Here is a 55,690-nt window from a genome sequence, read left to right on the forward strand (position 1 = left end):
CCCGCGTAGGCGCTCTGGCGCAGCTTGATCTCGTCGCGCGTGGTGAGCAGCTGAGCAATGGCGCGCTCGGCATCGAGGATGCTCTTGCGCTGCACTTCGGTCGGGTGCGCGGTGAGCACCGGCGACACGTAGCTGCGTGCCAGCGAAGCCACCACCTCGTCGGGCTTGACGCCGGCCTTGCGGATGCGCGCAAGGGCGGTCTGCAGGTCGCCGTCGGCGCTTTCGCCCGCGCGCTCGGCCTCGGTGCGGCGGCGGATCAGGTGCCGGTCTTCGGCCAGGTTGGCCAGGTGGCTGAAATAGGTGAAGGCGCGGATCACGCGCACCGTCTCGGCCGCGCTCAGGCCCTTGAGCAGGTTCTTGAGCGCGCGGTCGGCCGCCTGGTCGGCATCGCGGCGGAAAGCCACCGACAGCGTGCGGATCTTCTCGACCAGCGCATAACTTTCCTCGCCCTCCTGTTCGCGGATCACGTCGCCGAGGATGCGGCCCAGGAGCCGGATGTCGTCGATCAGCGGCTGGTCTTCGGCTTGCCGGCGCTTGGGCGGCGCAGGAGTCTTGCTGGCTTTCATTTCGATGTTTTTCCTGGTCTAGAAAGAATGCGCCGCCTGCGTTGTTGCGGCGCAACATGCTAGCATTCCAGAGGTCTTCAACATGTACTTTTTGGGAGCGGCCTTGAGCAATATCGTGATCGCCACGCGCGAAAGCCGGCTCGCCCTGTGGCAGGCCGAGCACGTGCAGGCGCTGCTGCAGGAACGGGGCCACGCGGTCAGCCTGCTGGGCATGACCACGCGCGGCGACCAGATCCTGGACAAGTCGCTCAGCAAGGTGGGCGGCAAGGGCCTCTTCGTGAAGGAACTCGAACTCGCGCTCGAGGAAGGCCGCGCCGACATCGCGGTGCATTCGCTGAAAGACGTGCCGATGGACCTGCCCGAGGGCTTCGTGCTGGCCTGCGTGCTGGAGCGCGAAGACCCGCGCGATGCGCTGGTGTCGCCGCGCCATGCCTCGCTCGACGAACTGCCGCAGGGCGCCGTCGTCGGCACCTCCAGCCTGCGGCGCGTGGTGCTGCTGCGCGCCTTGCGGCCCGACCTGCGCATCGAGCCGCTGCGCGGCAACCTCGACACCCGCCTGCGCAAGCTCGACGAAGGCCACTACGACGCCATCGTGCTCGCGGCGGCCGGGCTCAAGCGGCTCGGGCTCGAGCATCGCATCCGGGTCGCCTTCGATCCCGACACCATGCTGCCGGCCGCGGGGCAGGGCGCACTCGGCATCGAGGTGCGGGCCGACCGCACGGACCTGATCGCGCTGCTGGCCGCCTTGTCGCATCCGCGCGATTGGCTGGCCACCGCCGCCGAGCGCGCGGTGAGCCGGTCGATGGGCGGCAGCTGTTCCATGCCGCTGGCGGCCCATGCGCGCTGGCAGGCCGACGGTGCGCTGCGCGTCGATGCGGCCTGGGGCGACCCCGAAGGCAACGCTGCGCTGGTGCGGGTCCATGCGCAAGCGCCGGCCGCCGACTTCGCGCAGGCCGGCGCCCTCGGCGAGCGTGCCGCCGCGCTGCTGCGCGACGCCGGCGCGCACTGAAGATTCTTCAAAGAGCGATGGCTGCCAAGCCCGTCATCGTCACGCGGCCGGCGCGCGAGGCCGCGCAGTGGGCGGACGAATTCCGGGCCGCCGGGCTGGACGCCGCGGTGCTGCCGCTGATCGCCATCGAGCCCGCCATCGAGGTGGAGCCGCTGCGCGCAGCGTGGAAGCATCTTCCCGACTACGCGGCGCTGATGTTCGTGAGCGCCACGGCGGTCGAGCATTTCTTCCTGCATGCGGAAGAAGGGCAACGCGCAACCGGCCCGCGCTTCTGGGCCACGGGACCGGGCACGGCGCGCGCGTTGTTGCGTGCCGGCGTGCCGCAAGACGCCATCGACGCACCGCCTCCCGACGCCGCCCGCTTCGACTCCGAGGCGCTGTGGGAGCGCGTGAAAGGGCAGGTCGGCCAGGGCGTGCGCGTGCTGATCGTGCGCGGCGGCGATGCGGCCGGCCAGCCGAGCGGACGCGACTGGCTCGCGCGCGAGATCGACGCCGCAAAGGGGTTGCGCGACACGGTGGTCGCCTACCGGCGCCTGCCGCCATCCTTCGACGACGCGGCGCGTGCGCTGGCACTCGACGGCGCCGCGGGGCGCGCGGTCTGGCTGTTCAGCAGCTCGGAGGCCATTGCCAACCTGTGCGATGCCATGCCGGGCACCGGCTGGCATGCGGCATGCGCGGTGGCGACCCATGCGCGCATCGGCGAAGCCGCGCGGGCCGCGGGATTCGGTGTGGTGCGCGTGTGCCCGCCGCTGCGGGAAGCCCTGGTCGCGTCGATAGAATCCTTCACATGAGTGCTGCGTCCCCGTCCGACGACTTCTCCCCCCCATCTGCCGCCGCGCCGGTGCCCGCCACGCTGGCGATGGCGCAGTCGCCCGAGTCGCAGGCGGCCGCCGCAACAATGCTCTCGCGCGTCGGCTTCGGACTGCTGGCCATCGTGGCATTGGCGGCCCTGGTGATGGCCATCTCGCTGTGGCAGAAGGTCGGCGGCATGCAGGAGCAGCTGGCGCGCCAGAGCGCCGATGCGCTGGCCCAATCGCTCGAGGCGCGCACCCTGGCCCGCCAAGCCATCGACACGGTGCGCGAGACCGCGGCGCGCGCCGCGCTCACCGAAACCCGCGTTGCCGAGGTCGCGCTGCAGCGCTCGCAGCTCGAAGAACTGATGCAGAGCCTCTCGCGCTCGCGCGACGAGAACCTGGTGGTCGACATCGAATCGGCCGTGCGCCTCGCCCTTCAGCAGGCGCAGGTCACGGGCAGCGTCGAGCCCCTGCTCGCGGCCCTCAAGTCCGGCGACCTGCGCATTGCGCGCGCCGCGCAGCCCCGGCTGGCGCCGCTGCAGCGCGCCATGCAGCGCGACGCCGACCGCCTGCGCAGCAGCGCGAGCGCCGACAGCGGCGAGGCGCTGCAAAAACTCGACGAGCTGATGCGCAGCGTGGACGACCTGCCGCCGCTCAACGCCGTGGCCATGCGCGGCTCGGGGCTCAATGCCTGGCAGCCGGAACCCATTCCCGCCGATGCCGCCTGGTGGGAGAGGGTGCTGCTGACGATACGCGCCGAAGCGCGGTCGCTGGTGCGGGTCGGGCGCATCGAGCGGCCCGAGGCGGTGCTGCTGGCACCCGACCAGACTTATTTCCTGCGCGAGAACCTCAAGCTCAAGCTGCTCAATGCGCGGCTTTCGCTGCTGTCGCGGCAGGTCGATGCCGCGCGCAGCGAACTCGCCACGGTGGCCGCATCGCTGAACCGCTATTTCGATCCCGCATCGCGGCGCACGCAGGCCGCCGCCACGCAGCTGCAGCAACTGCAGGCGCTGATGAAAACCGCCGAACCCCCGCGCATCGACGACACGCTGTCGGCGCTGGCCACGGCCGCGGCGGGGCGCTGAGGTGAGAGCCGCCCTCTGGCTCCTCGCGCTGTTCGCCGTCGCGGCGGCGGTGGCGCTGTTCGCGGGCAACAACCAGGGCACGATCACCGTGTTCTGGCCGCCGTGGCGGGTCGACCTGTCGCTGAACCTGGTGCTGGTCATCCTGCTGGCCGCGTTCGTGCTGCTCCATCTTGCATTGCGCGGCCTGGCGGCCTTGTTCTCGCTGCCGACCCAGGCGCGCCAATGGCGGCTGCAGCAAAAGGAACGCATGCTGCACTCGGCCCTGCTGGACGCCATGGTGCAGCTGCTGTCGGGCCGCTTCTCGCGCGCGCGCAAGGCCGCACAAGCCGCGCTGGTGCAGGAGAAAACGCTGGCTGCGCTCGGCGCGAGCCTGCCGCAGTCCCAGCAGGTGCGCGTGCTGTCCCACCTGCTGGCTGCCGAGAGCGCGCAGGCCCTGCAGGACCGGCCCGCGCGCGACGCCCACCTGCAGCAGGCGCTCAACGAAAGCGTCGAGCGCAACGTGCTCGCCAGTCCCGAAACGCGCGAGGGCGTGCAGCTGCGCGCTGCGCGCTGGGCACTCGAAGACCACGATCCCGCGGGAGCCCTCACCCGGCTCGAGGAGCTTCCCCAAGGCGTGCAGCGGCGCACGCTCGCGCTGCGCATCCGGCTGAAGGCGGCGCGCCAGGACGGGCGCACGCTCGAAGCGCTGGAAACGGCGCGCCTGCTCGCCAAGCACCGGGCCTTTTCCGATGGCGCGGCGCAGAGCATCGTGCGCGGCCTCGCGACCGAGCTGCTGTCGGGCGCGCATGACCCGGCACAGCTGCTTCGCGCCTGGGCCGAGCTCGACGCGGCCGAGCGCGAAATGCCCGAGGTCGCGATTCACGCCGCCCAGCGCATGGTGGCGCTGCGCGGCGACCTGTCGCTGGCGCGCGGCTGGCTGCTGCCGGCCTGGGAGCGCATGGTGTCGCAGCCCCGGGGCCTGGGCGACACGCTGCGCGTCAAGATGGCGCGCGCCCTCGAGGCGGGGCTCGACTCGGTGGATGCCGATTGGCTGGCCCGCATCGAAACCGCGCAGCGCAACAACCCGCGCGACCCCAACCTGCAGTACCTCGCGGGCATGGCCTGCATGAAGCGCCAGCTCTGGGGCAAGGCCCAGCAGCTGCTGATGCAGGCCGGCCTGGGCCTGCAGGACACGGAGCTGTACCGGCGTGCCTGGCTGGCACTGGCCGAACTGGCCGAAACGCGCGGCGACGAAGAGCAGGCCGCAGCGGCCTGGAAGCGCGCAGCGCAGACCGAGAAGGCCTGACCGGCATCGGCACCGCGCTGCGGCGCTTGCCGCTCTTGCGTTCCCCATAAAAAAACGGCGCCGATGTGGCGCCGTTCTTCCTTGCCGCCGGGCCCTCGGGCCCGGGCTTCTTCTTCAGTTCACGCCTTGCGCATCGGAAGGTGCCTTTTCGAACGGCAGCGTCATCGCGCCGAGTTCGCGGCGGGTTTCAACCAGCACCAGCGGACCGTCGTCGAGCACGATCGCAGGCGGGCGCTCGCGCGGCACGTGCACCGGCTTCGGCTCGGCCGCGATCGCTGCGCGGGCCTGTGCAATGCGCTCGGCATCCGAGTTCACCCACTGCAGGCCCGAGCTCTCGGCGATCTGCGCGAGTTCGCTCAGCGGCAGCTCGAAGGGTTGCACCTTCGGAAGTGCACGGCCGTTGGCTGCAGCCGCGGGCTTGCTGCTGCTGCTCTCGACGGCGACAGGCGCCGCCGCGACTGCAGCGACCGTGGCTGCGGGAGCTGCGGGAGCGGCTGCGGCCGGGCGATCGAAGTAGCTCCGTGGTGCCGGTTCGCGTGCTTCTTCTTCGCGCACTGCGGCGCGTTCGGCCGTTGCCGGCGGCTGGGGCTGCTGGCGTGCCGGTGCTTCGCCCGCCTCGGCGTTGTCGGCCGATGCGCCGGCCACGCTGGCTTCGCTGTCGTCGCGCGGACCGCGCTCGCGGCGGTCGCGGCCGTAGCGGTCGCGCGAACGGCCGCGGCGCTCTTCGCCTTCGCGGCGCGGTGCCTGCTGCTCGCCGCTGCTGGCTTCGCCTTCATTGGCGGGTGCCATTTCGGCGGCCTCGGCGATGCGGATGTCGGCTTCGTCGAGATTGGCCGGTGCCGCTTCGCCGTTGGCGAAACGCGGCTGGCCTTCGCTGCGGCGCTCGCGGCGGCCATCGCTGCGCTCGCCTCGCGGCGCGCGCTCTTCGCGGCCACCGCGCGGGGTGCGTTCGGCCTGCGTGCCGTCCTGCGCGGCCACGTTGTCGCCGCCGGAGGCATCGCGCGGTGCATCGGTGCCATTGCGCTCGCCGCGTTCGGTCCGTTCACCGCGTTCGCCACGGTCCCGGCGTTCGCCGCGGCCGCGGGGCGCGCGTTCTGCCGGCGCATTGCCTTCATCGCCGGCGGGTGCGCCCGATGCCAGCTGCTGGGCTTCGAGGCTGCCGTCGATCGGCTCGGCCGATGCCGGCCGTGCCTCGCGGCCTTCGCCTTCGCGGCGCTCGCCGCGGCCACCGCGGCGCTGTTCGCCGTCGCGCGGGCCGCGTGCTTCACGGGGCTCGCGAGGTTCGCGGAGCTCGCGCGGTTCGCGCTGTTCACGGGGCTCGCGTTGTTCGCGCGGCTGGGCGGCTGCTTCGCTGCGGATCTCGCTGCCGCGTCCTTCGCGGCGCTCGCCACCGCGGCCGCCGCGGCGTTCGCCGTCGCGGCCACCGGAGCGGCTGCCGTTTTCACCGCGGCCTTCGCCGCCGCGGCCACCGCGGCGCTGTTCGCCATCGCGGGCGCCGCGCGCTTCGCCGTCGCGGCCCGGGCGGCCGCCGTCACGTCGCGTGGGCTTCGGAGGCTCGACCGGGATCACGGCCGGTGCGGGTGCCGGTGCCGGCGTGCCGCCGAACCAGCTCTTGATGCGGGCGAAGAAGCCGGTCTCGGCCGGTGCCGGTGCGCTCGCGACGGGCGGCGCGACCGGTGCCGGGGCCACGGCGGCCGGCGCGCGCACCGGTTCGGGCCGGGGCGGCACCACGGGCGCGGGCGCATCGGGCAGCACGCCCTTGATGACCGGCGTCTGCTTGTTGGTGGGCTCCTGCGAGCGGCGCGTGACCGAGGTCGGGTCCTCGATCTCGTCGGCCATCTTGTAGCTGGCTTCGATGTGGTCCAGACGCGGGTCGTCGTGCTTCAGGCGCTCGAGCTTGTAGTTCGGCGTTTCGAGCGTCTTGTTGGGCACCATCAGCACGGTGACGCGCTGCTTGAGCTCGATCTTGGCGATCTCGGGGCGCTTTTCGTTCAGCAGGAACGAGGCCACCTCGACCGGCACCTGCACGTGCACGGCGGCCGTGTTGTCCTTCAGGCACTCCTCCTGGATGATGCGCAGGATCTGCAGCGCGCTCGATTCGGTGTCGCGGATGTGGCCCGAGCCGCCGCAGCGCGGGCAGGGGATCGACGAGCCTTCGCTGAGCGCCGGCTTCAGGCGCTGGCGGCTCATTTCCATCAGGCCGAACTTGCTGATCGAGCCGAACTGCACGCGGGCGCGGTCTTGGCGCAGCGCGTCGCGCAGGCGGCTTTCGACTTCGCGGCGGTTCTTCGACTCGTCCATGTCGATGAAGTCGATGACGATCAGGCCGCCCAGGTCGCGCAGGCGCATCTGGCGGGCCACTTCGTCGGCGGCTTCGAGGTTGGTGCGGGTGGCCGTTTCCTCGATGTCGCCGCCCTTGATGGCGCGGGCCGAGTTCACGTCGACCGAGACCAGCGCCTCGGTGTGGTCGATCACGATGGCGCCGCCCGAGGGCAGCTGCACGGTGCGCGCATAGGCCGATTCGATCTGGTGCTCGATCTGGAAGCGGCTGAACAGCGCGGCGTCGTCGCGGTAGCGCTTCACGCGGGCGGCATGCTCGGGCATGACGTGCGCCATGAACTGCTGCGCCTGCTCGTAGATGTCGTCGGTGTCGATCAGGATGTCGCCGATGTCGTGATTGAAGTAGTCACGGATCGCGCGGATGACGAGCGAGGATTCCTGGTAGATCAGGAAGGCGCCCTTGCCGCCCTTGGCCGCGCCGTCGATGGCGCTCCACAGCTTGAGCAGGTAGTTCAGGTCCCACTGGAGTTCGGGCGCCGAGCGGCCGATGCCGGCGGTGCGCGCGATGATGCTCATGCCCTTGGGGTACTCGAGCTGGTCCATCGCCTCCTTGAGTTCGGCACGGTCGTCGCCCTCGATGCGCCGGCTCACGCCGCCGCCGCGCGGGTTGTTGGGCATCAGCACCACATAGCGCCCGGCCAGCGAAATGAAGGTGGTGAGGGCCGCGCCCTTGTTGCCGCGTTCTTCCTTCTCGACCTGGACGACCAGTTCCTGGCCTTCCTTGATGACGTCCTGGATGCGCGCCTGGTTGGCGGAAACGCCTTCGGCGAAGTATTGCTTGGAGATTTCCTTGAACGGCAGGAAGCCGTGGCGGTCTTCGCCGTAGTCGACGAAACAGGCTTCGAGCGAAGGCTCGACGCGCGTGACGACGGCCTTGTAGATGTTGCCCTTGCGCTGTTCGCGCCCTTCGATCTCGATTTCGTAGTCGAGGAGCTTTTGCCCGTCGACGATGGCCAGGCGGCGTTCTTCGGCCTGCGTGGCATTGATCAGCATCCGCTTCATGATGCGTTGTCCTTATATGTATCGTTCTACAGGCCCATGACGGGCCAACGATGCACGGACGACGCCCGCGAAACGAGGGGAATTGCCGCTTGGCCCCGGATGTTGTCGCTGCCGCGCCGAGCGCGGACAGGCCTCTTGAGCGTCAGCTCAGGAAGACAGCCGGGGTGGGGGCGCGTGGATGGGCGCGAGCCAGGTTCGGTGTTGAGCAGCTATCTTATTGATAGCTGGTTGCGCAATGGTGGCGCGCGGTGCGGATGACTCAATGCCTGAGGCCGCTGGCAGAAGCCAGGTGGGCCAGCGCAGGCACATTTGAATCAGCAGCATCAACACAAGGGACTCGCTTCGATCCGCCGGCAGCTTGGAAGCTGCAGGCTGGGTATTCCGTATCGGTGTTTCGTGGGTGTCGGCTTGACTTGGGCGCCACGCCTGCCACTTTGCGCAATTGCGCGGGGTTTGCAGGTTCGGCGCCAAAGCGGCATCGACCTCGCAGCATGGTCCTGGGCGTTTGACTGCAGTGATCTAAACTTCTGTCTAATCAAGCACTTACACGACCGCGCTGGTGAAAAACATTATAGGTGCGAAGCAAGGCCCCGCGGCCGCTCCAAATCCCGCAGTTCCAGGCCCCGCAGTCCAAAAGGCTGCGGCGGAGGCCGGCGCGCCGCATGCGGCCATCAAGTTCATCACCGTCGATGCGGAATCCGCGGGCCAGCGGCTCGACAACTTCCTGTTTCGCCATCTGAAGGGCGTGCCCAAGACGCATGTCTACCGGATCATCCGCTCGGGCGAGGTGCGCATCAACAAGGGGCGGGCGCAGGCCGAGACCCGCATCGAGGCCGGCGACGTGCTGCGGCTGCCTCCCATCCGGATATCGCCGCGCGCCGAAGAGGGCGCCACGCCGCCCGCGCCGGCGCGCGAATTCCCGGTGCTGCTGGAGGACGACGCGGTGCTGGCCATCGACAAGCCCGCCGGCGTGGCCGTGCATGGCGGCAGCGGCGTGAGCTTTGGCGTGATCGAGCAATTGCGCACGGCGCGCCCGGGCGCCAAGTTCCTGGAGCTGGTGCACCGGCTCGACCGCGAGACCTCGGGCATCCTGCTGGTGGCCAAGAAGCGCAGCGCGCTGGTGGCGCTGCAGGACCAGTTCCGCGAACGCGAGACCGGCAAGACCTACCTTGCGCTGGTCGAGGGCGCCTGGCCCGCCAACAAGAAGGTGCTCGATGCGCCGCTCGCCAAGTACCTGCTGCCGGGTGACGGCGCGAGCGCCGGCGAGCGCCGCGTGCGGGTGGTCGCCAAGGACCATCCCGATGCCATGCGGGCCGTGACGCTGGTGCGCGTGCTGGCGCGGCTCACGCTGCCGGGTGACGCCGCGCCGCTGTCGCTGCTGGCGGTCACCATCAAGACCGGCCGCACCCACCAGATCCGCGTGCACCTTGCATCGGCCGGCCATGCGATTGCGGGCGACGACAAGTACGGCGACTTCGAGCGCCAGCGCGTGTTGCAAAAGCTCGGCCTCAAGCGCATGTTCCTGCATGCCTGGCGGCTGCAGTTCAACCACCCCGCCACCGGCGAGCGCGTGGCGCTGCAGGCCGGCCTGCCCCCTGAACTGCATGCGTTGATGCCGCCCCAGGCGATCGAAGCGCTCGCCCAACATCCCACTCCCACGGCCAATGACTGATTCCTCCAGACCCCTGCGCTTCGACCTGATCGCCTTCGATTGGGACGGCACGCTCTACGACTCCACACGGCTCATCGTGCGCTGCATCCAGGCGGCGGTGATCGACGTCGGCGGCGCCAAGCCGAGCGAGAACGATGCCGCATGGGTGATCGGCCTGGGCCTGGCCGAGGCTCTTGCGCGCGCCGCGCCCGACGTGCCGAAGGAAAAATACGCCGAGCTCGGCGCCCGTTACCGCTACCACTATCTGCAGCACCAGGACGACCTCGTGCTGTTCGACGGCGTGCTGCAGATGATCGATGCGCTGCGCGCGCGCGGCCACAAGCTTGCGGTGGCCACGGGCAAGTCGCGCCGCGGCCTGAACGAGGCGCTGAAGTCGGTCGCGCTGCGCGACCGCTTCGACGCCTCGCGCACCGCCGACGAGACCTTCGGCAAGCCGCATCCGCGCATGCTGCTGGAACTCATGGAAGAACTCGAGGTGCTGCCCGAACGCACCCTGATGATCGGCGACACCACGCACGACCTGCAGCTGGCGCTCAATGCCGGCTGCCCGAGCGTGGGCGTGAGCTACGGCGCGCACGAGCCCGAGAGCTTCGATGAACTGAAGCCGCTGTTCGTCGCCCACTCGGTGGCCAGCCTGGAGGCATGGCTTCTGGAGAACGCCTGAAAATCGCGGCATGAGCGAAGAACAGCGCATTCCCCTGTGCAATGCCTCGGACCTGGTCGAAGGCAGCCGGGCCGTTCCCTTCGACGTGGTCTACGGCGGCGAAACCTGCCGGGCCTTCGCGGTGCGCTTCGAGGGGCAGCCGCATGCCTATCTCAACCGGTGCAGCCACGTGGCGATGGAACTGGATTTCCAGCCCGACCGCTTCTTCGACGACAGCGGCCAGTGGCTGCTGTGCGCCACCCATGGTGCGGTCTACCGGCCGGACACCGGCGAATGCGCCGGCGGCCCGTGCCGCGGCGGGCTCGTGAAGATCGCCCTCAGCGAACGTGACGGCGTGGTGCACTGGCATACTGCCTGGAACCTCCATCCCCTGAGCTTTTGACAATGACCGACCCGAACCGCACGGAACCCGAAGGTTTTGATCCTTTTGAGCCGGCCACCCCCATTGCGTCCTCGCAGGGCGCGCCGAGAAACATGGCCAAAGACCCCACGCAGCGTCCCGGATGGGAGCGCGCAACGCTCGAGAAACTCGCCTTCGCCTCGCTCAACGAACAAAAGGCGGCGCGCCGCTGGAAGACCTTCACGCGCCTGTCGTGGCTCGCCTTCTTCATCTTCCTGGTCTGGCTCGCGATGTCGCGCAGCACGCCGAGCACCGCCAAGACCACGGCCCACACGGCAGTGGTCGAGATCAAGGGCGAGATCGCCAACGGCGGCGACGCCAGCGCGGAATTCGTGGTCGCGGCCATGAAGACCGCGTTCGAGGACGAGGGCGCCAAGGGCATCGTGCTGCTGATCAATTCGCCGGGCGGAAGCCCCGTGCAGGCGGGCATCATCAGCGACGAGATCAAGCGCCTGAAGGCCAAGCACAAGAAGCCGATCTACGCGGTGGTCGAGGAAACCTGCGCCTCGGCCGCCTACTACATTGCCGCTGCCACCGACAAGATCTTCGTCGACAAGGCCAGCATCGTCGGCAGCATCGGCGTGCTGATGGACGGCTTCGGCTTCACCGGCGTGATGGAAAAGGTCGGCGTCGAGCGCCGGCTGCTGACGGCCGGCGAGAACAAGGGCTTCCTCGACCCGTTCAGCCCCATGAGCGATGCGCAGCGCGCCCATGCGCAGGCCATGCTGAACCAGATCCACACGCAGTTCATCAACGTGGTGAAGAACGGTCGCGGCGACCGGCTCAAGCTCGACACCCCGGGCCTTTTCAGCGGCCTCTTCTGGAGCGGCGAACAGGCCGTCGAGTTCGGCCTGGCCGACCAGCTGGGCAATGTCGACTTCGTGGCGCGTGAAGTCATCAAGGCCGAAGAGGTCACCGACTACACCCGGCGCGACAACGTGGCCGAGAAGCTCGCGAAGAAATTCGGCGCGGCCATGGGCGCGGCCACCGTGCGCTCGCTGCAGTCCGCCACGCCGGCGCTGCGCTGAGGCCGGCGGCGGCGAGGCGTCTCAGGCGCGGCGGCTCTCGTCGCCCGTGAAGCGGGCCGACGCCGCCAGCGCCGCGGCAAACACCACGACCACATAGAGCGCGGCCGTCAGCGAACTGGCCCGCGCGAGCAGCCCGATCACCGCCGGGCCGGCCATGAAACCCAGGTAGGCCACGGCCGAGACGGCGGCAATGCCGATGGCGGGCTCGACGCCGGGCACGCGCGCCGAGGCGCCGAACAGGATCGGCACCACGTTCGCAAAACCGATGCCGACGCCCGCGAAGCCGACCAGCGCGAGCCAGGGCAGGTCGGTCAGCAGCACCAGCGCCATGGCCGCCGCCGCAAGAATGCCGCTGCCGCGCAGCAGCGCCGTCGGCGAGAAGCGCGCGCGCAGGGCGTCGCCGCCGAAGCGCGCGGCCGCCATGGCGGCGGAGAAGCTCGCGTAGGCCAGCGCGGCCTGCTTTTGCGGACTGCCGAGTTCCTGCTGCATGTAGAGCACGCTCCAGTCGTAGATGGCGCCCTCGGCAATCAGGCCCAGCGCGGCGAGCACGCCAAGCACCGCCAGCGTGCCGCGGGGCAGCCGGAAGCGATGGTCTGCCGGGGCCGCATCGCTCGCAACGGGCGGCTTGGGCAGCATGTGCATCGAGGAGCAGGCAACCACCAGCACCATCGCCGCCGCCACCCAGAGCAGATGCGCCTGTGCGCCGAGCCCGGCTGCCAGCGCTGCGCTGCCGCTCGCGGCGCCGGCCATGCCGCCCAGGCTGAACATGCCGTGCATGCCGCTCATCAGGGGCTTGCCGCCGCGCAGCTCGAGCTGCGCCGCCTCGGTGTTGATGGCCACGTCGAACACGCTGGTCACAAGGCCGAAGGCCGCCAGCAACGCCAAAAGAAAAGGATAGCCCGGCATCGCGATCAGGCCGGCGAGCAGCAGGGCGTAGATAGAGCCGCAGAGCGCAGCCATGCGCCGCGGGCCGTGGCGGCCGATCCAGCGGCCGGCGCTGGTCAGCCCGAACATCGCGCCGGCGCCGGCCGCGAGCAGCGCCAGCCCGAGCTCGGCCTCGTCGATGCCGTAGTGCGCCTTGACCGTCGGAACGTGGACGCCCCAGGTCGCAAAGATGAATCCGGACGAAAAGAATTGCGCACGCGAGGCCCAGCGCGTGCCGGCGGTCACTCCCATCGTCAACGCCCGATCGCGAACACGGCAGGCAGGCGTTCGTCCAATGTGCCCGGCTGCGCCTTGGCGCGCCAGGATTTCACGGTTTCGCTGCGCACGTGGGCGCTGGCGAGCGTGAGGCCGCGCGCCACCGCGAGCCGGGTGTTGTGCTGCAGCGTCTGCACCAGCGCCTGCAGCAGCGCCGCGTTGCGATAGGGCGTCTCGATGAACAGCTGCGTCTGGCCTGTCTTGAGCGCCAGCGCCTCGAGCTCGCGGATGCGCACCTGGCGCTCGCCGGCGTCCTGCGGCAGGTAGCCGACGAAGGCGAAGTTCTGCCCGTTGAGGCCGCTTGCGGCCAGTGCCAGCAGCAGCGAGACGGGGCCGGTGAGCGGCACCACGGCAATGCCCAGGTCGTGCGCGGCGCGCGCCACCGAGGAGCCGGGATCGGCCACCGCCGGCATGCCGGCCTCGCTCAGCAGGCCGATGTCGTGGCCTTCGAGCGCGGCGGCCAGCAGCGGCCGGGCGTCGAACTGGCCGGCGTGGTCGCCCTTCTTGTGCACCTCGCGCGGCAGTTCGCGGATGTCCTGCGCCTGCAGCGGCGCCGCCAGCGGCGCGACGGCATCGATCCGCTTCAGGTAGGCGCGGGCCGACTTGGCGTTCTCGCAGATCCAGTGGGTGATCCCGGCAGCGGCCTGGATCGTGCCCAGGGGCAGGGCGTCCTGCAGCGGCGCCTGGGTGTCGCAGCCGAAGTCGAGCGGCGCGGGAACGAGGTAGAGCTTGCCGTGCGTCACAGGAGTTCGACCCCCGCGGCGCGCAGCATCCGGCAGGTGCGGATCAAGGGCAGGCCGACCAGGGCCGTCGGGTCGTCGCTGTCGATCGCGCTCAGCAGGGCGATGCCGAGGCCCTCGCTCTTCGCGCTGCCTGCGCAATCGTAGGGCTGCTCGGCCTGCAGGTACTGCTCGATGGCCGCGTCGCTGAGTTCGCGGAACACCACCCGCACCGGCGCCAGGTCGCGCTGGACGAAACCGGTGGCCTCGCAGACGACGGCCACCGCGGTCTGGAACACCAGCGTCTGGCCGCGCATCCGGCGCAGCTGGGCCGTGGCGCGCGCGTGGTCGCCGGGCTTGCCGAGCGCCTCGCCCGCCAGCTCGGCCACCTGGTCCGAGCCGATGACCACGGCTTCGGGAAAGCGGGCGGCCACGGCGCGGGCCTTTTCGAGCGCCAGCCGCTCGGCCAGCTCGCGCGGCGTTTCACCGTCCAGCGCCGTTTCGTCGACTTCAGGCGGTTGTACATCGAAGGGCAGGTGCAGGCGGTTCAGCAGTTCGCGCCGGTAGCGCGAGGTCGAGGCGAGGATCAAGGGGCGTTGCATGGGCCAGATTGTGCGGGAGCCGCGCAAAACCCTCAGGCATGCCTTTGGGGCGGTGAAGCGGCCGGCGCGCTAGACTGGCGTGGATGAAGAGAGAATTTGCCCCCCAACGGCTCGACGTGGCCGGCTTTGCCGCCGCTGCCGCCACCCTTGGCGCCACCGACCCGGTGCCCAACTGTGTGCGCCTTGCCGCCGAACTGGCGGCCCCGGCGCCCGATGCCGTGGTCCGCTGGACGGCGACCGGCGAAGAGCGCCCGGGCGCCGATGGCAAAGCCGTGCCCTGGCTCCATCTGGAAGCCGACGCGACCGTGCCGCTGACCTGCCAGCGCTGCCTGACGCCTGTGGAGACGCCATTGGTGGTGGACCGCTGGTTCCGTTTCGTCGCCGACGAGGCGACGGCGGAAGCCGAAGACGAGGAATCCGAGGAAGACCTGCTCGTCGTGAGCCGGGACTTCGACCTGCCCACCCTGATCGAAGACGAACTCCTGATGGAGATTCCCGTCATGCCCGTGCACGAGGTCTGCCCGGTCCCGGTGCGGCTCTCGTCCAGCGACGACGACTTCCAGGCGGCCGAAGAGGCCAAGCCGAACCCTTTCGCGGTGCTCGGGGCGTTGCGTTCGCGCAAGCCGGAAGAGGGCAAGTAGCCCTTTCTCGGCACCTGGGCTATAATCATGGGCTTCGCGCGCGCCGCCGTGAGCAGCAAGACAGGTAAGGGCATTCCATGCATGCCCCTGGATTGCCACCGCAAGAGAGCGCATCCAATCACTCACCTAACAGTCCAGGAGCCATCATGGCCGTCCAGCAAAACAAGAAGTCGCCTTCCAAGCGCGGCATGCACCGTTCCCACAATGCGCTGGTCGTGCCCGGCATTGCCGTTGAGCCGACCACTGGCGAAACGCACCTGCGCCACCACATCAGCCCCAACGGTTTCTACCGTGGCCGCCAGGTGCTCAAGAACAAGTCCGAAGCCTGATCTCGCATCCCAAGGCCGAGGCCCGAAGCTACTTTTGCCGTAGCGTCGGGCCTTTGTTTTGATGGCTACGCCTTCTTCCCCCGAATCCACTGCTGCGCCTTCCGCAATCACGCTCGCCGTGGATTGCATGGGAGGCGATCATGGGCCGCGCGTCACGCTTGCGGCCTGCCGCGCGTTCCTCGAGCGGCACAGCGAAGCCTCGTTGCTGCTGGTTGGTGCGCCGGCGGCGCTGGCGGGCTTTGCTGCGCATCCGCGTGCCCGCATCGTCGCGGCCAGCGAAGTGGTGGGCATGGATGACCCGATCGAAATCGCCCTGCGCAAGAAGAAGGATTCTTCGATGCGCATCGCGATCCAGCAGGTCAAGGATGGCGCCGCCCAGGCGGCCATCTCGGCCGGCAACACGGGCGCCCTCATGGCCATTGCCCGCTACCTGCTCAAGACGCTCGAAGGCATCGACCGCCCCGCCATCGCGCCCCAGCTTCCAAACGCCAAGGGCGGCGCCACCACGGTGCTCGACCTGGGTGCCAACGTCGACTGCGACGCGGAAGACCTGCTCCAGTTCGCGGTGCTCGGTTCCGCGCTGGTATCGGCGCTCACGGGCAACGAGGCGCCTTCGGTCGGCCTGCTCAACATCGGCGAAGAAGCCATCAAGGGCAGCGAAACAATCAAAAAGGCCAGCCAACTGCTGCGTACGGCTGCCAACTCGAAGGATCTGAACTTCTACGGCAACGTCGAAGGTAACGATATTTTCAAGGGCACGACAGATATCGTCGTATGTGACGGTTTTGTCGGAAATGTGGCACTGAAGGCCAGCGAAGGCGTGGCCTCGATGATCGGCGAGTTCATTCGCGTCGAATTCTCGCGGAGCATTTTCACGAAGGCCGCAGCAATTGTTGCCTATCCGGTTCTAAAAGCGTTTAAAAACCGGCTCGATCACCGTCGCTACAACGGAGCGGCGCTGCTGGGCCTGCGCGGCCTGGTTTTCAAGAGCCATGGCTCGGCTGACGAAGTGGCTTTCGGGCATGCGCTGGATCGCGCTTATGATGCCGCTCGCAACAACCTGCTCGATCGCGTGCGGGCCCGCATCGCTCACGCCGCGCCATTGCTCGCGCGGCAGGAGCCCGCGGTGCCAGCCGACGCGACGGCCCTTCACGTTTGATGAGCTCTTATTCACGCATCACCGGCACCGGCAGCTACCTGCCGCCGCGCCGGGTGACCAATGACGACCTTGCCAAGGAATTGGCAACGCGCGGCATCGAAACCTCGGACCAGTGGATCGTCGAGCGCACCGGCATCCACGCGCGGCACTTCGCGGCGCCCGAGGTCACGAGCAGCGATCTCGCCCTCGAGGCCGCGAGGCACGCACTCGAAGCCGCGGGCCGCAAGGCCGAAGACATCGACCTGATCATCGTCGCGACCTCGACGCCGGACATGGTGTTTCCGTCGTCGGCGGCCATTCTCCAGAACAAGCTCGGCGTGGCCGGCTGCCCGGCTTTCGACGTCCAGGCGGTCTGCAGCGGCTTCGTCTATGCGCTGACCGTGGCCGACGCGATGATCCGCACCGGCACCGCGCGCTGCGCGCTGGTGGTGGGCGCCGAAGTGTTCTCGCGCATCCTCGATTTCAACGACCGCACCACCTGCGTGCTGTTCGGCGACGGCGCCGGCGCCGTGGTGCTCGAGGCCAGCGAGGAGCCGGGCATCCTGGCGAGCGACCTGCATGCGGACGGCAAGCACGTCGGCATCCTTTGCGTGCCGGGCCACGTCTCCGGCGGCAACGTGCTGGGCACGCCGCTGCTGCACATGGACGGACAGGCCGTGTTCAAGCTCGCGGTGCGCGTGCTCGAGGACGCCGCGCGTGCCACGCTCGCAAAGGCGGGCAAGACCGAGGCCGACATCGACTGGCTCATTCCGCACCAGGCCAACATCCGCATCATGGAAGGCACGGCCAAGAAGCTGAAGCTTCCGCGCGAAAAACTCATCGTCACCGTCAACGAGCATGGCAACACCTCGGCCGCCTCGATTCCGCTGGCGCTCGACGAGGCCGTGCGGTCCGGCAAGGTGAAGAAGGGCGAAACCGTCATGCTGGAAGGCGTGGGCGGCGGCTTCACCTGGGGCGCGGTGCTATTGAATCTGTAGTGCATGGCAATGCCCCTTCGGGCTGCGATGCGACACGACGCTTTTGATAAAAATGAAATCCTTTGCTTTTGTCTTCCCGGGCCAGGGCTCCCAGGCCGTCGGCATGCTCGATGCGTGGGGCGATCACCCGGCCGTGGCCGAAACCCTGCGCGAAGCCTCCGAAGCACTGGGCGAAGACATCGGCGGGCTGATCAAGAACGGCCCGAAGGAAGAACTGGCGCTGACCACCAACACCCAGCCGGTGATGCTTGTGGCTGGCGTCGCCGCGTGGCGCGCCTGGCTGGCCGAAGGCGGGCCCACCCCGTCGGTGGTGGCGGGACATTCGCTCGGTGAATATTCGGCGCTGGTTGCGTCCGGCGTGCTGACGCTCGCGCAGGCCGCGCCGCTGGTGCGTTTTCGCGCGCGGGCCATGCAGCAGGCCGTGCCGGTCGGCGTGGGCGCCATGGCGGCGGTGCTGGGCATGGAAGCCGCCAAGGTGGTGGCGGGCTGCGCGGAAGCCACGGCGTCCTTCGGTGCAGGCAGCGCCGAGATCGTCGAGGCGGTGAATTTCAACGATCCGATGCAGACCGTGATCGCCGGCAGCAAGGCAGCCGTCGACAAGGCCTGCGAGCTGCTCAAGGCCGGCGGGGCCAAGCGCGCGCTGCTGCTGCCGGTGTCGGCGCCATTCCATTCGAGCCTGATGAAGCCGGCCGCCGAGGCGCTGCGCGAAAAGCTCGCCACCCTCACATTGGCGCCCCCGCAGATTCCGGTGCTGAACAACATCGACGTGGCGGTCGAGACCGATCCCGCGCGCATCCGCGACGCCCTGGTGCGCCAGGCCGCCGGCCCGGTTCGCTGGGTCGAAAGCGTGCAGGCCTTGAAACTGCGCGGCGTAGCCTCCATCATCGAGTGCGGGCCGGGCAAGGTGCTGGCCGGCATGGTCAAGCGCATCGCCCCCGAGCTGGAAGCCGCGTCGGTGTACGACCCGGCAACGCTCGCGGACACCCGACAATCGCTCGCCGGCTGAACGGTGCGGGCCCAGACACTTCTTTTATGAGCATTCCCAAATTCGAAGGGCAGGTCGCCCTGGTCACCGGCGCATCGCGCGGCATCGGCGCGGCCATCGCGCTCGAGCTCGCGCAGCGCGGCCTCAAAGTGGTCGGCACCGGCACCACCGACGACAGCGCCGCCAAGATCACTTCGGCGCTCAGCGCCTTCGACGGCCGCGGGCGTGCGCTCGACGTGAACGACGCCGTCGCGGTCGAGGCGCTGATCGACGAGATCGTGAAGGCCTACGGCGCGATCCACGTGCTGGTCAACAACGCCGGCATCACGCGCGACACGCTCGCCATGCGCATGAAGGACGACGACTGGGACGCGGTGCTCGACACCAATCTCAAGGCCGTCTTCCGCCTCTCGCGCGCGGTGATCCGCCCGATGATGAAGCAGCGCTACGGCCGCATCATCAGCATCACGAGCGTGGTGGGGGCGTCCGGCAATGCCGGCCAGGCCAACTACGCGGCAGCCAAGGCCGGCGTGGCGGGCATGACCCGCGCACTGGCGCGCGAGCTGGGCAGCCGCAGCATCACGGTCAACTGCGTGGCGCCGGGCTTCATCGAAACCGACATGACGGCCAGCCTGCCCGAGGCGCAGCAGCAGGCGCTGCTGCAGCAGATCCCGCTGGGCCACCTGGGCAAGCCGGCTGACATCGCGCATGCCGTGGCCTATCTCGCGTCGCCCCAGGCGTCCTACGTGACGGGGCAGGAACTGCACGTCAACGGCGGCATGCACATGTAGCCGCAAGGCGCAATCTTTTCCCGTACCGGGCGCACGGCAAATGCCACAATGCGCCCGGCTAAAATCCACTGTTACCTACAACCCTCAGAGGGAACCAAATGAGCGATATCGAAGCACGTGTCAAGAAAATCATCGCCGAGCAGCTCGGCGTGGAAGAGTCCCAAGTAACCAACGAGAAGGCCTTCGTGGCCGACCTCGGTGCAGACTCGCTCGACACGGTCGAACTGGTGATGGCACTCGAAGACGAATTCGGCATCGAAATTCCCGACGAAGACGCCGAGAAGATCACCACGGTGCAAAACGCCGTCGACTACGCCACCAAGAATCAAAAGGCCTGATCGGCCAGCTGACACTGCAACGACGGCCGGCGGCCCTTTTTTCAACCGCCCGCGCCGCTCGGCAGCTGTTCAGCGCTTCCAGAAAGGTTTGCCGGCATGACCAAACGCCGCGTCGTCGTGACCGGACTCGGTTGCATCGCTCCTGTCGGAAACACCGCAGCCGAATCCTGGGCCAATCTGCTGGCCGGGAAGTCGGGCATTGCGAACATCACCGCGTTCGATGCAAGCGCCTTCGCCTGCAAGTTCGCCGGTGAGGTCAAGGGTTTCGACATCACCCAATACATCTCGGAGAAGGAAGCGCGCCACATGGACCGCTTCATTCATCTGGGGCTTGCCGCCGCCATCCAGGCGGTGCAGGACAGCGGATTGCCGACCGGCGAAGCGCTGTCCTATGAAGAAGCCGTGCGCATCGGCTGCAACATCGGCTCGGGCATCGGCGGCCTGCCGATGATCGAAGAGACGCACGGCGAATACGCGAGTCGCGGCCCACGCCGCATCTCGCCGTTCTTCGTGCCGGCTTCCATCATCAATATGATCTCGGGCCACGTCTCGATCAAGTACGGCTTCAAGGGCCCGAACATCGCCGTCGTGACCGCGTGCACCACGGGCCTGCACGCCATCGGCACGTCGGCGCGCATGATCGAATACGGCGACGCCGACGTCATGATCGCGGGCGGCGCCGAGTCGACCATTTCTCCGCTCGGCATCGGTGGCTTCACCGCGCCCCGCGCGCTGAGCACCCGCAACGATGATCCCGCCACGGCCTCGCGTCCGTGGGACAAGGACCGCGACGGCTTCGTGCTGGGCGAGGGCTCTGGCGTGCTGGTGCTCGAAGAGTACGAACACGCCAAGGCGCGCGGCGCCAAGATCTATGCGGAAGTCTCGGGCTTTGGCATGACCGGTGACGCATATCACATGACCGCGCCCGACGTCGACGGCCCGCGCCGTTCGATGGCCATGGCGTTGGCCAATGCGGGCGTCAACCCCGACGAGGTCCAGTACCTGAATGCGCACGGCACCTCCACGCAGATCGGCGACGTTAACGAGACCAATGCGGTCAAGCTGGCTTTCGGCGATCACGCGAAGAAGCTCGTCGTCAACTCGACCAAGTCGATGACCGGCCACCTGCTGGGCGGCGCCGGCGGCATCGAATCGGTGTTCACGGTGCTCGCGCTGCATCACCAGAAGAGCCCGCCGACCATCAACATCTTCAACCAGGACCCGGAGTGCGACCTCGACTATTGCGCCAATCAGGCGCGCGATCTGAAGATCGATGTCGCGGTCAAGAACAACTTCGGCTTCGGCGGCACCAACGGCACGCTGGTGTTCAAGCGCGTTTGAATCTTGCTCTTCCATGTACAGCGCACCCTCGGTGACCTATCCGGTGGGGCGCTCGCGCGGTGCGACCCGGATCCTGATTGCCACCTGGGCCCTGGGCGCCTGCTGCGCAGGTCTCTCGTGCTTTTTGATCGATAGCGTTGGCTGGCGCCAGCTGCTGCTGGTCCTGAGCGTGCTGTTTTCCGGCGTTGCGGCCGGACTCGGGCTGCGAAGCGACGGTGCCGCGGTGCTGCACTTCGACGGCCTGTGCTGGAGCCTGACGGGCGCCGATCATGGCCGGGCCGTTCATGCGGCGCGCGCCGCCGTGGCGCTCGACCTGCAATCGCTGCTGCTGGTCCGCCTGACCCAGCCGGGCCGCGCCGGGCGATGGATATGGATCGAACAGCGCGCCATGCCCGAGCGCTGGCGCGATGTACGCCGTGCGGTATATTCGCGCGCCCCGTCCGCCTCGCCTGCGGGCGAGCCGTGGCGAGCAACCGCGCCTGCCGATGCGCCCTGAATCTCCCCGATGACAACTTCTCCCCCGCCAGTGCCACCGGACTCCGGCTTGCCCGATGGGTCCGCCGAGGCGCCGCGCCCGGGCGAGGTCGACCTTCAGCTGGTCCAGCGCACGGTCGCGGGCGACCAGAAGGCCTTCGAACTGCTGGTCATCAAGTACCAGCGCCGGATCGAGCGCCTGATCGGGCGCATGGTGCGCGACGTCGACCTGGTCGAGGACATCGCCCAGGAAACCTTCATCCGGGCCTACCGCGCGCTGCACCAGTTCCGCGGCGACGCCCAGTTCTACACCTGGCTCTACCGGATTGCGGTCAACACCGCCAAGAAGGCGCTGGTCGACATGAAGCGCGACCCGACCATCTCCGAAAGCGCCCTGCGGCCGTCTTCTGACGAGGACGATGAAACTTACCGCCCCGGAAACGAACCAATCAGCGACGAAACCCCCGAATCAGTCCTGGCAGCAAACGAGATCGCCCAAGTGGTCGAGGCGGCCATGGAAGCATTGCCGCCCGAATTGCGCCAGGCGGTCACCCTGCGGGAGATCGAGGGCATGAGTTACGAAGAGATCGCCGAGGTCATGGATTGCCCTATCGGCACGGTGCGCTCGCGTATTTTCCGGGCGCGTGAGGCCATTTCGGCCAGGGTCAAACCGCTGCTGGACAACCAGTCCGGCAAGCGTTGGTAGGTAAGCAGGTGAATGAAATGAATCAGACGATGACGGTTCGTGAACAGGTGTCCGCATTGGCGGACGGTCATTTGCATGGCGAGGAGTTCGCGCGGGCCATCGACGCCGTCTGCGCGGAAGAAGACGCGCGCGGTGCCTGGCGCGCCTATCACCTGGTGGGCGACATCCTGCGCTCGGGTGCCCATTCGCCCTGCAGCGACAGCAACGCATTCCTGGCCCGCTTCCAGCAGCGCCTGGCCGCGGAGCCCGCCATTGCGGCGCCGGCACGGGTGCCGGCCGCTGAACCCGCGGTGCTGACGGCGCGCCGAAGGGCCGAGGCAGCCAATGAGCCGGTGTTCCGCTGGAAGCTGGTGGCCGGCGCGGCGTCGCTGGTGGCGGTTGCCGCGATCAGCTGGACCCTGGTCGGGAACGGCATCGGCGTGCCTTCGCCGGGAGCCCAGATCGCAGCAGCGCAGCCGCAGCCGGCCGCCAATTCCGTGCTGGCCGCCGCGGCCGCCAACAGCCAGCTTCCGCCCACCGCCGCGCTCACGCCAACCCGCGTGATGGTCGGCAACGGCAGCCCGCAGGTCATGCTGCGCGATCCGCGGCTCGACCAATTGCTCGAAGCGCACCAGCAAGCCGGTGGCGCATCGCAAATGCCTTCGGGCTTCCTGCGCAACGCGACCTTCGAAGGCCCTGCGCGCTGAGCCGCGCCCGTCTCTCTCCAATGACCGTTCAGATGCCGATCTCCGCACGCGCGTTCGCGCTGGTGTTCGCTGCTTTTTGTTTTGCGCAGATCGCGGCCGCGCAGACCCGGCCCGGACTGGCGAACGCCAAGGGGACGGCCTCGGCCCAGGCGGGCGATGCGCCGCCCCCGATGAGCGTCGTCGAATGGCTGCAGCGCATGCACACCGGGGCGCGGCAGCGCAATTACATCGGCACCTTCGTGGTGTCGGCCGCGGGCGGCGACCTGTCGAGCGCGCGCATCTGGCATGTGCGCGACGGCGACCTGCAGATCGAGCGCATTGAGGCGCTGTCGGGGCCGCCGCGCTCCACGTTCAGGCGCAACCACCATGTAATGACCTTCCTGCCCGAGGCGAAGGTCGTGAAGGTCGAGAAGCGCGAGAACCTCGACCTGTTCCCCAATCTGCCCGACAAGCCCGATTCGTCGATCGGCGATTTCTACGACGTTCGCGCCGTCGGCAAGGACCGCGTGGCGGGCTTCGATGCCGACGTGGTGCAGCTGGTGCCGCACGACGGGCTGCGCTTCGGCTACCGCATCTGGAGCGAACGCCGCTCCGGCCTCGTGGTGAAGCTGCAGACCGTGGACGCCGAATCGCGCGTGGTGGAGCAATCGGCGTTTTCCGAATTGCAGCTCGACGCACCGATCAAGGCGCAGGCGCTCGCGCAGATGATGAGCAACACCAGCGGCTACCGCGTCGAAAAGCTGGAGCTCGAACGCACCAGCGCGCAGGACGAAGGCTGGGTGCTCAAGGCCCCGGTGGCCGGCTTCAAGCCGCGCAGCTTCTACCGGCGTCCGGCCGGCAGCGACAGCAAGGCGGGGCAGGACCGCACCGTCCAGTGGACCTTCTCCGATGGCCTGGCCTCGGTGTCGCTTTTCATCGAGCGTTACGATGAAAAGCGTGCGCCGCGCGATGGCGTACTGACGATCGGGGCCACCAACGCGATTCGCCGGCGATTGCCCGAGCCGGCGAGCGACTGGTGGCTGACCGCGGTGGGCGAGGTGCCGCAGCAGACGCTCAATGCGTTCGCTCAAAGCCTGGCGCGCACGCGCTGACCCGCTGCGCTTGCGCTGCGGATGGCGCTGAACCAAGTCGATATCACCGACTCATAGCTCTTCTTCTTTTGGCCGCTCTGTTCTTTTGAAAGAAAACCGATGATGTTCAAAGTCGAGGGACACAAGCTTCGTTCCTATCTCTTCGCCTTCGGCATGGCCTGCTCGGCTGCCGTGGCGTTCGTGCCGGCCGCGCCGGCCATGGCGCAGACGCCGCAGGCGCGCGGACTGCCCGATTTCGCCGATCTGGTGGAGCAGGTGGGGCCGGCCGTGGTCGGTATCCGCACGGTCGAGAAAGTGACCTCGGGCGGCGGCAGCGGCGAAATGGACGAGGAGATGCAGGAGTTCTTCCGCCGCTTCTTCGGGCAGCCGCTGCCGGGCAACCCGCGTCCGGGCCCGCGCCCGAACCGGCCGCAGCAGCCGCAGGAGGAAGAGCGTCCGCGCGGCGTGGGCTCGGGCTTCATCCTGTCGGCCGACGGCTACGTCATGACCAATGCCCACGTGATCGAGGATGCCTCCGAAATCCTCGTCACGCTGACCGACAAGCGCGAATTCAAGGCCAAGCTGATCGGTGCCGACAAGCGCAGCGACGTTGCCGTGGTCAAGATCGAGGCGACCAGCCTGCCGGTGGTGAAGATCGGCGACATCTCGAAGCTGCGCGTCGGCGAATGGGTCATGGCCATCGGTTCGCCCTTCGGCCTGGAGAACACCGTGACCGCCGGCATCGTGAGCGCGAAGCAGCGCGATACCGGCGACCTGGTGCCCCTGATCCAGACCGACGTGGCCATCAACCCCGGCAACTCGGGCGGCCCGCTGATCAACCTGCGCGGCGAAGTGGTGGGCATCAACAGCCAGATCTATTCGCGCTCGGGCGGCTACATGGGCATCTCGTTCTCGATCCCGATCGACGAGGCGATCCGCGTCAGCGACCAGCTGCGCGCCACCGGCCGCGTTTCGCGCGGGCTGATCGGCGTGACCATCGGCTCGGTCTCCAAGGACGTGGCCGAATCCATCGGCTTGGGCAAGGCGCGCGGTGCGCTCGTGAGCAGCGTGGTGCCGGGTTCGGCGGCCGACAAGGCCGGCGTGCGCGAGGGCGACATCATCACCAAGTACGGCGACAAGCTCATCGAGACCCCCAGCGACCTGTCGCGCTCGGTGGCCAGCACCAAGCCCGGCGCCAGGAACACGCTGACGGTGTTCCGCAACGGCAGCACGCGCGAGCTCTCGGTCACCGTGGCCGAGGGCGATCCGGAAGCCAAGCCGTCCAGCAAGCGCCAGCCCGAGCGCGAGGAGCCGCAGGCCAAGCCGTCGGCGGCCGGCAAGGCGCTCGGCCTCGTGGTGAGCGATCTGACCGACGCGCAGAAGAAGGAGCTCAAGATGCGCGGCGGCGTGCGCATCGAGGCGGCAAGCGATGGGGCTGCGCGGGCCGGGCTGCGCGAAGGGGACGTGATCCTGGCCGTGGGCAATATCGAGGTCTCGAGCGTCAAGGAGTTCGAGACCGCGGTCGCCAAGGCCGACAAGGGCAAGCCCCTGAGCGTGCTGTTCCGCCGCGGCGAATGGGCCCAGTACGCCCTGATCCGCCCCGCACGCTGATCCGGCCTTTCCGTCAAGTGGCCCCACCCGTCACTCGGGTTTGGGGCCTATTTTTTGAGGTGTTTGCGACGCTGGAGCGCCCGGTTTCAAAAAAAATTCCGGGCCAAAAGCGGCCCAGATTTGTTTGCGTTCACTAACTTTCTAAGAGGCTTAGGACGATTTTCGGTAGAATAGAAGCCATTGGGCGGCGGGTCCGCGCATAAGGGGAGAGCTTTCCTCCACCATGCGAGATGTCAGACAGCAGTCCACCGGCGCTCCACAGATCGCCCACAAGTTGTTCATGGAGTGCTCCACCGATCTTGTGGATAAGTTGTTTATATCTTTGATGTTGTGGACCTGCAACGACCCGTTTTGACCCTGTCCCCGGATGTACGTGCCTCCCTTTTTGCCTACAATGAAGTTCCAACTACTGCAGTTGCCATTGCTTGTTGGTTCAGGGCGCGTCTCCAGAAGACGCGCCCTTTTTTCTTGCCTGTCGCACTCTGCGCACGAGCCAATTCAAGTACTTAAGCGTTCCCGTTGATGAATCACATCAGAAATTTTTCGATCATTGCGCACATCGACCACGGCAAGTCGACGCTCGCGGACCGTTTGATCCAGCGTTGCGGCGGCCTCGCGGAACGCGAGATGGAAGCGCAGGTGCTCGACTCGATGGACATCGAAAAAGAGCGTGGGATAACCATCAAGGCGCAGACCGCCGCGCTGCACTACAAGGCACTCGATGGGCAGGTCTACAACCTCAATCTGATCGACACGCCGGGCCACGTCGACTTCTCTTATGAAGTGAGCCGCTCGCTGTCGGCGTGCGAAGGCGCGCTGCTCGTGGTCGATGCATCGCAGGGCGTCGAAGCGCAGACCGTGGCCAACTGCTACACCGCGCTCGACCTCGGCGTCGAGGTGGTGCCGGTGCTCAACAAGATGGATCTGCCCAACGCGGACCCCGACAATGCACGCAGCGAGATCGAGGACGTGATCGGCATCGACGCGACCGATGCGATTCCGTGTTCCGCCAAGACGGGCCTGGGCATCGACGAGATCCTCGAAGCCATCGTGCACAAGATGCCCGCGCCGCGCGGCAATCCCGACGGCCCGCTGCGCGCGATGATCGTCGACAGCTGGTTCGATCCCTACGTGGGCGTGGTCATGCTGGTGCGCGTGGTGGACGGCCGCCTGGTGAAGGGCGAGCGCATCAAGATGATGGCGTCCGGCGCCATGTACAACGCGGACAACATCGGCGTCTTCACGCCGGCCAACGAACCGCGCGCATCGCTCGAGGCCGGCGAGGTGGGCTACATCATCGCGGGCATCAAGGAGCTGCAGGCCGCCAAGGTCGGCGACACCGTGACGCTGATCAAGCCGGGCACGGGCGGCGCGGCCGCCACCGCGACCGAGGCGCTGCCGGGCTTCAAGGAAATCCAGCCGCAGGTGTTTGCCGGCCTCTATCCGACCGAGGCCAGCGAGTACGACTCGCTGCGCGACGCGCTCGAAAAGCTCAAGCTCAACGATTCGTCGCTGCGCTACGAACCCGAGGTGAGCCAGGCGCTGGGCTTCGGCTTCCGCTGCGGCTTTCTGGGCCTGCTGCACATGGAGATCGTGCAGGAGCGGCTGGAGCGCGAATTCGACCAGGACCTGATCACGACCGCGCCAAGCGTGGTCTACCAGGTGGTGCGCAACGACGGCGAAGTCATCATGGTCGAGAACCCGTCCAAGATGCCCGACGTCGGCAAGATGAGCGAGATTCGCGAGCCGATCGTCACCGTTCACCTCTACATGCCGCAGGAATACGTCGGTGCGGTGATGACGCTGGCCAACCAGAAGCGCGGCGTGCAGATGAACATGGCCTACCACGGCCGCCAGGTCATGCTGACCTACGAGATGCCGCTCGGCGAAATCGTGCTCGACTTCTTCGACAAGCTCAAGTCGGTGAGCCGCGGCTATGCCTCGATGGACTACGAGTTCAAGGAATATCGCGCGTCCGACGTGGTCAAGGTCGACATCCTGCTGAACGGCGAGAAGGTCGATGCGCTGTCGATCATCGTGCACCGCAGCCAGTCGCAGTACCGCGGCCGGGCGGTGGTCTCGAAGATGCGCGAGATCATTTCGCGCCAGATGTTCGACGTGGCGATCCAGGCCGCCATCGGGGTCAACATCATTGCGCGTGAGACAATCAAGGCGCTGCGCAAGAACGTTCTTGCCAAGTGCTACGGCGGCGACATCACCCGCAAGAAGAAGCTGCTCGAGAAGCAGAAGGCGGGCAAGAAAAGAATGAAGCAGATCGGCTCCGTCGAGGTCCCGCAAGAGGCCTTCCTCGCGATTCTGCAAGTCGAAGACTGATCTCAAAAAATGGCATTCATCACTTCCCTGGTCCTCGCGGCCTTTGCCGGCTATGTCGGTGCCTGGTACTTTGGTGCCATCGAGGGCAATTTCGCGCTCCTGCTGTTCCTGGCGACGGTGGTCACCGGCCTGTACTGGCTGGCCGAGCGCTTCTACTTCCTGCCCCGGCGCGAGCGCGCCGCCGCGACGCTCGAGGCCTCGCTGAGCGAGCGCAACGCGCGCCTGGCCGGCCAGGGCATCACGCAGGTCGACACCGTCGACGCCAAGGCCAGCGAGCGCCTGCTGATGCAGCCCTGGTGGCTCGACTGGACCGCGGGGCTGTTCCCGGTGATCCTGGTGGTGTTCCTGCTGCGCTCGTTCCTGTACGAGCCCTTCAAGATTCCGTCGGGTTCGATGATGCCGACGCTGCTCACGGGCGACCTGATCCTGGTGAACAAGTTCACCTACGGCCTGCGCCTGCCGGTCATCAACACCAAGATCACCGACGGCACGCCGCTGGCGCGCGGCGACGTGGTGGTGTTCCGCTATCCGCCCAAGCCGAGCATGGACTACATCAAGCGCGTGGTCGGCATCCCGGGCGACGAAGTGGCCTACCTGAACAAGAAGCTCACCATCAACGGCCAGCCGGTCTCCAAGACCCCGATGCCCGACTATCTCGACAGCGAGTCGATGCGCCTGCTCCGGCAGTTCAACGAAGACCTCGGCGGCAAGCAGCACAGGCTGCTCAACGACGATGCCGGTCCGGCTTTCGTCCAGGGTGCCAGCGACTTCCCGTACCGCGAGAACTGCCGCTACTCCGTCGAAGGCGTGGTCTGCAAGGTGCCGGCCGGCAACTACTTCATGATGGGCGACAACCGCGATAATTCGGCGGACTCGCGTTTCTGGGGCTTCGTTCCGGACAAGAACATCGTGGGCAGGGCGTTCTTCGTCTGGATGAACTTCGGCGACCTGGGTCGCATCGGTCCATTCCAATAAGCAGTCAGCATTGTTCGAGGGGTAAGAGGGCATGAGAACAAATCGGTCCATCCGCAGCAGGGCCGCGCACCAGCGCGGCATCTCGTTCATCGGTCTGGTGTTCGTCGCCGTGGTGCTGGGTTGCGTCGGCGTCGTCGTCGCGCAGGTCATCCCGACGCTGATCGAATGGCAGGCCATCGACAAGGCCGCCAACAAGGCCAAGGAAGGCACCACCGTGCCCGAAGTGCGCGCGATCTTCGACCGGGCCCAGGCCATCGACGACTTCCAGTCGGTCTCGGGCAAGGACCTCGACATCAAGAAGGTCGGCGACAAGGTGGTCGTCTCGTATGCCTACGAGCGCGAGATTCCCTTGTTCGGCCCGGCCTTCCTGGTGCTCAAGTACAAGGGCCAGACCCGCTGAACGCGGCGACACGCAAGGTGGACGGCGGCCTCACGGCGCTGCAGGAGCGCCTCAAGCATTCGTTCTCCGACACGCGGCTGCTCCAGCTCGCGCTCACGCACCGCAGTTTTTCGGCCGACCACAACGAGCGCCTCGAATTTCTCGGCGACTCGGTGCTCAACCTCGCGGTCTCGCACCTGCTCTACACCCGCCTCTCGGCCCTGCCCGAGGGCGACCTGTCGCGCGTGCGGGCCAACCTGGTCAAGCAGGACACCCTGCATCGCCTGGCGCTGGAGCTGCAGCTGTCGCCGCTGCTGCGGCTCGGCGAGGGCGAGGCGCGCTCCGGCGGGCCCAACCGGCCCTCGATCCTGGCCGACGCGCTCGAGGCGCTGATCGGCGCGGTCTACCTCGATGCCGGCTTTTCGGCCGCCGAGGCGCTGGTGCGGCGGCTCTACGAATCGGTCGAGATCAATCCGCGCATGGACGCGGTGGCCAAGGATCCGAAGACCGAATTGCAGGAATGGCTGCAGGGTCACAAAATGAAGCTGCCGGTGTACCGCGTGGCGGCCACGCTCGGCGCAGCGCACAAGCAGACCTTCGATGTCGAGTGCGAGGTGCCGGAGCTGGGCCTGCGCGAACGCGGCATCGGTGGTTCGCGGCGCGCCGGCGAGCAGGCTGCCGCGGCGGCCATGTTGATCCGGCTCAAGGCACGCGGGGCCGCGTGAAATCAGAATGAACGACGCTATCAATTCAGCAGCAGAATCCCAGGACCCGGCGGGCGATACGGGCGCAAGCGGCCCACAGCACTGCGGCCTGATCGCCATCGTCGGCAAGCCCAATGTGGGCAAGTCGACGCTGCTCAATGCGCTGGTGGGGCAGAAGATCAGCATCACCTCGCGCAAGGCGCAGACCACGCGGCACCGCATCACGGGCATGCGCACGCTGGGCGCCACGCAGTTCGTGTTCGTCGACACGCCGGGCTTCCAGACCCTGCATGCCAACGCGCTCAACAAGTCGCTCAACAAGACCGTGCAGGGCGCGGTCGGCGACGTGGACCTGATCCTCTTCGTGGTGGAAGCCGGCAGTTTCACGCCGGCCGACGAGCGGGTGCTCAAGCTGCTCGGCAAGGGCATTCCGACCGTGCTGCTCGCCAACAAGCTCGACAACGTGCACCGCCGCGGCGACATCGCCCCCTGGCTGCAGACCATGCAGGCGAAGCACTCCTTCGCCGAGTTCGTGCCGATGTCGGCCAAGAATGCCAAGGATGTCGAGCGCCTGTTCGGCATCTGCGAGAAGTACCTGCCCGAGCAGCCCTGGTTCTATGCCGAGGACGAGCTCACCGACCGCAGCGAGAAGTTCCTCGCGGGCGAGCTGGTGCGCGAAAAACTGTTCCGCCTGACCGGCGACGAACTGCCCTACACCTCGACCGTGATCATCGACAAGTTCGAGGAAGAGCCGCCGCAGAAAAAGGGCCAGAAGCGCCTGCTGCGCATCGCCGCCACCATCGTGGTGGAGCGCGACGGCCACAAGGCCATGGTGATCGGCGACAAGGGCGAGCGCATCAAGCGCATCGGCATGGAAACCCGCGTCGAGCTCGAAAAGCTGGCCGACGCCAAGGTGTTCCTCGAACTGTGGGTCAAGGTGCGCTCGGGTTGGGCCGACGACGAGGCCCGCGTGCGTTCGTTCGGCTACGAATGAAGTGGCCGCTGCCCACCGCGTTTCGCACGAACCGGCGTACGTGCTCCATCGCTACGACTGGAGCGAGTCGAGCCTGATCCTCGAGGTCTTCACCCGCCACCACGGGCGCATCGCGCTGGTGGCCAAGGGGGCGAAGCGGCCGAGTTCCAATTTCAGGCCGGTGCTGCTGCCGCTGCAGCCGCTGCAGCTCAACTACGGCGGCGACGCCGAGATCCGCACGCTCAAGGGCGCCGAGTGGATGGGCGGCCACGTCATGCCGACCGGCGAGGCGCTGCTCTCGGGCTACTACGTCAACGAACTGCTGCTGCGCCTGCTGGCGCGGGACGATGCCCACGAGGCGCTGTTCGATGCCTATGCGGGCGTGGTGCAGGTGCTGGCCGGCGACCATGCCGGCGCGCAGGCCGCCACCCAGGCCGCGGCGCTGCGCGCCTTCGAGCTGCTGCTGCTGCGCGAAGTGGGCCTGCTGCCGTCGCTCGACGTGCAGACCCTCACGCTCGAGCCGCTCGTGGCCGATGCCCGCTACACCCTGGTGCCCGAAGCCGGCCTGCGGCTGGCGGCCGAAGGCGAGGCGGCGCTGTCCGGTGCCGACTGGCAGTCGCTGCAGGGCGTGCTCGACGACCGCGCGCCCTTCACGGCCACGCTGCGCGAGATTGCGACCATGAACGCCGGCAGCAACAGCGCCCTCAGGAACCAGCTGCGCGCGCTGCTCAACTACCATTGCGGTGTGTCCACGCTGCGCACGCGGCAGATGATGAGAGATTTGCAAGCCCTATGAGCACTTCCGGCCAATCCGCTACCACCTCGCTGTCGGTCAACCTCAACAAGGTGGCCCTGGTGCGCAATACGCGCCATCTCGGCATTCCGAGCGTGCTCACCGCCGCCAAGGCCTGCCTTGCCGCCGGAGCGCAGGGCATCACCGTGCACCCGCGGCCCGACGAGCGCCACATCCGGCCGCACGACGTGAGCGACCTGGCCGCGCTGCTGGCCAGGGATTGGCCCGCAATCGAGTTCAACATCGAAGGCAACCCCTTCCACAACCTGATGGACTTCGTGCGCACGCTGAAGCCGCACCAGGCCACCTTCGTGCCCGACAGCGAAACCCAGTCGACCAGCGACCATGGCTGGAGCTTCCCCGAAGACGCCGAGCGGCTGCGCCCGCTGATTGCCGAAGCCAAGGCGCTGGGCGTGCGCGTGAGCCTCTTCATGGACCCCATTCCCGAAATGATGGCCGCGGCCAAGGCGGTGGGCGCCGACCGCGTCGAGCTCTATACCGAGGGCTATGCCTCATCGCGCGGCACGCCGGACGAACAGGCCGTGCTGGCGCGCTATGTCGATGCCGCACGCGCGGCGCAGGCGGCGGGCCTCGGCCTCAACGCGGGCCATGACCTGAGCCGCGACAACCTCACGCCGTTCCTGCGTGCAGTGCGCGGCGTCCAGGAGGTGTCGATCGGGCATGCCTTCATCGCCGATGCGCTCGAACTCGGCTACGCCGCCACCACCAAGGAATACCTGCGCTGCATCCAAGAGGCGCAGTGAGCGCTGCAGCGGCATGATCTACGGCATTGGTACCGACATCTGCGATCTGCGGCGCATCGCAGCAACCTTCGAGCGCCAAGGCGAGCGCTTTGCCCACCGGGTGCTGAGCGACGCCGAATTCGCGGTCTGGAAGGCCCGCAGCGAACGCTGGCCCAAGCGCGGCCTGAGCTATCTCGCCACGCGTTTTTCCGCCAAGGAGGCCTTCAGCAAGGCCATCGGCCTGGGCATGCGCATGCCGATGAGCTGGCGCCTGTGCGAGATCGCCAACCTGCGCAGCGGCAAGCCCGTCATCGTGCTGCATGGCGAGCTCAAGGAGTGGTTCGAAGCCCGGGGCCTCACGGCCCACGTCACCGTGACCGACGAAACCGAATACGCCGCGAGCTTCGTGGTGGTGGAGAAACTATGACCGCCGGGCCCGCCCGTACCCACGCGCCGCTGATCATCGACGTGGCGGCGACCGAACTGAATGACGCCGACCGCCGGCGCATCGCCAATCCGCTGGTCGGCGGCGTGATCCATTTCGCCCGCAACTGGCAGGACCGTGCGCAGATGAGCGCGCTCAATGCCGAGATCAAGGCGATCCGCCCCGACCTGCTGATCTGCGTCGACCACGAAGGCGGCCGGGTGCAGCGCTTTCGCACCGACGGCTTCACGCGCCTGCCCTCGATGCGCGCGCTCGGCGAGCTGTGGATGCGCGACGCCATGCGCGCCACGCAGGCGGCCACCGCCGCCGGCCAGGTGCTTGCCGCCGAACTGCGCGCCTGCGGCGTCGACTTCAGCTTTGCGCCGGTGCTCGACCTCGATTACGGCGGCAGCAGCGTGATCGGCGACCGCAGCTTCCACCGCGACCCGCGCGTGGCGGCGCTGCTGGCCAAGAGCCTGATGCACGGCATGCTGCAGATGGGCATGCGCAACTGCGGCAAGCACTTTCCGGGGCACGGCTTCGTCACCGCCGATTCGCATGTGGAAATCCCGGTCGACCGGCGCAGCCTCAAGGCCATCCTGGCCGACGATGCACGGCCCTACGACTGGCTCGCGGGCACGCTCACCGCAGTGATGCCGGCGCACGTGATCTATCCGAAGGTCGACAAGCGGCCCGCGGGCTTTTCTTCCAGGTGGCTGGAGGACATCCTGCGCAGCAGGCTCGGTTTCGATGGCGCCATCTTCAGCGATGACCTGAGCATGGAAGCAGGGCGCTACATCGACGGCGAGCTGCTGAGCTATGCCGATGCCGCGCTGGCGGCACTCGACGCGGGCTGCGACCTGGCGATGCTGTGCAACCAGAGCATCGGCGATGGCCGCCCGCTCGACGAACTGCTCGACGGCTTTGCGGCCGCGGCCAGTGCGGGGCGCTGGCAGCCCGATGCGAACAGCGAGGCGCGCCGCCGGGCGCTGCTGCCGGAAACGCCGCCGCTCGGCTGGAACACGCTCGCCGATTCGGCGGGCTATCGGCAGGCGAGGCAAGTGCTTGCGCAGGCCGGGCTTGCGGCGCCTCGACAGGGCGCCTGAGGGACGGCTACGGCGCGGCGCCCGGCGCCGGCAGCGAGCTTGCCCACAGCCGCTCGCCGCCCGAATCCAGGTGCGTCAGGTACAGCCGGACATCGAATTCGAGCCGGTGGTAGTCCGGCTCCATGTGCTCGCAGAGCGCATAGAAGCTCTTGTCATGGTCGCGCTCCTTCATGTGCGCGAGCTCGTGGACCACGATCATGCGCAGCCATTCCAGCGGCACTTCCCTGAACAGGCTCGCCACCCGGATCTCGCGCTTGGTCTTGAGCTTGCTGCCCTGCACGCGCGAAACGGTGGTGTGGGTGCCGAGCGCATTGCGGATCACATGCAGCTTGCTGTCGAACGCCACCTTGGAAAGCGGCGGGGCCTTGCGCATGAAATCGCTCTTGAGCTCGCTCACGTAGTCGTAGAGCGCACGGTCCGTCTGCACCTCGTGAAGCGGGCCGGGATAGCGCTTGCGCAGCAGCGGCGCGAGCCCTTCGGTGGCGACCAGCTGCTGCACCTGCGCCAGCAGCGCGGGTGGGTAGCCTGCGAGATATTTCATTTCATGCCACCGGTCCCGCGCAGGCGAGCCCGGTAGCCACGCCGCCGAACAGGTCGCCCTCGACCAGGTTCACGCCCGCGAAGCTCCTGCGCAAGGCCTGCTGGAACGGCCGCAGCGCCGAGGAGCCGCCCGTCAGGTAGATGGCGTCGAGGTCGCCGCTGCGCAGGCCGGCGCGCTTGACGCAGGCGTGCGCGCAGGCAACCACGTTCTCGAGCAGCGGGGAAAGCTGCTGCGCCATGTCGGCGGGCGAGAGCGAGGCGGCCAGCCCCGGCTCGGCGCACGAGAGGTCGATGGCGGTGGGCGCATCGTTCACCGAGGCATCGATCTTCGCCTGCTCGACCTCGCTCGCAATGCGGTGGCCGTGCCGCTCTTCGAGCACCGTCATCAGCCGGTCGTGCAGCCGCGTGTCGCTGTAGCTCGTGCGCAGGTCCTTGGCCTGCCGCACCGCCTTGGCCGCATAGAGCCAGTTGATCAGGTGCCAGGACGAAAGCTCGAAGAACACCTTGCTCGGCACTTCGCGCCCCTGCGCGCCCGTGTGGCGAAAGCCGAATTCCGGCATGACGCGGTCCAGGTTCAGGCGCTGGTCGAAGTCGGTGCCGCCGATGTGCACGCCGCTGGTGGCCAGCACGTCGCTGCTGCGGTCTTCGCGCGCGGCGCGCTCCGGGCCCACGCGCACGACGGTGAAGTCGGAGGTGCCGCCGCCGACGTCGACGATCAGCACCAGCGATTCCTTCGCAACGCGCTGTTCGTAGTCGAAGGCCGCTGCAATCGGCTCGAGCTGAAAGGCGATGTCGTGGAACCCGGCTGCGCGAGCCGCGTGGCGCAGGCTTTCTTCCGCGCGTTCATCCCGTTTGGAATCGTCATCGACGAAGTGCACGGGCCGGCCGATCACGACGCGCTCCGGCACCCGGCCCAGTTCGCGGCCCGCGCGCTGCGCCAGTTCGCGCAGGAAGCGCGCGATGATGTCCTCGAAGCTCACGAGGCCGTCATAGATGGCGGTCTTCTCCTGCATCAGCGCGCTGCCGAGCAGGCTCTTCAGCGAGCGCATCAGGCGCCCTTCGGTGCCCGAGAGGTACTGGCCGATGGCATCGCGGCCGAAATGCGTCGTGCGGTCTTCGGCGTTGAAGAAGATCGCGGTCGGCAGCGTGGTGGCTGTGCCTTCGATCGGCAGCAGCCGGGCCGCGCCGTCGACCCGGCAGGCCACGGCGGAATTGGAGGTGCCGAAGTCGATGCCGATCGTCGGCAGCGACGACGGTAACTTCACGCTCAAGATTCCCTGCGCAGCGCCGGGAACAGGATCACGTCGCGGATGCTCGGCGAATCGGTCAGCAGCATCATCAGCCGGTCGATGCCGATGCCGCAGCCGCCGGTGGGCGGCATGCCGTATTCGAGGGCGCGCACGAAGTCGTGGTCGTAGAACATGGCCTCGTCGTCGCCGCTGTCCTTGGCGGCCACCTGCGCGTTGAAGCGCGCGGCCTGGTCCTCGGCGTCGTTGAGCTCGCTGAAGCCGTTGCCGAACTCGCGGCCCGTGATGTAGAGCTCGAAGCGCTCGGTGACCTCGGGCCGCTCGTCGTTGGCGCGCGCGAGCGGCGAGATCTCGGTCGGGTGCTCCATGATGAAAGTCGGCTGCCAGAGCTTTTCTTCCACCGTCTCTTCGAAGTACATGACCTGCAGGCTGGCGAGGCTGCGCTGCGAGAGCTTGTCCTTTTCTTCGTTCAGCCCGAGCTTGCGCAGGGCGTTGATGAGCCAGGCGCTGTCGTCGACGGCGGGGCCGGCTTCCGTGTACTTGAGGATGGCTTCGCGGATCGTCAGGCGCTCGAAGGGCTGGGTCAGGTCGACCGGCTTGCCCTGGTAGGTGAGCTGCTGCGTACCCACGGCCTTGTCGGCAATGGTGCGGATCAGCGTCTCGGTGAAGTCCATCAGGTCGCGGTAGTTCCAGTAGGCCGCGTAGAACTCCATCATCGTGAACTCGGGGTTGTGCCGCACCGAGATGCCCTCGTTGCGGTAGCTCCGGTTGATTTCGAACACGCGCTCGAAGCCGCCGACGATCAGGCGCTTCAGGTAGAGCTCGGGCGCGATGCGCAGGAACATCTCCTGGTCGAGCGCGTTGTGGTGCGTCTTGAAGGGCTTGGCGTTGGCGCCGCCGGGAATGGGGTGCAGCATCGGCGTCTCGACTTCGAGGAAGCCGTGGCCCACCATGAATTCGCGCAGCGCGCTCACGGCCTTGCTGCGCGCGGTGAAGCGCACGCGGGCGGTTTCGTCGGTGATCAGGTCGACGTAGCGCTGGCGGTACTTCTGCTCCTGGTCGGCCATGCCGTGGAACTTGTCGGGCAGCGGGCGCAGGCTCTTGGTGAGCAGGCGCAGCTTGGTGACCTTGACCGACAGCTCGCCGGTCTTGGTCTTCATCAGCGTGCCTTCGGCGCCCACGATGTCGCCCAGGTCCCAGCGCTTGAACTCGGCGTAGGCTTCCTCGCCGATGGCATCGCGCGTGACGTAGAGCTGGATGCGGCTGGTGGCATCCTGCACCGTGGCGAAGCTGGCCTTGCCCATCACGCGCTTGAGCATCATGCGGCCGGCCACGCTCACGGCAACGGCCTGCGCCTCGAGCGCTTCGGCATCGGCGGCGCCATGCGCCTCGATCAGCGCGGCGGCGCGGTGGCCCGGCTTGAAGTCGTTCGGAAACGCGACCCCCTTGCCCTCGGCCTGGGCGGCGCGCATCAGCTTGAGCTTTTCGCGGCGCTCCGCGATGAGCTGGTTGTCGTCGACGGCGGGCGCGGCGGCCGGAGCTGCGGCGGGCGTGGGAATGGAGGGGATCAGGTGGTCGGACATGAAGTGCGGGTGGGGGCGCAACAAAAGCGAGCGCAACCCAGCATTTTAGCCGATCGGGTGCAAACGGAACCGGCCTCCAGTGCCCGCCAATCCTGCTCGAAACGCTATGAAAGAAGTAGCAATCTATTCAGTGATGCCCGCACGTGCCAGCAGATCGCTGACCAGCTCGAGCCGCATCAGCGGACTGTCGAGCTCCATGAGCCGCTGCCGCAGTTCGAGCTGCATGGGCACCAGTTCGCACCAGCGGTTGGCCACCCAGCCGCAATCGTCGAAGCGGTAGGGCTCGCCGACGGGCAGGCGCAGGGCCTCGGCGCCCTGCGCGCGGCGGCGTTCTTCGAGGGTATTGACGAGGCGCCGCAGCGCCGTGGCGGTGTGCTGGAGGTCGCCTGGAATTTCGAGCGCCGTGTCTTCGGCCACGGCTTCGACTTCGGCAACCCACAAGCCGTATTTCTGCAGTTCGGCGGCGCGGACCCGGAAGCGCTGCGTGCCGACGCATTCGATCTGCAGCAGGCCGCTTTGCGGCGAATCGAATTCGCGGATGACCGCCAGCGTGCCGACGGTCGCGAAGCTCTCCGCCTCGGCGCCGGCCTTGCGCACCTCGCTGCCGCTCGTGAGGCTGACCACGCCGAAGGGCGCGTCGGCCTTGCGGCATTTGCCGATCATGTCGAGATAACGTACTTCGAAAATACGCAGCGGGAGCACGCCGTCCGGAAACAGGACCGTGCCGAGCGGGAACAATGGCAGTGAATGCAAAAGGGGCTGTGTGGTCATCGATGAACCTTGCATGGCTATCATCGCATTCCCCTCACGACCACGCCCCATGCTCTACCAGATCCCCTCGTTCCTTCTCGACGTGATCGTCGGCCTGCTCGGCGGCGCTTGCCTGCTGCGCCTCTACATGCAGTACCACCGCGTGCCTTTCGGCAATCCGCTCGGGCGCTTCATATTCGCGATCACCGACTGGATCGTGCTGCCGCTGCGCCGCATCGTGCCGCCGGTGAAGCGCTGGGACCTGGCGAGCGCCATCGCGGCGTGGCTGCTCGTGCTGGCCAAGTTCCTGCTGCTGTGGCTCCTGATCGGCAACCTGGGCCGGATTGCCACCCTGCCGCTCGTTTCGCTGGTGGGGCTGCTGCAGCTCGCGGTGTCGGGGCTGACGGCGCTGCTGGTGGTCTATGCCGTGCTGTCGTGGATACCGGGCGCGTCGCCGATGCTGCTCGACCTGATCTCGCGGCTGGCCGAGCCGCTGGTGCGGCCGTTCCGCCGGTTCATTCCGCTGATCGGCGGCGTGGACCTGTCGCCCCTGGCCGCGATCGTGGTGCTGCAGGTGATTGCGATCGTGCTGGGCAACCTGCTGGTGCTGGCTTACCAGCTGGGTGCCTGATCGGTCTTTCGTTCAGCTGACCGCGTCGGCCGGCTGGCGCAGCAGCATGGCGAGCGTGCTCGCAATGGTCTTGCGCAGTTCGCGGCGGTCGCTGATGAAGTCGATCGCGCCCTTGGTCTGCAGGAACTCCGCGCGCTGGAAGCCTTCGGGCAAGGTCACGCGCACGGTCGATTCGATCACGCGCGGGCCGGCAAAGCCGATCAGCGCCTTGGGTTCGGCAATGACCACGTCGCCCACGAAGGCGAAGCCGGCCGAGACGCCGCCCATGGTCGGGTCGGTCAGCACGCTGATGTAGGGCAGGCCCTTCTTGGCGAGGCGGGTGAGCGCCGCGTTGGTCTTGGCCATCTGCATGAGCGAGAGCAGGCCTTCCTGCATGCGGGCGCCGCCGGTGGCGGTGAAGCAGATGAACGGCACCTTCTGCTCGATGGCCGTCTCGACGCCGCGCACGAAGCGCTCGCCGACCACGCTGCCCATGCTGCCGCCCATGAATTCGAATTCGAAGCAGGCCACGACCACGCTGATGCTGTGGACCGAGCCGCCCATGACGACCAGGGCGTCGGTCTCGCCGGTGTTCTCGAGCGCTTCCTTGAGCCGTTCGGGGTACTTGCGGCTGTCCTTGAACTTGAGCGCGTCCACCGGGAGCACTTCCTGGCCGACTTCGTAGCGGCCTTCGGCGTCGAGGAAGGCGTCGAGCCGCGCGCGGGCGCCGATGCGGTGGTGGTGGCTGCAGCTCGGGCAGACGTTCTGGTTGTGTTCGAGGTCGGTCTTGTAGAGAACGGTCTCGCAGGCGGGGCACTTGATCCACAGGCCCTCGGGCACCTGGCGGCGCTCCGACGGGTCGGTTTGTGCGATCTTGGCGGGTAGCAGTTTTTCAAGCCAGCTCATAGGACTCCGATTTAGCTCCCCCCGCCCGCGTGCGGGAGGGGGGCTGGGTGAGGGCAGCAGCGATTATCGGCCAGCCGCGTTCTTGGGGGTAGCCGCCGGCAGGGCATCGAGCGCCTCGCGGATGCCGGCGAGGAATTCGCGCACCGCGGGCACCACCTTCTCGCGCGGCTGCCCGTCGATCAGCTGGATGATCCTGGTGCCGATCACGACCGCATCGGCGGCCGAACCGACGGCCTGCGCCGTGCGCGCGTCGCGGATGCCGAAGCCCACGCCCACCGGGATGCTCACGTGCTCGCGGATGCGCGGGATCATCTGGCCGACCGCCTCGGTGTCGAGGTGGCCGGCGCCTGTCACGCCCTTGAGCGACACGTAGTAGACATAGCCGCTCGCGATGCGCGCGACCTGCGCCATGCGCTCGCTGGTACTGGTGGGGGCGAGCAGGAAGATCAGGTCGATGCCCGCGGCCTTCAGGTCGGCGGCGAAAGCCTCGCACTCCTCGGGCGGGTAGTCGACCACCAGGAGGCCGTCGACGCCCGCGGCCGACGCATCGCGGATGAAGGCCTTCTTGCCATGCACGAGGTCGTAGCGCTCGACCGGGTTCGCATAGCCCATCAGCACCACGGGCGTCGCCGCGTCCTTCTGGCGGAAGGCGGCCACCATGGCGAGCACCTGCTTCATGCCGACGCCCAGCGCCAGCGCGGCCTCGCCGGCCTTCTGGATCACCGGGCCATCGGCCATCGGGTCGGAGAACGGCACGCCGAGCTCGATCACGTCGGCGCCGGCCTCGACCATGCCGTGCATCAGCTCGGGCGTGATGTCGGCGAAGGGGAAGCCGGCGGTGACGTAGGGAATCAGGGCGCGGCGGCCGTCTTTTTTCAGCGCGTCGAAGGTGGCGGCAATGCGGCCAGCGCGGGCCCCCACGCTTGCCACTTCGTGTGCTGCGCTGCCCCCCGAGGGGGCGTTCGCACCTTGGAGCGGTCCTGCGGTGCTCATCACTTGCCTCCCTTCACGCTCAGGCCGCGCATGGAGGGCCGGTCGTAGAAGTCGACGCCCGACAGGTCGGCGACGGTGCCGATGTCCTTGTCGCCGCGGCCCGAAAGGTTCACGAGGATCGACTGGTCCGGCCGCATGGTCTTGGCGAGTTTCATGGCGTAGGCCACGGCGTGGCTCGATTCGAGGGCCGGAATGATGCCTTCGGTGCGGCACAGGTAGTGAAAGGCTTCGAGTGCCTCGGTGTCGGTGATGCCGACGTACTCGGCGCGGCCGATGTCGGCCAGGTAGGCGTGCTCGGGGCCCACGCCGGGGTAGTCGAGGCCGGCGCTGATGCTGTGCGTTTCGGTCACCTGGCCGTCCTCGTTCTGCAGCAGGTAGGTGCGGTTGCCGTGCAGCACGCCCGGGCTGCCGCGCAGGATGGATGCCGAGTGCTTGCCGCTGTCGAGCCCCTCGCCCGCGGCCTCCACGCCGATCAGGCGCGTGCCTTCGAACGGGATGTAGGGATGGAAGATGCCCATCGCGTTGCTGCCGCCGCCCACGCAGGCCACCACCACGTCGGGCTGCCGGCCTTCGGCTTCGCCGGTGATGCCCTGGGCCGCGAGCATGGCGGGCATCTGGTCGATGCACTCCGTGCCGATCACGCTCTGGAAGTCGCGGACCATGGTCGGGTAGGGATGCGGGCCGGCCACGGTGCCGATGATGTAGAAGGTGTTCTCCACGTTCGTGACCCAGTCGCGCATGGCCTCGTTGAGCGCGTCCTTCAGCGTCTTGCTGCCCGACTCCACCGGCACCACGGTGGCGCCCAGCAGGTTCATGCGGTAGACGTTGGGGCTCTGGCGCTTCACGTCCTGGCTGCCCATGTAGACCACGCATTCGAGGCCGTAGCGCGCGCAGATGGTGGCGGTGGCCACGCCATGCTGGCCGGCGCCGGTTTCGGCGATCACGCGGGGCTTGCCCATGCGGCGCGCGAGCATCGCCTGGCCGATCACGTTGTTGATCTTGTGCGCGCCGGTGTGGTTGAGGTCTTCGCGCTTCAGGTAGATCTGCGCGCCACCCATCTCGCGGCTGGTGCGCGCCGCGTGGTAGACCGGCGAGGGGCGGCCGACGAAGTGCTTGAGTTCGTAGTGGAATTCGGCGAGGAAGGCCGGATCGTCCTTGTACTTCGCGTAGGCGTCGCGCAGCTCGTTGATCGCGTGGGTGAGCGTTTCGCTCGCGAAGGTGCCGCCGTAGTTGCCGAAGTGGCCGGTGGCGTCGGGTTGCTGATAGTTGGTTCGCATGGTTCTCGATCGTTGGGCCGCAGCCCGAAATCACGATCGGGTGCGGCGGCTAACTGGAGAAGGAGGCGTCGGCGGCCCTGACGGCGGCGACGAATTGCCGGATCTTTCCGGCGTCCTTCAGGCCCTTGTTCCCGGGACCGTCGATTTCGACGCCCGAGCTCACATCAACGGACAGCGTCTTGCAGCGCGTCCGCAGGATGCGAATGCCATCGCTCACGTTTGCAGGTGTGAGCCCACCACTCAAGACGAGGTGAGCGTCGACGGCGGGTGGAAGAAGTGACCAATCGAATGCCTTGCCGCCACCGCCATAACCTTCGACATGGGCGTCGAGCAGGATGGCCTGGGCGTGGGAGTAATCGGACGCGTATTTTACGAGGTCGAAGCCGGCTCCGGCGGCGCCCAGCGGAATACGGGCCGCGCGCATGTAGCGAAAGCGCCCCGGGCCGGTGGCCTGCTCGCACTGTTCGGGCGTTTCTTCGCCGTGGAACTGCGCGATCGCGCCCTTCACGCGGGAAAGCGCTGCTATGACTTTGGGAGCATCCTCGTTCACGAACAGCAGCACCGGCGTGATGAAGGGCGGCAGGCGCGAGGCGAGTTCGGCGGCGCGCTCGGCCGTCACGGCGCGGGGGCTTTTCGCGTAGAGCACGAAGCCGATGGCATCGGCGCCGGCCTCGATCGCGGCATCCACGTCGGCCTCGCGCGTGAGGCCGCAGATCTTGATGCGGGTGCGGGGAGCGGCAGTCATGGCGGCCCATCATAAGGAGCGCCGCCGGCCTGCAGCGTGGCCTCGGCCGGCAGACCCCACTTGGCGTCGTACAACGGCCCGAGAAAATACAGCCCGTTGGCCGAGAAGGTGGGCGCCGCCACCTTGCGGCTGCGCGCCTCGAGCACTTCGGTGATCCATTCGGGCCGTTCGTCGCCGCGGCCGATGCGCACGAGGCAGCCCATCAGGTTGCGGATCATGTGGTGCAGGAAGGCATCGGCCTCGAACTCGAAGTGCCAGCGGCAGCGGTCGCCGCTGCCGACTCGCGTGATCTCGATGCGCCGCAGGTCCTTGACCGGCGAGCGGGCCTGGCAGGCCGAGGCGCGGAAGGAGCTGAAGTCGTGCTTGCCCACCAAGAGGGCGGCGGCGGCGCGCATCGCATCGCCGTCGAGCGGATGCATCGACCAGCCGACCCGGCCCGAATCGAGGCTGGGCCGCACGGGCGACTGCGACAGCACGTAGAGGTAGCGCCGCGCCAGCGCACTGGCGCGGCAATGGAATTCGTCCGGCACCGGCTGCGCCCACTGCACCGCGATGTCGTCGGGCAGGAAGCGGTTGGTGCCGCGCATCCAGGAGAAGGGCTCGCGTTCGACGGTGGTGTCGAAGTGCACCACCTGCATCAGCGCATGCACGCCGGCATCGGTGCGGCCGGCGCACAGCGTGCCGATGGGCTGCGCCGCGAACTTGGCGAGCGCCGCTTCGAGCTTGTCCTGCACCGTGCGGCCCGAACGCTGGCTCTGCCAGCCCTCGTACGCCTGGCCGTTGTAGCGGATGCCTAGCGCCAGCCTCACGAATTCAGGAAGAACAGCGGAAAAAGCCGCTCGTCAGCGCAGCTCGGCGAGCAATTGCCTCGCCTGCGACTTGAGGTCGCCGGCACTTTCGGCCTCGACTTCCTCGACCAGCGAGCGGGCGCCTTCGACGTCGCCGATGGCCTGCAGCTCGCGCGCCAGCGACAGCTTGACGGCATGGGGGCTCTCGTCGCCATCGTCGTCCTGCGCGGCTTCGGCGGGCCTGGCTGCTGCATCGGTGGTACCGGCCACCTGGCGGGCGGGCAGGCCGGCCAGTGCACTCATGTCGAATTCGATGAAGCCCGAGTCCGCGGGCAGGTTGCCGCGCAGGCCGGCCGGCCGGGTGTTGGCATCGGCTTCGCCGAGCGCGCCGGGGCGGGTGATCGGCGACAGCGCGCCGGGGGCGGTGTCGAAGTCGTTTTCCAGGTCGACCGGTGCCGTGGGCGCATGCGCATGGCCGTTGGACAGCGGTGCGCTGCTGGCGGCCGGCGGCGCATAGGCCGTCTTCGGCAGGCTGGCACTCACCGGGGCCGGAGCGGGCGCCGGTGCCGGCGGCTGGCTCAGGTCCAGATCGAAGTCCAGCGGCGCGACCGAGGGCACGAAGGCCGGCGTGGCCGCGACGGGCGCGGGGGCGGGTGCCGCCACCGGGGCCGGCGCGGGTTTGGCCGCGGCCGTGGCCAGGGCGCCTGCAAAGGCGGCGCTTTCGGCCGGGCTCACGCGGGGCGCGCCCGAGTCGTACAGCGGATTGCCCGGATCGAGGTCCTTGCCCATCTCGACCACGCGGTTCCAATCGGCACCGGCGCCGTTGGTCAGCTTGTGCACTTCGGTGGCAAGGCCTTCATAGGCCCGCACGTCGCGGCGCTTGGCATGGATCTCGAGCAGCTTGAGGTGGATGGCCGTGCGGTCCGGATTCACGCGCAGGGCTTCGCGCAGGATTTCCTCGGCCTGCAGGTCGCGGCCGTAGGCCAGGTACACGTCGGCTTCGGCCACGGGATCGACATCGCCCGCATCGAGCTGGCTCGGCGAGTACGACAGCGACGACACGGTGGAATCGCCACGCTGCTTGGTGTCGACCGATTCGCCGCCGCTGGCGCCGAAGAACGAATCCTTCGGAATGCGGCTTTCGAGGAACACGCTCTCGCTCATTTCTTCGCGGCGGCGGCCCAGGACACGGTAAAGCAGGAAGCCGACCAGCAAGGCGATCAGCGCCGCGCCGCCGAGCATCAGCGGGTTGTCCATCAGCTCTTCGAAGAAGCCGCGTTCGGCCGGGGGCGGCGGAGGCGCTGCCTTGACGACCGGCTTGGGTGCCGGTGCGGCGGCCGGGGCGCTTGCCGCCGCTGCGGGAGCGGCCGGCGCAGCCTCGGAAGTTGCAGCAGGCACGGGCTCGGCCGCCGGAGCGGCGGGAGCGGCAGCTGCCGGTACCGCTGGTGCAGGCGCAGGAGTCGCTGCCGGTGCCGCTGGTGCCGAAGCGGCAGTAGGCGTCGTGGCCGGGGCGGCGGACGCGGCCGCAGGCGCAGCAGCCGGGGCGGGTGCGGCGGCTGCAGGCGCCGCTGCGGCCGGTGCCGTGGTTGCGGCGCCACCCGGGTTGGGAACCGGAATGCCGGGCGCTGCCGGGGCGGGTGCCGGCGCCGAGCCGGCGGCTGGCGCCGCCGAACCAGTGGCTGCCTTGAGCTTGGCCAGTTCGTTGATGTTCTTCGAGAGCTCGGCCACGCGGTTGTTGCTGTCCTGCGCCTGGCGGGCTTGCGCAACCTTTTCTTCGGCGGCGCGGGCTGCTGCGCCGCCCTGCGAGATCGTCAGCTTGTCGGGCGCGCTTGCCGCGGCATTGCGGTCCTCGACGTTGGCCTGCAGCTTGCCCGAAGCCTTGCGGTCGGCGGCGGCCACGTTGGACGTGGGTGCGTTCTCGGCAAGGCGCTGGCGGTAGGCGCCGAAGTCGCGGCTCTGCGCGGTGATGGTGCGGCGCGCTTCCGACGGCAGGATCGCGCTGGCTTCGGCGGCGCTCGGCAGGTCGAGCACGGCGCCAGCCCTCATGCGGTTGACGTTGCCGCCAACGAATGCATCGGGATTGGCAAGCAGCATGGCCACCAGCATCTGGTCGAGCGAAACCTCGGCAGGCTTGTGGGCCCCGGCGATCTTGCTGGCGGTGTCGCCGCGCTGGACCGTGACCTGTTCGCCGCCGCCAGCCGGGCGGGCCGGTGCTGCGGCGCTGGGCGCCTGCGGTGCGGCAGCGGCAGGCGCTGCTGGTGCCGCGGGAGCGGTGACTGGTGCGACGGGCGCGCGCTCGCGGCGTGCGCGGGCTGCCGCGGCAGCCGGACGCTCCGCGGGCGGCGTGCTCACCTGGGGCGTGGCGGGCGCGATGGGCGCGCTCGGCGCCGCCTGGCGGGTGGCCGGCGGATCGAGCAGCACGGTGTAGTCGCGCACCATGCGGCCCGACGAGCCATTGGCTTCGAGCAGCAGGTCGACGAAGGGATCGTTGAGCGGACGGCTGCCGGTGAGCCGTACCACGTACTGGCCGCCGGCGCGGCGCTGCAGCGTGGCCTTGACGTCGCTGAGCGCAGCGTTGTAAGGAACGCCCGCGTTCTTGAAGGCATCGGCGCTGGCGACGTTGATCTTCAGGCTTTCCGCTTCGGCGGCAGCCATTTCGGTCACGTCGATTTCGGCGCGAAGCGGTTCGCCCAGCGCCGATTGCACCTTCAGCTGCCCGAGCGCGAAAGCGCTGGCGTCGGTGCTTGCAATACCCAGGACCACGGCAACCGCCGTGCCCAGAACGGAGAGGCGAAGACCGTTCAAGGGCAGGGAGGGGCGAGCGGCCGATGGGCGGGCCGCGGGCAACAGATGTCTTGTCATGCTGATAGGGGCGGCTCAGGCCCAGAATTTGTAAGAGGACGTTAGCATCATCACCGGGTACTGACAAGGCGGTGCGCCTGTTCTACCCAGTGCGCGCATACTTACGCACACATTCAGTGTTGCCGGATGGCAACACTTTGGGTCTGTGGAGAGCCTGCGCGCCCCCATCAAGCCTCGAGCAGGATGCGCAGCATGCGGCGCAGCGGTTCGGCCGCGCCCCACAGCAGCTGGTCGCCGATGGTGAAGGCGCCGACGTACTCGGGGCCCATCGCCAGCTTGCGGATGCGGCCGACCGGGATGTTCATGGTGCCCGTCACGGCCACCGGCGTCAGGTCCTTCAGGGTCGCTTCGCGCGTGTTCGGCACCACGCTGGCCCAGGGGTTGTCGGCGGCGATCAGCGCTTCGATGTCGGCCACGGGCACGTCCTTCTTGAGCTTGAAGGTCAGGGCCTGGCTGTGGCAGCGCATGGCGCCGATGCGCACGCAGAAGCCGTCCACCGGCACGGCGGCGGTGCCGAAGCCCGCGCCCTGGCCGAGGATCTTGTTGGTTTCCGCGCCGGCCTTCCATTCTTCCTTGGACATGCCGTCGCCCAGGTCCTTGTCGATCCAGGGGATCAGCGAGCCGCCCAGCGGTGCGCCGAAGTTGGCGGTTTCAGCGGCGCTCAGGTTCTGCTGCCTGTGCAGCACCTTGCGGTCGATCTCGAGGATGGCCGACTTGGGGTCGTCCAGCAGGGCGCGCACCTCGGCGTTGAGCGTGCCGAACTGCGTCAGCAGCTCGCGCATGTGCTGCGCGCCGCCGCCCGAAGCCGCCTGGTAGGTCATGCTGGTCATCCATTCGACCAGGCCCGCCTTGTAGAGGGCGCCCACGCCCATCAGCATGCAGCTGACGGTGCAGTTGCCGCCGATCCAGTTCTTGCCGCCCTTGGCGAGCGCGTTCTGGATCACCGGCAGGTTGACGGGGTCGAGCACGATGACCGCGTCATCCTGCATGCGCAGGGTGGAGGCGGCGTCGATCCAGTGGCCGCTCCAGCCCGCGGCGCGCAGCTTGGGGAACACCTCGCTGGTGTAGTCGCCGCCCTGGCAGGTGATGACGATGTCGCACTTCTTGAGCGCCTCGATGTCGTTCGCATCCTTGAGCGCGGTCTCGTTCCTGGCCATGGCCGGGGCCTTGCCGCCGGCGTTGGAGGTCGAGAAGAAGACCGGCTCGATGAGCCCGAAGTCGCCTTCGGCCTGCATGCGGTCCATCAGGACCGAGCCGACCATGCCGCGCCAGCCCACGAGGCCGACCAGAGGTTGAGATGCGTTCGCCATTTCAGTTTGCCCTTTTGAAAAAGAAAGAAGTTGTCTTTTCTTGCCCCCGACTCGTCGAGCCGGGGAGGGGCGTGACGAAGCGGGCTGCGGTTAGCCGGTAATCGTCTTTTTGGTGATTGCTGCAACAACCGCGTCGCCCATTTCGCGGGTGCCGACGCGCTTCGTGCCTTCTGACCAGATGTCACCGGTGCGCAGCCCGGAGGCGAGCACGTGCTTGACCGCCGACTCGATCCGGTCGGCAGCTTCGGCTTGGTTGAGTGAAAAACGGAGCATCATGGCAGCGGACAGTATTGTAGCCAATGGATTGGCAACCCCTTTGCCCGCAATGTCGGGTGCGCTGCCGTGGCTGGGCTCGTACAGGCCCTGGTTGCTCGAATTGAGCGACGCCGAGGGCAGCATGCCGATGGAGCCGGTGAGCATGGCGGCCTCGTCCGAGAGGATGTCGCCGAACATGTTGCCGGTGACGATCACGTCGAACTTCTTGGGCGCCTTCACGAGCTGCATGGCCGCGTTGTCGACGTACATGTGGTCGAGCTCGATGTCCGGATAGTCCTTGTGCACCTCGGTCACGATGTCCTTCCAGAACTGGAAGGTCTCCAGCACGTTGGCCTTGTCGACGCTGGTCACGCGCTTGCTGCGCTTGCGCGCGGCCTCGAAGGCCACGCGGGCGATGCGCTCGACCTCGGGGCGCGAGTAGCGCATGGTGTCGAAGGCTTCGTCGGCACCCGGGAAATGCCCGTCGACGGCCGTGCGGCGGCCGCGCGGCTGGCCGAAGTAGATGTCGCCGGTGAGCTCGCGGATGATGAGGATGTCCAGGCCCGCAATCAGCTCGGGCTTGAGGCTCGAGGCGCCCACCAGCTGCTCGTAGCAGATGGCCGGGCGGAAGTTCGCGAACAGACCCAGGTTCTTGCGCAGGCCCAGGATGGCCTGCTCGGGGCGCAGCGGTCGGTCGAGCTTGTCGTACTTCCAGTCGCCGACCGCACCGAACAGCACTGCATCGGCTTCCTTGGCGAGCTTGAGCGTGGCTTCGGGCAGCGGGTGGCCGTGGGCCTCGTAGGCCGCGCCGCCGACCAGCGCGGTTTCCATCTCGAAGGAGAGGTCGAGCGCGTCGAGCACGCGGATGGCTTCGGCCACGATTTCGGTGCCGATGCCGTCGCCCGGGAGAACTGCGATTTTCATGATTGGGGTCTGAAGTTTCTAGAGAAAGGAAATGCGGTCGATCACGAGATCATCGTGTGCGCGAGCCAGGGCTTCTGCGCCAGCCGCTCGGCCTCGAAGGCCTTGATCTTGTCCTTGTGGCGCAGCGTGAGGCCGATGTCGTCCAGGCCGTTGATCAGGCAGTACTTGCGGAAGGCCTGCACGTCGAACGCGAACTCGCCGCCATCGGGCTTCACGACCACCTGGCGCTCCAGGTCGATGGTGAGCGTGTAGCCGGGAAAGGCGAAGGTCTCGTCGAACAGCTGCGCCACCTGCGCCTCGGGCAGCACGATCGGCAGCAGGCCGTTCTTGAAGCTGTTGTTGAAGAAGATGTCGGCATAGCTCGGCGCGATGATCGCGCGGAAGCCGTACTGGTCGAGCGCCCACGGCGCGTGCTCGCGCGACGAGCCGCAGCCGAAGTTCTTGCGCGCCAAGAGGATCGAGGCGCCGGCATAGCGCGGCTGGTTCAGCACGAAGTCGGGGTTGGGCTTGCGGCTTTGCGGGTCCTGGCCCGGAAAGCCGGCGTCCAGGTAACGCCATTCGTCGAACAGGTTCTGGCCGAAGCCGGTCTTGCGGATCGACTTGAGGAACTGCTTCGGAATGATCGCGTCGGTGTCGACGTTCTCGCGGTCCATCGGGGCCACGAGGCCCTTGTGCACGGTGAATTTCTGCATGTGAATTTCTCTCTGTGTTCAGGCGAAGGTGCGCACGTCGACGAAGTGGCCGTGCACCGCGGCAGCGGCGGCCATGGCCGGGCTCACGAGGTGGGTGCGGCCGCCGGCGCCCTGGCGGCCTTCGAAGTTGCGGTTGCTGGTGGAGGCGCAGCGCTCGCCGGGTTCCAGGCGGTCGGCGTTCATCGCCAGGCACATCGAGCAGCCGGGCTCGCGCCATTCGAATCCCGCGGCCTTGAAGATCACATCGAGCCCTTCGCGCTCGGCCTGTTCCTTCACCACGCCCGAGCCGGGCACCACCATCGCGAGCTTGACGTTCTTGGCCACCTTCTGGCCGAGCTTCTTCACCACGGCGGCGGCTTCGCGCATGTCCTCGATGCGGCTGTTGGTGCACGAGCCGATGAACACCTTGTCGACGAAGATGTCGTTCATTGCCTTGTTCGGCTCCAGGCCCATGTAGACCAGCGCGCGCTCGATGGCGCTGCGCTTGCTGGCGTCCTTTTCCTTGTCGGGATCGGGCACGCGGCCGTTGATGTCGACCACCATCTCGGGCGAGGTGCCCCAGGTGACCTGCGGCTGGATCTGCGTGGCGTCGAGCTCGACCACGGCGTCGAACGCGGCGTGGGGGTCGGACTGCAGCGTGCGCCAGTAGGCCACGGCCTGGTCCCACTCCACACCGGTGGGCGCGAGCGGCCGGCCCTTGATGTAGCCGATGGTCTTTTCGTCGACCGCCACGAGGCCGGCGCGCGCACCGGCCTCGATGGCCATGTTGCAGACCGTCATGCGGCCTTCCATGCTCAGGTCGCGGATGGCCGAGCCTGCGAATTCGATCGTGTAGCCCGTGCCGCCGGCCGTGCCGATCTTGCCGATGATGGCCAGCACGATGTCCTTGGCGGTGCAGCCGAAAGGCAGCTTGCCCTCGACCTTCACGAGCATGTTCTTCGCCTTCTTGCCGAGCAGCGTCTGCGTGGCCATGACGTGCTCGACCTCGCTGGTGCCGATGCCGTGCGCGAGCGCACCGAAGGCGCCGTGGGTGGAGGTGTGCGAGTCGCCGCAGACCACCGTCATGCCCGGCAGCGTGGCGCCCGATTCAGGGCCGATCACGTGCACGATGCCCTGGCGCTTGCTCAGGAATGGAAAGAACGCGGCGGCGCCGAATTCCGCGATGTTCTTGTCGAGCGTGGTGACCTGCTCCTTGCTGGTCGGATCGGCAATGCCTTCGTAGCCGCGCTCCCAGCCGGTGGTGGGCGTGTTGTGGTCGGCCGTGGCCACCACCGAGCTGATGCGCCACAGCTTGCGGCCGGCCTCGCGCAGGCCCTCGAAGGCCTGCGGGCTGGTGACTTCGTGCACCAGGTGGCGGTCGATGTAGAGGATCGCGGTGCCGTCTTCCTCGGTGTGGACGACGTGTTCGTCCCAGATCTTGTCGTAGAGCGTGCGTGCCATGTCGTTATCTTCTCTTGTCTTTCGTGGGGAGGTGATTGTCTTGCGTTCTAGGCGGCGAGCGGCTCGGCGGCCGCCGCCGGCGTGTGCAGGTGGTTGACCAGCGTGCGCGCGGCCACCGGCAGGGTGGAGAAGTCGCGCGCCGCCAGGCGGATCTCGCGCCGGGACCAGGCGTCGTTGAGCGTCACGCTGCGAAGGCGGCTGCCGATGCCCGCCTGCAGCAGCTCGAAGGCGCGCTGCGGCATCACGCCGACGCCCAGGCCGTTGTCGATCATGCGGCACATGGCGTCCAGCCCGGTCACGTGGATGCGCAGCTTCACGCTGCGGCCCGCCTCGAGCGCGGCCTGGTGCATGGCCACGTAGATCGAGCTGTTGGTGTGCAGGCCGACGTGGTCGAAATCGAGCGAGGCGGCAAAGTCGATCGGCCCCTGCGTCGCCGTGAGCGGATGCCCGGCGGGCGCGATCAGCACCAGCCGGTCGTGGCGGTAGGGCAGGGTCTGCAGCTCGTTCGTGCCGTCGGGTATGTGGCAGATGCCGAGGTCGGCCGCGCCTTCCTGGACCGCGCGCACCACTTCGTTGCTCAAGTGCTCTTCGAGGTCGATCTTGATCGCATCGTGCTCGCGCGTGAAGGCGCCGAGGTCTTCCGGCAGGAACTGCACGATGGCCGAGATGTTGGCATGCACGCGCACGTGGCCGCGCACGCCCTCGGCGTATTCGCTGAGCTCGCCCTGCATCTTCTCGAGGCTGTAGAGCACCGAGCGCGCATGGTGCAGCAGGCTTTCGCCCGCGGGGGAAAGATCGACGCCGCGCGCATGGCGGTAGAGCAGGGTGGTGCCCAGCGTGGCTTCCAGGTCCGACAGCCGCTTGCTGATGGCCGAGGCGGCAATGAATTCACGCTCCGCGGCGCGCCCGATGCTGCCGAGTTCGCAAACGGCCACGAACAGCTGCAGCGACGTGAGGTCGATGCGCCGGGCGAAATTGCGTTCGGAAGTGCTCATGGGGCTTTGGGCATCGCGTCTGGCGATGAGTTCGTCATTTTCCCAGGGTTTTGATGGCCCTGCCATCGCCATGTGCGATGGGTTCATTGCCCTGGGGCGACGAGTTCCGGCCGCCCCACACGGCAAAACGCCCCGCGCCTCGCTTTGCGGCGAGGGGCGGGGCGCGCGGGGCTCGGGTGTGCCTACTGGCGCTTCTTGGCGGCGTCTTCCATCTTTTCGCCACTCTTCTGGATGTCCTGGCCGGCACCCCTGAAGGTGTTGCAGCCCCCCAGCGGAATGGCAAGTGTGAAAGCGACGGCGATCAGCGCGGCAAGTTGCTTCATGACGGGTCTCCTGAAGGCGTTGAGAAAGGCGGCCCGAAGTCGAGCCTCCGATGCACAACGTATCGACGCCCCGCCGCCGGCCCTGTCAGCCAAGACGCAAAAAAGCTGCCCGAGGGCAGCTTTCCGGCTTGAGCGCAAGCAGCGCGCGTTCAGCGCTTGCCGATGGGCTGCACGTCGCGCTTGGGCGAGCCTTCGAACAGCTGGCGCGGGCGGCCGATCTTGTACTCGGGGTCGCCGATCATCTCGTTGAGCTGGGCAATCCAGCCCACGGTACGGGCCAGCGCGAAGATCGCGGTGAACAGCGGCACCGGGATGCCGATGGCGCGCTGCACGATGCCCGAGTAGAAGTCGACGTTCGGGTAGAGCTTGCGCGACACGAAGTACTCGTCTTCCAGCGCGATCTTCTCGAGTTCCTTGGCGAGCTTGAACAGCGGGTCTTGTTCCAGGCCCAGCTCGGTCAGCACTTCGTTGCAGGTTTCCTGCATCAGCTTGGCGCGCGGGTCGTAGTTCTTGTACACGCGGTGGCCGAAGCCCATGAGCTTGACGTTCGAGTTCTTGTCCTTGACCTTCTTGATGAACTCGCCGATCTTCTCCACGCCGCCTTCCTTCTGGATGTCGTAGAGCATGTTGAGCGCCGCTTCGTTGGCGCCGCCGTGGGCCGGGCCCCAGAGGCAGGCCACGCCGGCTGCGATGGCCGCGAAGGGGTTGGTGCCCGACGAGCCGCACAGGCGCACGGTCGAGGTCGAGGCGTTCTGCTCGTGGTCCGCGTGCAGGATGAAGATGCGGTCGAGCGCGCGCTCGAGCACCGGGTTCACCTTGTACTCCTCGCACGGCGTGGCGAACATCATGTGCAGGAAGTTGCCCGCATAGCTGAGTTCGTTCTTCGGGTACATGTAGGGCTGGCCCACGGTGTACTTGTAGGCCATGGCCACGAGCGTAGGCATCTTCGCGATCAGGCGGATCGCGGCGATCTCGCGGTGCTCGGGATTGTTGATGTCCGTGCTGTCGTGATAGAAGGCCGACAGCGCGCCAACCAGGCCGGTCATGATGGCCATCGGATGCGCATCGCGGCGGAAGCCCCGCAGGAAGAACTGCATCTGCTCGTTGACCATCGTGTGGTTGGTCACGAGCTTGGTGAAGTTGGTCTTCTTGGCCTGGTCCGGCAGCTCGCCGTAGAGCAGCAGGTGGCAGGTCTCGAGGAAGTCGCAGTTGGTGGCGAGCTGCTCGATGGGGTAGCCGCGATACAGCAGCTCGCCCTTGTCGCCGTCGATGTACGTGATGGCCGACTGGCAGGCGGCGGTCGACATGAAGCCCGGGTCATAGGTGAACATGCCGGTCTGCGCATAGAGCTTGCGGATGTCGATCACGTCGGGGCCGACGGTGCCCTTGTAGATCGGCAGTTCGACGCTGTCCCCGCCGTTGCTGAACGACAGCGTGGCCTTGGTATCGGAAGCTTTCATTTCGGGTTTCTTTCAGAGGAGTATTCAGGAGGGCGAAGAGGAAACGGAGGTTGCGGGGCGCTGCGCGCCGTCGGTGCGCATCAGCTGCAGCAACTCGACCACCTCGGCCCCGGCCCATGCGGGCTCGGGCTCCTTTCTTCGCAGGAGAAGATCGAGGAGGTCGTTGTCCGACAGGTCCATCAAGGTCTCCATCGCTCCCGCCTGGCCGTTGGTCATGCGGGATTCGTGCCGCTCGAAGAAGCGGGCGATGAACAGGTCGTTCTCGAGCAGGCCGCGCCGGCAGCGCCATTTCAGCTTGCTCAGCGCGCGTTCGCTGATCGGCTCGGACGGGTCGGCGGCGGTTTGCATGGTTTCTCTCGGAAAGGGATCAGATGGCGCGGCGCACCATCAGTTCCTTGATCTTGCCGATCGCCTTGGTGGGGTTCAGGTTCTTCGGGCACACGTCGACGCAGTTCATGATCGTGTGGCAGCGGAACAGGCGGTACGGGTCTTCGAGGTTGTCCAGGCGTTCGGCGGTGGCTTCGTCGCGGCTGTCGGCGATGAAGCGGTAGGCCTGCAAGAGGCCTGCCGGGCCCACGAACTTGTCGGGGTTCCACCAGAAGCTCGGGCAGCTGGTGGAGCAGCTCGCGCACAGGATGCACTCGTACAGGCCGTTGAGCTCGTCGCGCTCCTCGGGCGACTGCAGGCGTTCCTTCTCGGGCGGCACGTTGTCGTTCTGCAGGTACGGCTTGATCGAGTTGTACTGCTTGAAGAACTGCGTCATGTCCACGATCAGGTCGCGGATGACGGGCAGGCCCGGCAGCGGCTTGAGCACGATGGTGCCCTTGAGCGTGAGCATGTTGGTCAGGCAGGCCAGGCCGTTCTTGCCGTTGATGTTCATCGCGTCGGAGCCGCAGACGCCTTCGCGGCAGGAGCGGCGGAACGACAGCGTGGGATCTTGCGCTTTGAGCTTCATCAGGGCGTCGAGCAGCATGCGCTCATGGCCGTCGAGTTCGATCTCGACGGTCTGCATGTAGGGCTTGGCGTCCTTGTCCGGGTCGTAGCGGTAGATCTGGAATGTGCGCTTCATCGTGAAACCTTGTGATGTTGTTCTTGCTTAGAACGTACGGACCTTGGGAGGAACGGAGTCGACCGTCAGCGGCTTGAGGTTGACCGGCTTGTAGGAGAGGCGGTTGTCCTGGCTGTACCAGAGCGTGTGCTTCATCCAGTTGGCGTCGTCGCGGCCGAGCGGCGCGACCGGGTCGTCGGCCGGGCGTTCGTAGTCCTCGACCGTGTGCGCGCCGCGGCATTCCTTGCGGGCGGCGGCCGAGACCATGGTGGCCTGCGCCACTTCGATCAGGTTGTCGACTTCGAGCGCCTCGATGCGCGCGGTGTTGAACACCTTCGACTTGTCCTTCAGGCCAATGGCGTTGACGCGCTCGCGCACGGCGGCGATCTTGACCACGCCTTCGTCCATCGAGGCCTGCTTGCGGAACACGGCGGCGTGCTGCTGCATGACGGCGCGGATCTCGCCCGCCACGTCCTGTGCGTATTCGCCGCCGGTGGCGGCCTCGAGGCGGTTCAGGCGCTCCAGTGTGCGGTCGGCGGCATCGGCCGGCAGCGGCTTGTGTTCCTTGAGCTTGTCGTTGAACTCGACGATATGGTTGCCGGCCGCGCGGCCGAACACCAGCAGGTCGAGCAGCGAATTGGTGCCCAGGCGGTTGGCGCCGTGCACGCTCACGCAGGAGCATTCGCCCACCGCGTAGAGGCCGTTCACCACGGCGCTGTTCTGCTCGCCTTGCTGAATCACGACCTGGCCGTTGATGTTGGTCGGGATGCCGCCCATCTGGTAGTGGATGGTGGGCACCACGGGGATCGGCTCCTTCGTGATGTCGACGTTGGCGAAGTTCACGCCAATTTCATACACCGAGGGCAGGCGCTTGTGGATGGTCTCGGCACCGAGGTGGTCGAGCTTCAGCAGCACGTAGTCCTTGTTGGGGCCGCAGCCGCGGCCTTCCTTGATTTCCTGGTCCATCGAGCGCGAGACGAAGTCGCGCGGCGCCAGGTCCTTCAGCGTGGGCGCATAGCGCTCCATGAAGCGCTCGC

Annotated in this window: 56 protein-coding genes (2 of these 56 only partly in view); 31 read left to right on the forward strand and 25 right to left on the reverse strand. The window is 67.6% G+C overall.

Annotated elements, in window-relative coordinates:
• Nucleotides 1–566, reverse strand: the start of a protein-coding gene (gene ppc, locus ACAM58_RS07045; protein ID WP_062362804.1) for a phosphoenolpyruvate carboxylase. The gene continues 2,278 nt to the left of window position 1, outside the view; the window shows 566 of its 2,844 coding nt (coding positions 1–566); it begins with the start codon at nt 564–566; its stop codon lies off the left edge, out of view.
• A gap of 82 nt (nt 567–648) precedes the next feature.
• Here ppc and hemC point away from each other — a divergent pair, with 82 nt between their 5' ends.
• From hemC to ACAM58_RS07065, 4 genes are read left to right on the forward strand one after another with little or no spacing between them, the layout of a single operon-like run.
• A complete protein-coding gene (gene hemC / locus ACAM58_RS07050) occupies nt 649–1,575 on the forward strand; it encodes a hydroxymethylbilane synthase (protein WP_062362801.1) in 927 nt (308 codons plus the stop codon).
• A 17-nt stretch (nt 1,576–1,592) separates the two neighbouring features.
• A complete protein-coding gene (locus tag ACAM58_RS07055; RefSeq protein ID WP_062362798.1) occupies nt 1,593–2,366 on the forward strand; it encodes a uroporphyrinogen-III synthase in 774 nt (257 codons plus the stop codon).
• Complete coding sequence (locus tag ACAM58_RS07060) at nt 2,363–3,454, forward strand: uroporphyrinogen-III C-methyltransferase (protein WP_062362794.1); 1,092 nt, start codon at nt 2,363–2,365, stop codon at nt 3,452–3,454. The genes ACAM58_RS07055 and ACAM58_RS07060 overlap by 4 nt, the downstream gene beginning before the upstream one ends.
• A 1-nt stretch (nt 3,455) precedes the next feature.
• Nucleotides 3,456–4,739, forward strand: coding sequence for a heme biosynthesis HemY N-terminal domain-containing protein (locus ACAM58_RS07065; RefSeq protein WP_012746524.1), 1,284 nt, complete (start codon nt 3,456–3,458; stop codon nt 4,737–4,739).
• Nucleotides 4,740–4,853: 114 nt separating this feature from the next.
• Here ACAM58_RS07065 and ACAM58_RS07070 read toward each other — a convergent pair whose 3' ends face one another.
• Entirely contained in the window at nt 4,854–8,081 is a 3,228-nt protein-coding gene (locus ACAM58_RS07070) for an Rne/Rng family ribonuclease (protein ID WP_062362790.1), read from the reverse strand.
• Nucleotides 8,082–8,640: 559 nt separating this feature from the next.
• Between ACAM58_RS07070 and ACAM58_RS07075 the strand changes: the two genes are divergently transcribed.
• Genes ACAM58_RS07075 through ACAM58_RS07090 form a run of 4 tightly spaced genes read left to right on the forward strand, consistent with a single transcriptional unit; the run spans nt 8,641 to nt 11,845 of the window.
• On the forward strand, nt 8,641–9,753 hold the full coding sequence (locus ACAM58_RS07075; protein WP_369664281.1) for an RluA family pseudouridine synthase: 1,113 nt from the start codon (nt 8,641–8,643) through the stop codon (nt 9,751–9,753).
• Nucleotides 9,746–10,417: an HAD family hydrolase gene (locus ACAM58_RS07080; protein ID WP_062362788.1), complete on the forward strand. Its 672-nt coding sequence runs from the start codon at nt 9,746–9,748 to the stop codon at nt 10,415–10,417. The genes ACAM58_RS07075 and ACAM58_RS07080 overlap by 8 nt, the downstream gene beginning before the upstream one ends.
• 10 nt (nt 10,418–10,427) lie before the next feature.
• Nucleotides 10,428–10,799 (forward strand): Rieske 2Fe-2S domain-containing protein, encoded by a 372-nt coding sequence (locus tag ACAM58_RS07085; RefSeq protein WP_012746528.1) that lies wholly within the window; start codon nt 10,428–10,430, stop codon nt 10,797–10,799.
• A gap of 2 nt (nt 10,800–10,801) precedes the next feature.
• Nucleotides 10,802–11,845, forward strand: coding sequence for a S49 family peptidase (locus ACAM58_RS07090; protein ID WP_012746529.1), 1,044 nt, complete (start codon nt 10,802–10,804; stop codon nt 11,843–11,845).
• Nucleotides 11,846–11,866: 21 nt separating this feature from the next.
• On the opposite strand, the gene ACAM58_RS07095 is transcribed toward ACAM58_RS07090, so the two are convergent.
• Genes ACAM58_RS07095 through ACAM58_RS07105 form a run of 3 tightly spaced genes read right to left on the reverse strand, consistent with a single transcriptional unit; the run spans nt 11,867 to nt 14,366 of the window.
• On the reverse strand, nt 11,867–13,021 hold the full coding sequence (locus tag ACAM58_RS07095; protein WP_062362785.1) for an MFS transporter: 1,155 nt from the start codon (nt 13,019–13,021) through the stop codon (nt 11,867–11,869).
• A 2-nt stretch (nt 13,022–13,023) separates the two neighbouring features.
• Nucleotides 13,024–13,788 (reverse strand): SAM-dependent methyltransferase, encoded by a 765-nt coding sequence (locus ACAM58_RS07100; protein WP_018903246.1) that lies wholly within the window; start codon nt 13,786–13,788, stop codon nt 13,024–13,026.
• Nucleotides 13,785–14,366 (reverse strand): nucleoside triphosphate pyrophosphatase, encoded by a 582-nt coding sequence (locus ACAM58_RS07105; RefSeq protein WP_018903247.1) that lies wholly within the window; start codon nt 14,364–14,366, stop codon nt 13,785–13,787. The genes ACAM58_RS07100 and ACAM58_RS07105 overlap by 4 nt, the downstream gene beginning before the upstream one ends.
• Before the next feature lie 83 nt (nt 14,367–14,449).
• On the opposite strand from ACAM58_RS07105, the gene ACAM58_RS07110 reads away from it, so the two are divergent.
• The 22 genes from ACAM58_RS07110 to nagZ all read left to right on the forward strand — a co-directional run bounded on the left by ACAM58_RS07110 (nt 14,450) and on the right by nagZ (nt 33,905).
• Nucleotides 14,450–15,007 carry a DUF177 domain-containing protein gene (locus ACAM58_RS07110; RefSeq protein ID WP_062362782.1) on the forward strand — a complete coding sequence of 186 codons (558 nt, stop codon included), beginning with the start codon at nt 14,450–14,452 and terminating at the stop codon, nt 15,005–15,007.
• A gap of 146 nt (nt 15,008–15,153) precedes the next feature.
• Nucleotides 15,154–15,336 carry a 50S ribosomal protein L32 gene (gene rpmF, locus ACAM58_RS07115; protein ID WP_007830466.1) on the forward strand — a complete coding sequence of 61 codons (183 nt, stop codon included), beginning with the start codon at nt 15,154–15,156 and terminating at the stop codon, nt 15,334–15,336.
• A 61-nt stretch (nt 15,337–15,397) separates the two neighbouring features.
• A complete protein-coding gene (gene plsX / locus ACAM58_RS07120; RefSeq protein ID WP_080642485.1) occupies nt 15,398–16,495 on the forward strand; it encodes a phosphate acyltransferase PlsX in 1,098 nt (365 codons plus the stop codon).
• A complete protein-coding gene (locus tag ACAM58_RS07125; RefSeq protein ID WP_012746535.1) occupies nt 16,495–17,472 on the forward strand; it encodes a beta-ketoacyl-ACP synthase III in 978 nt (325 codons plus the stop codon). The genes plsX and ACAM58_RS07125 overlap by 1 nt, the downstream gene beginning before the upstream one ends.
• Nucleotides 17,473–17,524: 52 nt before the next feature.
• The gene (gene fabD / locus ACAM58_RS07130; protein ID WP_062362779.1) at nt 17,525–18,478 is read left to right on the forward strand and encodes an ACP S-malonyltransferase; all 954 of its coding nucleotides are present in this window, start codon (nt 17,525–17,527) and stop codon (nt 18,476–18,478) included.
• Nucleotides 18,479–18,504: 26 nt separating this feature from the next.
• Nucleotides 18,505–19,248 carry a 3-oxoacyl-ACP reductase FabG gene (gene fabG / locus ACAM58_RS07135; RefSeq protein ID WP_062362777.1) on the forward strand — a complete coding sequence of 248 codons (744 nt, stop codon included), beginning with the start codon at nt 18,505–18,507 and terminating at the stop codon, nt 19,246–19,248.
• A 98-nt stretch (nt 19,249–19,346) separates the two neighbouring features.
• Nucleotides 19,347–19,586, forward strand: coding sequence for an acyl carrier protein (gene acpP, locus ACAM58_RS07140; RefSeq protein WP_007830471.1), 240 nt, complete (start codon nt 19,347–19,349; stop codon nt 19,584–19,586).
• Nucleotides 19,587–19,682: 96 nt separating this feature from the next.
• Nucleotides 19,683–20,927 (forward strand): beta-ketoacyl-ACP synthase II, encoded by a 1,245-nt coding sequence (fabF, locus tag ACAM58_RS07145; protein ID WP_012746538.1) that lies wholly within the window; start codon nt 19,683–19,685, stop codon nt 20,925–20,927.
• A 13-nt stretch (nt 20,928–20,940) separates the two neighbouring features.
• On the forward strand, nt 20,941–21,423 hold the full coding sequence (locus ACAM58_RS07150) for a hypothetical protein (protein WP_012746539.1): 483 nt from the start codon (nt 20,941–20,943) through the stop codon (nt 21,421–21,423).
• Nucleotides 21,424–21,432: 9 nt separating this feature from the next.
• Nucleotides 21,433–22,107, forward strand: coding sequence for an RNA polymerase sigma factor RpoE (rpoE, locus tag ACAM58_RS07155; RefSeq protein ID WP_012746540.1), 675 nt, complete (start codon nt 21,433–21,435; stop codon nt 22,105–22,107).
• Between the two features lie 17 nt (nt 22,108–22,124).
• Nucleotides 22,125–22,793 (forward strand): sigma-E factor negative regulatory protein, encoded by a 669-nt coding sequence (locus tag ACAM58_RS07160; RefSeq protein WP_062362774.1) that lies wholly within the window; start codon nt 22,125–22,127, stop codon nt 22,791–22,793.
• Between the two features lie 32 nt (nt 22,794–22,825).
• The gene (locus ACAM58_RS07165) at nt 22,826–23,884 is read left to right on the forward strand and encodes a MucB/RseB C-terminal domain-containing protein (RefSeq protein ID WP_230537722.1); all 1,059 of its coding nucleotides are present in this window, start codon (nt 22,826–22,828) and stop codon (nt 23,882–23,884) included.
• A 99-nt stretch (nt 23,885–23,983) separates the two neighbouring features.
• Nucleotides 23,984–25,474 carry a DegQ family serine endoprotease gene (locus ACAM58_RS07170; protein ID WP_012746543.1) on the forward strand — a complete coding sequence of 497 codons (1,491 nt, stop codon included), beginning with the start codon at nt 23,984–23,986 and terminating at the stop codon, nt 25,472–25,474.
• Between the two features lie 522 nt (nt 25,475–25,996).
• Nucleotides 25,997–27,808 carry a translation elongation factor 4 gene (gene lepA, locus ACAM58_RS07175; RefSeq protein ID WP_012746544.1) on the forward strand — a complete coding sequence of 604 codons (1,812 nt, stop codon included), beginning with the start codon at nt 25,997–25,999 and terminating at the stop codon, nt 27,806–27,808.
• A 9-nt stretch (nt 27,809–27,817) separates the two neighbouring features.
• Complete coding sequence (lepB, locus tag ACAM58_RS07180) at nt 27,818–28,783, forward strand: signal peptidase I (protein WP_062362771.1); 966 nt, start codon at nt 27,818–27,820, stop codon at nt 28,781–28,783.
• Nucleotides 28,784–28,814: 31 nt separating this feature from the next.
• Nucleotides 28,815–29,183: a DUF4845 domain-containing protein gene (locus ACAM58_RS07185; protein WP_012746546.1), complete on the forward strand. Its 369-nt coding sequence runs from the start codon at nt 28,815–28,817 to the stop codon at nt 29,181–29,183.
• 17 nt (nt 29,184–29,200) lie between these two features.
• Nucleotides 29,201–29,887, forward strand: a complete 687-nt coding sequence (gene rnc, locus ACAM58_RS07190; RefSeq protein WP_012746547.1) for a ribonuclease III — start codon at nt 29,201–29,203, stop codon at nt 29,885–29,887.
• A gap of 7 nt (nt 29,888–29,894) precedes the next feature.
• A complete protein-coding gene (gene era / locus ACAM58_RS07195) occupies nt 29,895–30,860 on the forward strand; it encodes a GTPase Era (RefSeq protein WP_012746548.1) in 966 nt (321 codons plus the stop codon).
• Between the two features lies 1 nt (nt 30,861).
• On the forward strand, nt 30,862–31,635 hold the full coding sequence (gene recO, locus ACAM58_RS07200; RefSeq protein WP_012746549.1) for a DNA repair protein RecO: 774 nt from the start codon (nt 30,862–30,864) through the stop codon (nt 31,633–31,635).
• Nucleotides 31,632–32,396, forward strand: coding sequence for a pyridoxine 5'-phosphate synthase (locus tag ACAM58_RS07205; RefSeq protein ID WP_062362768.1), 765 nt, complete (start codon nt 31,632–31,634; stop codon nt 32,394–32,396). The genes recO and ACAM58_RS07205 overlap by 4 nt, the downstream gene beginning before the upstream one ends.
• Before the next feature lie 13 nt (nt 32,397–32,409).
• The gene (gene acpS / locus ACAM58_RS07210) at nt 32,410–32,802 is read left to right on the forward strand and encodes a holo-ACP synthase (protein WP_012746551.1); all 393 of its coding nucleotides are present in this window, start codon (nt 32,410–32,412) and stop codon (nt 32,800–32,802) included.
• Entirely contained in the window at nt 32,799–33,905 is a 1,107-nt protein-coding gene (gene nagZ / locus ACAM58_RS07215; protein ID WP_027729517.1) for a beta-N-acetylhexosaminidase, read from the forward strand. The genes acpS and nagZ overlap by 4 nt, the downstream gene beginning before the upstream one ends.
• 7 nt (nt 33,906–33,912) lie before the next feature.
• Here nagZ and ACAM58_RS07220 read toward each other — a convergent pair whose 3' ends face one another.
• The 4 genes from ACAM58_RS07220 to ACAM58_RS07235 all read right to left on the reverse strand — a co-directional run bounded on the left by ACAM58_RS07220 (nt 33,913) and on the right by ACAM58_RS07235 (nt 38,046).
• Nucleotides 33,913–34,446 (reverse strand): M48 family metallopeptidase, encoded by a 534-nt coding sequence (locus tag ACAM58_RS07220; RefSeq protein WP_027729518.1) that lies wholly within the window; start codon nt 34,444–34,446, stop codon nt 33,913–33,915.
• A gap of 1 nt (nt 34,447) precedes the next feature.
• Nucleotides 34,448–35,710, reverse strand: a complete 1,263-nt coding sequence (locus ACAM58_RS07225; protein WP_155247791.1) for an Hsp70 family protein — start codon at nt 35,708–35,710, stop codon at nt 34,448–34,450.
• Nucleotides 35,711–35,712: 2 nt separating this feature from the next.
• Entirely contained in the window at nt 35,713–37,275 is a 1,563-nt protein-coding gene (gene lysS / locus ACAM58_RS07230; RefSeq protein WP_018903258.1) for a lysine--tRNA ligase, read from the reverse strand.
• Between the two features lie 123 nt (nt 37,276–37,398).
• Nucleotides 37,399–38,046, reverse strand: coding sequence for an LON peptidase substrate-binding domain-containing protein (locus tag ACAM58_RS07235; protein ID WP_244883385.1), 648 nt, complete (start codon nt 38,044–38,046; stop codon nt 37,399–37,401).
• 49 nt (nt 38,047–38,095) lie between these two features.
• Between ACAM58_RS07235 and ACAM58_RS07240 the strand changes: the two genes are divergently transcribed.
• Nucleotides 38,096–38,656, forward strand: coding sequence for a YggT family protein (locus ACAM58_RS07240; protein ID WP_012746557.1), 561 nt, complete (start codon nt 38,096–38,098; stop codon nt 38,654–38,656).
• Nucleotides 38,657–38,668: 12 nt separating this feature from the next.
• Here ACAM58_RS07240 and accD read toward each other — a convergent pair whose 3' ends face one another.
• From accD to sdhA, 16 genes are all read right to left on the reverse strand, one after another.
• A complete protein-coding gene (gene accD, locus ACAM58_RS07245) occupies nt 38,669–39,541 on the reverse strand; it encodes an acetyl-CoA carboxylase, carboxyltransferase subunit beta (protein ID WP_012746558.1) in 873 nt (290 codons plus the stop codon).
• Between the two features lie 63 nt (nt 39,542–39,604).
• Entirely contained in the window at nt 39,605–40,462 is an 858-nt protein-coding gene (gene trpA / locus ACAM58_RS07250; protein WP_049808435.1) for a tryptophan synthase subunit alpha, read from the reverse strand.
• Nucleotides 40,463–40,533: 71 nt separating this feature from the next.
• Nucleotides 40,534–41,811, reverse strand: a complete 1,278-nt coding sequence (gene trpB / locus ACAM58_RS07255; protein ID WP_062362763.1) for a tryptophan synthase subunit beta — start codon at nt 41,809–41,811, stop codon at nt 40,534–40,536.
• A gap of 49 nt (nt 41,812–41,860) precedes the next feature.
• On the reverse strand, nt 41,861–42,556 hold the full coding sequence (locus tag ACAM58_RS07260) for a phosphoribosylanthranilate isomerase (protein WP_018903261.1): 696 nt from the start codon (nt 42,554–42,556) through the stop codon (nt 41,861–41,863).
• Complete coding sequence (truA, locus tag ACAM58_RS07265; protein ID WP_012746562.1) at nt 42,553–43,365, reverse strand: tRNA pseudouridine(38-40) synthase TruA; 813 nt, start codon at nt 43,363–43,365, stop codon at nt 42,553–42,555. Before truA ends, ACAM58_RS07260 begins: the two co-directional genes overlap by 4 nt.
• Nucleotides 43,366–43,398: 33 nt before the next feature.
• The gene (locus tag ACAM58_RS07270) at nt 43,399–46,206 is read right to left on the reverse strand and encodes a FimV/HubP family polar landmark protein (RefSeq protein ID WP_062362760.1); all 2,808 of its coding nucleotides are present in this window, start codon (nt 46,204–46,206) and stop codon (nt 43,399–43,401) included.
• A gap of 167 nt (nt 46,207–46,373) precedes the next feature.
• Nucleotides 46,374–47,516, reverse strand: a complete 1,143-nt coding sequence (gene asd / locus ACAM58_RS07275; RefSeq protein ID WP_012746564.1) for an aspartate-semialdehyde dehydrogenase — start codon at nt 47,514–47,516, stop codon at nt 46,374–46,376.
• Nucleotides 47,517–47,606: 90 nt separating this feature from the next.
• Nucleotides 47,607–48,695, reverse strand: a complete 1,089-nt coding sequence (gene leuB, locus ACAM58_RS07280) for a 3-isopropylmalate dehydrogenase (protein ID WP_012746565.1) — start codon at nt 48,693–48,695, stop codon at nt 47,607–47,609.
• 41 nt (nt 48,696–48,736) lie between these two features.
• Nucleotides 48,737–49,387 (reverse strand): 3-isopropylmalate dehydratase small subunit, encoded by a 651-nt coding sequence (gene leuD / locus ACAM58_RS07285; RefSeq protein WP_062362756.1) that lies wholly within the window; start codon nt 49,385–49,387, stop codon nt 48,737–48,739.
• 18 nt (nt 49,388–49,405) lie between these two features.
• Nucleotides 49,406–50,827 carry a 3-isopropylmalate dehydratase large subunit gene (leuC, locus tag ACAM58_RS07290; protein ID WP_062362753.1) on the reverse strand — a complete coding sequence of 474 codons (1,422 nt, stop codon included), beginning with the start codon at nt 50,825–50,827 and terminating at the stop codon, nt 49,406–49,408.
• Nucleotides 50,828–50,874: 47 nt separating this feature from the next.
• Nucleotides 50,875–51,822 carry a LysR family transcriptional regulator gene (locus ACAM58_RS07295; RefSeq protein WP_062362750.1) on the reverse strand — a complete coding sequence of 316 codons (948 nt, stop codon included), beginning with the start codon at nt 51,820–51,822 and terminating at the stop codon, nt 50,875–50,877.
• Nucleotides 51,823–52,004: 182 nt separating this feature from the next.
• Nucleotides 52,005–52,145 (reverse strand): entericidin A/B family lipoprotein, encoded by a 141-nt coding sequence (locus ACAM58_RS07300; RefSeq protein WP_012746569.1) that lies wholly within the window; start codon nt 52,143–52,145, stop codon nt 52,005–52,007.
• A gap of 149 nt (nt 52,146–52,294) precedes the next feature.
• Nucleotides 52,295–53,605, reverse strand: coding sequence for a citrate synthase (gene gltA, locus ACAM58_RS07305; RefSeq protein WP_012746570.1), 1,311 nt, complete (start codon nt 53,603–53,605; stop codon nt 52,295–52,297).
• A 24-nt stretch (nt 53,606–53,629) separates the two neighbouring features.
• Nucleotides 53,630–53,953, reverse strand: coding sequence for a succinate dehydrogenase assembly factor 2 (locus ACAM58_RS07310; protein ID WP_012746571.1), 324 nt, complete (start codon nt 53,951–53,953; stop codon nt 53,630–53,632).
• A gap of 19 nt (nt 53,954–53,972) precedes the next feature.
• Nucleotides 53,973–54,674: a succinate dehydrogenase iron-sulfur subunit gene (locus ACAM58_RS07315; RefSeq protein WP_012746572.1), complete on the reverse strand. Its 702-nt coding sequence runs from the start codon at nt 54,672–54,674 to the stop codon at nt 53,973–53,975.
• A 27-nt stretch (nt 54,675–54,701) separates the two neighbouring features.
• Nucleotides 54,702–55,690 carry the 3' portion of a succinate dehydrogenase flavoprotein subunit gene (sdhA, locus tag ACAM58_RS07320; protein ID WP_018903263.1) on the reverse strand. Its footprint extends 820 nt past the window's final position, so only the last 989 of its 1,809 coding nucleotides appear in the window; the start codon falls outside the window, past its right edge — the gene reads right to left on this strand; the stop codon is at nt 54,702–54,704.

The organism is Variovorax sp. V116 (assembly GCF_041154435.1).
Classification (GTDB): domain Bacteria; phylum Pseudomonadota; class Gammaproteobacteria; order Burkholderiales; family Burkholderiaceae_C; genus Variovorax; species Variovorax paradoxus.

Coding starts and splice junctions, on each gene's coding strand:
- hemC (WP_062362801.1), top strand. CDS start 649: ATGTACTTTTTGGGAGCGGCCTTGAGCAATATCGTGATCGCCACGCGC.
- ACAM58_RS07055 (WP_062362798.1), top strand. CDS start 1,593: ATGGCTGCCAAGCCCGTCATCGTCACGCGGCCGGCGCGCGAGGCCGCG.
- ACAM58_RS07060 (WP_062362794.1), top strand. CDS start 2,363: ATGAGTGCTGCGTCCCCGTCCGACGACTTCTCCCCCCCATCTGCCGCC.
- ACAM58_RS07070 (WP_062362790.1), bottom strand. CDS start 8,081: ATGAAGCGGATGCTGATCAATGCCACGCAGGCCGAAGAACGCCGCCTG.
- ACAM58_RS07080 (WP_062362788.1), top strand. CDS start 9,746: ATGACTGATTCCTCCAGACCCCTGCGCTTCGACCTGATCGCCTTCGAT.
- ACAM58_RS07085 (WP_012746528.1), top strand. CDS start 10,428: ATGAGCGAAGAACAGCGCATTCCCCTGTGCAATGCCTCGGACCTGGTC.
- ACAM58_RS07090 (WP_012746529.1), top strand. CDS start 10,802: ATGACCGACCCGAACCGCACGGAACCCGAAGGTTTTGATCCTTTTGAG.
- ACAM58_RS07095 (WP_062362785.1), bottom strand. CDS start 13,021: ATGGGAGTGACCGCCGGCACGCGCTGGGCCTCGCGTGCGCAATTCTTT.
- ACAM58_RS07105 (WP_018903247.1), bottom strand. CDS start 14,366: ATGCAACGCCCCTTGATCCTCGCCTCGACCTCGCGCTACCGGCGCGAA.
- ACAM58_RS07110 (WP_062362782.1), top strand. CDS start 14,450: ATGAAGAGAGAATTTGCCCCCCAACGGCTCGACGTGGCCGGCTTTGCC.
- rpmF (WP_007830466.1), top strand. CDS start 15,154: ATGGCCGTCCAGCAAAACAAGAAGTCGCCTTCCAAGCGCGGCATGCAC.
- plsX (WP_080642485.1), top strand. CDS start 15,398: ATGGCTACGCCTTCTTCCCCCGAATCCACTGCTGCGCCTTCCGCAATC.
- ACAM58_RS07125 (WP_012746535.1), top strand. CDS start 16,495: ATGAGCTCTTATTCACGCATCACCGGCACCGGCAGCTACCTGCCGCCG.
- fabD (WP_062362779.1), top strand. CDS start 17,525: ATGAAATCCTTTGCTTTTGTCTTCCCGGGCCAGGGCTCCCAGGCCGTC.
- fabG (WP_062362777.1), top strand. CDS start 18,505: ATGAGCATTCCCAAATTCGAAGGGCAGGTCGCCCTGGTCACCGGCGCA.
- acpP (WP_007830471.1), top strand. CDS start 19,347: ATGAGCGATATCGAAGCACGTGTCAAGAAAATCATCGCCGAGCAGCTC.
- fabF (WP_012746538.1), top strand. CDS start 19,683: ATGACCAAACGCCGCGTCGTCGTGACCGGACTCGGTTGCATCGCTCCT.
- ACAM58_RS07150 (WP_012746539.1), top strand. CDS start 20,941: ATGTACAGCGCACCCTCGGTGACCTATCCGGTGGGGCGCTCGCGCGGT.
- rpoE (WP_012746540.1), top strand. CDS start 21,433: ATGACAACTTCTCCCCCGCCAGTGCCACCGGACTCCGGCTTGCCCGAT.
- ACAM58_RS07160 (WP_062362774.1), top strand. CDS start 22,125: ATGAATCAGACGATGACGGTTCGTGAACAGGTGTCCGCATTGGCGGAC.
- ACAM58_RS07165 (WP_230537722.1), top strand. CDS start 22,826: ATGCCGATCTCCGCACGCGCGTTCGCGCTGGTGTTCGCTGCTTTTTGT.
- ACAM58_RS07170 (WP_012746543.1), top strand. CDS start 23,984: ATGATGTTCAAAGTCGAGGGACACAAGCTTCGTTCCTATCTCTTCGCC.
- lepA (WP_012746544.1), top strand. CDS start 25,997: ATGAATCACATCAGAAATTTTTCGATCATTGCGCACATCGACCACGGC.
- lepB (WP_062362771.1), top strand. CDS start 27,818: ATGGCATTCATCACTTCCCTGGTCCTCGCGGCCTTTGCCGGCTATGTC.
- ACAM58_RS07185 (WP_012746546.1), top strand. CDS start 28,815: ATGAGAACAAATCGGTCCATCCGCAGCAGGGCCGCGCACCAGCGCGGC.
- era (WP_012746548.1), top strand. CDS start 29,895: ATGAACGACGCTATCAATTCAGCAGCAGAATCCCAGGACCCGGCGGGC.
- ACAM58_RS07205 (WP_062362768.1), top strand. CDS start 31,632: ATGAGCACTTCCGGCCAATCCGCTACCACCTCGCTGTCGGTCAACCTC.
- acpS (WP_012746551.1), top strand. CDS start 32,410: ATGATCTACGGCATTGGTACCGACATCTGCGATCTGCGGCGCATCGCA.
- nagZ (WP_027729517.1), top strand. CDS start 32,799: ATGACCGCCGGGCCCGCCCGTACCCACGCGCCGCTGATCATCGACGTG.
- ACAM58_RS07220 (WP_027729518.1), bottom strand. CDS start 34,446: ATGAAATATCTCGCAGGCTACCCACCCGCGCTGCTGGCGCAGGTGCAG.
- lysS (WP_018903258.1), bottom strand. CDS start 37,275: ATGTCCGACCACCTGATCCCCTCCATTCCCACGCCCGCCGCAGCTCCG.
- ACAM58_RS07235 (WP_244883385.1), bottom strand. CDS start 38,046: ATGACCACACAGCCCCTTTTGCATTCACTGCCATTGTTCCCGCTCGGC.
- ACAM58_RS07240 (WP_012746557.1), top strand. CDS start 38,096: ATGCTCTACCAGATCCCCTCGTTCCTTCTCGACGTGATCGTCGGCCTG.
- accD (WP_012746558.1), bottom strand. CDS start 39,541: ATGAGCTGGCTTGAAAAACTGCTACCCGCCAAGATCGCACAAACCGAC.
- trpB (WP_062362763.1), bottom strand. CDS start 41,811: ATGCGAACCAACTATCAGCAACCCGACGCCACCGGCCACTTCGGCAAC.
- ACAM58_RS07260 (WP_018903261.1), bottom strand. CDS start 42,556: ATGACTGCCGCTCCCCGCACCCGCATCAAGATCTGCGGCCTCACGCGC.
- ACAM58_RS07270 (WP_062362760.1), bottom strand. CDS start 46,206: ATGACAAGACATCTGTTGCCCGCGGCCCGCCCATCGGCCGCTCGCCCC.
- asd (WP_012746564.1), bottom strand. CDS start 47,516: ATGGCGAACGCATCTCAACCTCTGGTCGGCCTCGTGGGCTGGCGCGGC.
- leuB (WP_012746565.1), bottom strand. CDS start 48,695: ATGAAAATCGCAGTTCTCCCGGGCGACGGCATCGGCACCGAAATCGTG.
- leuD (WP_062362756.1), bottom strand. CDS start 49,387: ATGCAGAAATTCACCGTGCACAAGGGCCTCGTGGCCCCGATGGACCGC.
- leuC (WP_062362753.1), bottom strand. CDS start 50,827: ATGGCACGCACGCTCTACGACAAGATCTGGGACGAACACGTCGTCCAC.
- ACAM58_RS07295 (WP_062362750.1), bottom strand. CDS start 51,822: ATGAGCACTTCCGAACGCAATTTCGCCCGGCGCATCGACCTCACGTCG.
- ACAM58_RS07300 (WP_012746569.1), bottom strand. CDS start 52,145: ATGAAGCAACTTGCCGCGCTGATCGCCGTCGCTTTCACACTTGCCATT.
- gltA (WP_012746570.1), bottom strand. CDS start 53,605: ATGAAAGCTTCCGATACCAAGGCCACGCTGTCGTTCAGCAACGGCGGG.
- ACAM58_RS07310 (WP_012746571.1), bottom strand. CDS start 53,953: ATGCAAACCGCCGCCGACCCGTCCGAGCCGATCAGCGAACGCGCGCTG.
- ACAM58_RS07315 (WP_012746572.1), bottom strand. CDS start 54,674: ATGAAGCGCACATTCCAGATCTACCGCTACGACCCGGACAAGGACGCC.